Genomic DNA, 57,671 nt, shown 5'->3' on the forward strand with positions numbered 1-57,671 from the left:
GAAAGGCAATCAGGATTTTTCGGTTATCCTTAGCTCAAAATCACAAAGTTTCTCGAAATTTGGATGGGAGAGTTTTTTGGCAGTTTATGCCTCCTGAATCCCACTACAAAATATTACCTATCAGTGTAATTATTTGTACAATTTTTGATGGGCCTGTGGCGGAATTGGTAGACGCATCTCCCTTGCTATGCTTCGAAAATTCGGAGTTTAGCAAGGGGATGCACGCAAGTGCGTATGGGTTCGAGTCCCATCAGGCCTACTTTTTTTGCAAAGGGCGTGAATGACTTAGTTTGCTCATTCGTCTCTTTTCAATTTCCACCAATCGCTCTTTTATGCATGACTTGAATGCATAAAAGAGCTTTTTAACCCGATGACAGTTATTTGTATTAAAATCTGTAAAGGAATTTTTATTTTTCACTTTAAAAGTAATTTTTTCTAAAACTTCTTCCTCCTCTCTCTTTCTCTTCTCATCATCGTCCTTTGCGTCACTTATGACTGGCCACTGCATTAATTGGGACGTATCAACTTCAATAGTTTTTTGGGTACGCTTTATTTTGTCGCCCACAATATGAATATCAATATCATACTTCCCTGCCTCAAGTATATGATACCCTTTTGCAAGGGGATATGTTGTTGAGATTCGAAATACAGGGGGTCGTTTTTTATCTTCTATCATTCCGAAATCCCAATACATTCCAGCTCCTGATGGTATATCAGGAAATGGGTGCTGATTGACACCTATATTTTCTGGATTAATATACATATCGATTTTCCTAGAATTATTACCTCCCCTTACTCGTATCTCTTTGATTCTTATAGCAACATTTTTTGCTATAGAGTTGCCATCATTATTTAGCTGAAGGCGTAAATACATTGCGTAAGATTTGTCTTCCTGAAGATTATATGAAGTATATGGTTCTCCTTTTTCTGCCATGATTGACAATTTTGGGCGATTATACCACTTTAAAAATGGATTTTGAAAAAGAGCTACAATAACGGCACCAATAGTCCCAATTGCGCTCAAAAAGCTCCAATCTCTATTTACAACCCAAGCGTCAAAAACATAAGGCAATGTGCATGGCACAGTTGAAATGTGCGCACATAGGATTTTGTAAAATGGGACTATAAATCCCATTATAGTTAAAGCTATAACGGGAACTATTAATGCTATGCAGATTATGGTTAGTATAATTTTTTTCATTTTATTTTCCTTTACAGTTTAATGCGTAAATATATTTATAAAACTTCTGCTCTGTAACAAGGTCAGCAAGGAAAACAAGGTCGAATGCGATGATTCCCTTCACTCCCCCTGCTTTTCGGTGAGATATTTCCAGTACTTCGCGGGCATATTGGACTTCTGGAGGCGGGGGTTTTTGCGTTCGGGGATGGCGATGGTTTTGAAGAAGGTTTGCCAGAGCTGCTGCACGGCCTCTTCCTCGGCGGAGAGTTCGGGGCGGCTGAACTGTTCGAGGGTACCGAAGCTGAGGGCGTGGCCGTCCCAGTGGGCGGCGCTGTGGCGACCGGCGTCGTAGATAAACCACTCCTGCGCGCGCAGTCGGCGGCTGAAGTGGCGGGCGAGCGGCTGGATGACGTTGCAGTCCGGCTCCATCCGCGCCAGCCAGGTGCCGTCGCGAAGCTGCTCGAAGCGCAGCAACCCTTTCATGCGATGCAGCTCGCGCCCGGCCTTGCGAGCAGTGGCGACGACCGCCTTGACGCTGGCGTGGGTGAGGTAGCCGTTGACCCGGTCGCCGTGCTCGAAGGCGAGCGCGATGTAGCGCAACAGGCTCGTCTCCAGCTCGGTGGTTTCGGCCATCGTGAAGTACCAGAGCGTCTGCACGGCGTCGGGCGCTCGAAGGCGGAGCCGCTCGAACAGCGCTTCGGCAAGGGCGGAGTCGGTGCGCAGAAGCATCCCCTCCTCGAAGAGCGTGTTTTGCTGAACGGCGAGCACGGTTTGCTCCGGATCGTCGCCGCTGTCGAGAATCGAAGCGATAGCTGAAACGAGGCCTTCAGGGGTTCCGTCGTAGAGATAGTGGTTCATGGTCGTGGCTCGCTTGAAGAATAGGACTTATGGGGCAAATAGGACGGATGGGAGAAGAAAGAAGATCGTGCTTCGTAACGCTGGGCACATAACTGTGGAATCTTTTTTTTCTCTCCTGTCCACTTCGTCCACAACATCCACCTCGTCCACAATTCACCCCATCCCCGGCAACACCAACTGCCTCGGAACCTTCGGCTCGCTGCCGTCGCCGATGAGCAGGCTCTGGCGGAGGCGGGCGGGTTGCTGGTCGAGTTTGTCGAACGGGCGTCCGGAGCAGGTGATGAAATATTTTGCGCGTTTCATGACTACGCCGATCTTTTTCATTCCTTCGTGCGTAACGGGCGCGAAGCGTCGAGCGGCGATGATGCGCTTGGCGGAGACGACGCCAATGCCGGGCACGCGCAGCAGGGTGGCGTAGCTGGCGCGGTTGACTTCGACCGGGAAAAACTCCGGATGGCGCAGCGCCCAGGCGGTCTTGGGATCGAACGATTCGTCGAGGTTAGGGGCGTCGTCGGAGAGAATCTCCTCTGGCGAAAAGCCGTAGAAACGCAACAGCCAGTCGGCCTGGTAGAGCCGGTGCTCGCGCAGGAGCGGCGGCGCGGCGAGCACCGGCAGGCGGTTGTCGCTGTTGACCGGCACGAAGGCCGAGTAATAGACGCGCTTGAGGTTCATCTTGCGGTACAGCCCCTGCGAGAGCCGGAGAATTTGCAGGTCGGTTTCGGGACTCGCGCCGATAATCATCTGCGTACTCTGTCCGGCGGGGGCGAAGCGCGGCGCGTTGCGGCTCTTGCGCCGCTCGACGAGGCTCACGCCCGCCTCCGCGCCGATGAGCTTCATCGGGGCGAGAATCGCCTCCTTCTTCTTTTGCGGCGCGAGCCGGTGCAGCGACTCGCTGGACGGCAGCTCGATGTTGACGCTGATGCGGTCGGCAACGAGCCCGGCGCGGCGGACGAGTTCCGGGCTGCTGCCGGGAATGATCTTCAGATGGATGTAGCCGCCGAAACACTCCTCGTTGCGCAGGATTTCGGCGACGCGCACCATCGCCTCCATCGTATGGTCGGGACTCACGTTGACCGCCGAGCTGAGGAACAGCCCCTCAATGTAGTTGCGCCGGTAGAACTCCATCGTCAGATCGACCACCTCCCGCGCGGTGAACGAAGCGCGCGGCACCGGGTTGGACGAGCGGTTGACGCAGTAGGCGCAGTCGTAGCGGCAGTCGTTGGAGAGCAGGATTTTCAGCAGCGAAATGCAGCGCCCGTCATCCGCCCACGAGTGGCAGATGCCGCCTTGCGAGGTGTTACCGGTGCCGCCCGCCGAACCCTCGCGATTGCTGCCGCTCGAAGCGCACGAAGCATCGTACCGCGCTGCGCCCGAAAGAATCGTGATTTTTTCCTGAAGCTCCATACAACGAATATACGAGGAGAGGCGGAACAGTGGCAAGCTATGAAGCGCCCCTCTTCCTCCCATAGGACTTATAAGTCCTATACGACCTATAGGTCGTATAAGTCCTATTTCTTGCTACAGCGCCGCAGCAGCAGCTCCGCCGTCCGGCGAGCGCCGGTGACGACTCCCGGCAATGATTGCCCCGGAAAAATCGAGTCGCCCGCGACAAAGAGATTGCGGTACTTCGTCGCTGGCCCCCGCACACCGAAGAGCGAGGTTTGCGGGTAGCCGCCGACCAGCCCGTGGCGACGCCCCGTCCACCTCTCCCATGAATGCGGCGTGGCGGCTGTCAGCGAACGGATCGCGCCACGAGCTTCCGGAAGTTGCTCGCAGAGCAGCGCGAGCGCACGGTCGGCGTACTCCCGCTTCAGCGCTTCGTAGGCCGCGCGTCCCTGCCGCAGAGCCTCGAACCAGCGTTCCGGGCGGGTGTGCGTGGAGACGGTGACCGCCCGCTGACCCTCCGGCGCTCGTCCGGCGTCGCCCGCCGGTGAGGCTGAAACGAACAGACTGCGGCACTCGCCAAGCTCCCCCGCCGACGCGACGATCTGGAGGTGATCGGCTCCGGCGCGCTCGAAGAGCGTGGCATCGAGGCCGAGGTAGAGCATGAAGGCGCTCCAGCCGGAGGCGGACTCGACGCCAGCTTCGCCCGCCGGACGGAAGTCGTCGAGCAACGCGAGAGAGTCAGGCGTGAGATTGGCGATGATCGCATCGGCGGCCAGCGCGTCGCCATCAGCGGTCTCGACGCCGAGCGCCTCGCGATTGATGGTGTCGAGCCGCGTCACCTTCTTGCCATAGAGCACCGCCCCGCCGTCGCGCTCGATGGAGTCGGCCAACCTCCGGGCCACCGTACCGATGCCGCCCTCGACGCTCCAGGTGCCCGCGACCGGCAGGTCGAGCGCGATGGCCGTGTTGAGCGCATTGGCCTCGCGCGAGGTGGTCTGCGCGGAGATCAGGAGCTGCGCGTCGATGAAGCGCACGAACTCGGCATCGGCGTCGAGGCCGTGCGAGGCGAGCCACTCCTGGGCCGTGCGCCGCGCGAACGGCAAGAGACGCGCCGAATCCGGCAACGCTCCGAGCGCCCGGCCTGCAAGCGCGACGACATCACGCGCTCCGGAGACGGGCCACGGGAGCGCGTCGGCGGACAACCGCCAGAGCGTACGTGCAAGGCGGGCCTGTTCGTACCAGAAAGGCTTCGAACGGGGGAAGCGGGCGATGATGTTGCCGCGGGAGGAGAAGAGATCGAGCCGGAGGTCTCGGTGGCGGTACTGCCAGGCGAGCGGCTCGGAGCGAACCGGCCAGTCGATGCCGAGTTCGCGGCCAAGCCGGTCGAGCGGCCCGCCGGAGTGAAAGCCGCACCCCACCGTTGCGCCCGCGTCGAAGCGGTAGTCGCCGGACGAAAAGGTCGCCGCGCACCCACCGGGGTAGTGCTGCGCTTCGAGCACCACCACCTGCACGCCCCGGCGGGCGAGCAACGCTCCGGCAGCGAGTCCACCGATGCCGGCCCCGATGACAACGCAGTGCAGGTCGCAAATTTCCATGAGGCAAACGGCGATTGTTAGCAAGACTCTCTTGATCTTGATAACAATCGCCACAACGAAGAGACAATTCCCGTCAGCCTTCGTACAGCATCAGATAGACCCGCGTCCTGAGCCGGTCGGGCGGCGTTTCGGCGGGATTGTCGAGGTAGATTTCGTACGCCTCGCCGCCGAGGACCAGATCGTTGTCGTCAACCCATTTCATGAGCGCGTCGTAAACCGCTTCGATTTCGCCATAGGGGCCGATGTAGAGGCTGCTCGCGGCTTTGCCCTCGGGGGTCGAGCCACTGACGACGCGACCTTTGCCCTCGACGCCGTTCCCGACGGGAAAGCCGAATTCGACCTCGAACGTTCCGGCGCTCATGCCGAAGTAATGCGCGAAGGGCGGCCCTGTCGGCGATTTACCCTGACTCGCAAGTTCTTGCAGAATATCATGGTAGCCAGTCTCGAACAGCGCGCCGAGTTCGCTCATGGTGGTGCTCGCGCGAATCAGAAGAGCTGGCGTCGGTGCAAGCTCTTTCAGCTCGCACACGAACTCACATTCAAAGTCCATAGATGTTTTCCGGTTTTTATTGAGAAAGGAACTCTTCCGGATACTGAAGGAGGGAAAAACTTGTCGGCGTAGCGGGATTTGAACCCACGACCCCTACCACCCCAAGGTAGTGCGCTACCAGGCTGCGCTATACGCCGATGAAGGAGTTGAGTATAAGAAGATTCGGGAAATTACCATAATATTTTTTTCATCCGGTGACCGCGATCTTCAGCGGCGCATGTGATGTTTGACGTACTCGATGAGCGGTATCATCAGCGACACAACGATAATGGCCACGATCAGCAGCTTGAAATTTTCCTTGAAAAACGACAGTTGGCCGACCAAATAGCCACCATAGGTGAAAACAGCGACCCAGAGCAGAGCGCCCACGACGTTGTACATGAAAAAACGCGAGTACGACATCGCCCCAATTCCGGCGACAAAGGGGGCGAAGGTGCGAACAATGGGAATGAAACGAGCGATAATGATGGTCTTGCCGCCGTACTTCTCGAAAAAGTCGTGCGTCTGGCGCAGGTGTTCGGGATTGAAAAACCTTGACTTTTTGAAAGAGAACACTTTCGGCCCAAGCGCATGGCCAATGGCATAGTTGACACTGTCGCCGAGTATGGCGGCGACCGAAAAGACAGCGAAGAGCCAGTGCGGGCTGAGCTGCGACATCGGAATCGCGGCGAGCGATCCGGCGGCGAAGAGCAGCGAGTCGCCCGGCAGCAGCGGCATGACAACCAGCCCTGTCTCCAGAAAGATGATCAGAAAGAGGATTCCGTACAGCCACAAGCCGTACTCCGAAGCCAGAAGCTGAAGATGTCGGTCAATGTGCAGGATAAAGTCGGTAAGTGTCGAGAATAACTCCATGGGAGAGCAAAATCAAATGTAAGTTTCGATAATATGGCGAGTTACAACCGCATTCGCCTGCTTGTCAAAAACCGGTCGGCAAGCGACAATATAGCGGTATAAAATCAATATCGAGGCGTCGAAAGCAGCTTGCCCCGATGGACGATGTGAACTTGGCGGACGGCGCGGGCAAGCTGCGGAAATCCGGAGCTGCGTTTTTCCTTTCGGAATGGTTCCGGGCGAACACGCAGGGCCGCCCCTGCAAATCACCACCACCATCCGCTTTGCTCTTCATGCAGCATTCATAATTCATCATTCAGCATTCATATGGTATATTTCGGTTCAGTTTTTTGCAGAGAGTCAAACCGGTCAAGCCTATGAGCTACCTTACGTCATCACGTTGCAAACTTTTCTATGAGGATACCGCCGAACAGGATCCTTCGCAGAAAAACAAACCGGCGATCCTTTTCGTCAATGGCTGGGCAATTTCGTCCCGCTACTGGAAACCGGCCATCGAGCTGCTCAAGCGCGATTTCCGCTGCATCACCTACGACCAGAGCGGTACGGGCAAGAGCGTCATCGACGGATGTCGGCCCGATCTGACGATTGCCGGATTCGCGGGCGAGGCCGGCGCGTTGATCGAACATCTCGGCCTCGACAAAGGCCGGAACCTGCACATCGTCGGCCACTCGATGGGCGGCATGGTGGCCACGGAGCTGTGCCTGCGCTACCGCGACGCGCTGCTCTCATCGACGATTCTGGCCTGCGGCATTTTCGAGGAGACGCCGTTCACCTCGCTCGGTCTCATGTTCCTCGGCGGGCTGATCGATGTTTCGATGAATTTCAGGAACATCTTTCAGGTCGAGCCCTTGCGCACGCTCTTCATCAAACGCGCGGCGACCGGGCACATCAGTAAAGAGTACAGCGACATCATCATCGAGGATTTCACCACTTCAGACAAAGCGGCAACCAACGCGGTCGGTCATTTCTCCATCGACCCGGTAGCGCTGCGCACCTACACCCGGAGCGTTATCGAAATCACCTCGCCAGTGCTCTGCTGCGTCGGCATGGCCGACCACACCATTCCGCCCGAAGGCACCGTCACGCTCTTCGAGAAGCGCAAGGCGGCGGCGACGTCACCCACCCGGCTCGTGCAGTTCATGCACCTCGGCCACCTTCCGATGCTCGAAGATACGCCGAGCTTCGTCGAACAGTTGAAAAAACATTTTGAATTTGCGCAACATTTTTATAAAAAGACTCAGCCCGCCGCGCCTCTCGACGAACGGGTGCAGATTCAATGAAATAATTCAGCGGCTCAAGCGTATTGCCGTTGAAAGCAGATGGTTATGATTCACTCTTCTGAAACCGTGACAACGTGAGTAAAAAAACTGTTATGAAAGTTGCCGGACTCCTTCTTGTCGTACTTCTCGGCGCCAGCGCTGTGTTCGGCCTCGGTCTTTTCAAAGGTCTTCCCAGTATCGCTGAACTCGAAAATCCCAGGCCGGAGCTTGCCTCGCTGGTCTATTCGGAAGATGGCAAGCTTCTGCACAAGTTTTTCCTGAAAAACAGAACCTTCGTGCCGCTCCGCTCGATTTCGCGCTGGACTCCGGCGGCGCTGATCGCCACCGAAGATATAACGTTCTACCAGCACTGGGGCGTCGATCTGCGGCGTCTCGGCATCGCCTTCGGCGAAAATATCATCAAGGGACGCACCCGCTGGCAAGGGGCCAGCACCATCACGCAGCAGCTCGCCAAAAACCTTTTCCTCACCCAGGAGCGTACCCTGAGCCGCAAGGCCAAAGAGTTCGTCACGGCCATTGAACTCGAACGCACCTATACCAAAGACGAAATTCTCGCGCTCTACCTGAACACGGTTTACTTCGGATCGGGCGCTTACGGCATCGAGTCGGCGGCCCAGACCTATTTCGGCAAACCGGCCAGCAAGCTCACCATTCCCGAAAGCGCCACGCTCATCGCCACGCTGAAAAATCCGACGGCCTACGATCCCTCGAAGGATCCCTCATCATCGCTGGCCCGGCGCAACCTGATTATCGGGCTGATGGAAAAGGAGAAGTTCATCACACACGCCCAAGCCGTCAAGGCGAAAGCCACGCCGCTGGTGCTGCACTATACGCCCGTCAGCCATCAGGGCCTCGCCCCCTACTTCACCGAGTACATCCGGCAGACCGTCAAGTCAGGCTCCATGCTCGACGGGGTCAACGTCTATCGCGACGGCCTGACCATCCAGACCACGCTCGACAGCCGGATGCAGCAATACGCGCAACAGGCCATCGCCAATCAGGCGGCGTACTTGCAGGCGCAGTTCGACAAAACCTGGCGCTGCCCCGAGTCGCTCAAGATGCAGTTCATCAAAGAGAGCGCCAGATACAAGGAGATGGTTGGCGAGGAGGGCGTTCCGGCAAACGTGGCGCTCGCCCGTCTGAAAGCCGATAGCGCCTGGCTGAACAATCTGCTCCATCAGAAAACGCGGGTGCAGATGGCCCTGGTCGCCCTTGACCCAACCAACGGCCACGTCAAGGCGTGGGTTGGCGGCACCAATTTCGGACCGGACGACTACCGCTACCAGTTCGACCATGTCTGGCAGGCGCGGCGGCAGCCCGGTTCGGCTTTCAAGCCCTTTGTGTATGCGGCGGCCATCGACAAGGGCATCCCGGCAAACTACCGGATTCTCGACCAGCCGCTGGCGCTGAGGGGCGGTGATGGCCGCGTCTGGATGGCCCGCAACTCCGAGGGTGATTCCGGCGGCATGACGACGCTGCGCGAAGCGCTCGCCCATTCGCTCAACCAGGTCACGGTCAGGCTGGCGTACGAATTCCTCAGCCCGTCGGAGATCATCAGCTACGCCCGCCGCATGGGCATCTCCTCCCCCATGCAGCCCAACCTTTCGATCGCGCTCGGCACCTCGGAAGTTTCGCCGCTCGAACTGGCCAGGGCATATACCAGTTTCGCTAATAATGGCGTATGGAGTGACGTGCTTCCGGTACTCAAGGTGCTCGACAAGAACGGGCACGTCATCGCGGAACACCAGCCGAGCAGCCATCTGGGACTCGATCCGGCAACCAACTTCGTCATGGTCTCCATACTCAAGGATGTGATCGACCGAGGCACCGGCATCGCCGCCAGGGCGCGATACGGCCTCGACATGGAGGTGGCCGGTAAAACCGGAACGACCCAGAGCCAGCGAGATGCGTGGTTTGCCGGATTCACTCCCCAGCTCGTGACCGTGGTCTGGGCGGGGTTTGATGACGAACGGGTTCATTTCACCTCGATGTCCTACGGACAGGGTGCCAGAGCCGCGCTTCCGGCGTGGGCGAACTTCATGAAACAGTGCTACTCCGATGCGTCGCTCAAGTTTGAAAACCGCTACTTCCCGATGCCCGACAACGTCATTGCCGTGCCAATGTCAGGCGCATCGAGCGATGCGGCTGGCGTGCTGAGTCAGAACGTTTTCGTCGAATATTTCACGCCGAAAGGCTACGCACGCACCCAGGTCGGCGATTTCAACAGAACCCCGCAGCCGGTAAACTCCGGCGCGGTCGGCAATCCGGACAGCACCGGTGTGCAGCAAGCACCAGTACCGCAAGTCGCGCCCGCAGATAATTTTTAAACAATACTTTACCGGTTTCAACCCAACCATGGCAACATCCCTGCAATCGGTCATCGTGCTCGACTTCGGTTCGCAGTACACCCAGCTCATCGCACGGCGCATCCGCGAGATCGGCATCTACTCCGAAATCCTTCCCTACCACGCGACCGCCGAAACCATCCGGGCGCACCAGCCAAAAGCGATCATCCTCTCCGGCGGGCCGAACAGCGTCTATGACGAAACCGCCTTCATGCCCGATCCGGAGGTGTTCAGCCTCGGCGTGCCGGTGCTCGGCATCTGCTACGGCTTGCAGGCCATCGCCAAGCACTTCGGCGGCAACGTGGAGAGTTCGTCGAAGCAGGAGTTCGGACGCGCCAAAATGCTGGTAAGCCATGAGGAGGAGCACGAAAGCATGCTGTTCAAGGACATTCCGGATTCGGACGTCTGGATGAGCCACGGCGACAAGGTGACCCGTCTCCCCGACGGTTTCCGCATCACGGCGAGCACGGCAAACGCCGAGATGTGCGCCATCGAGAGCTTCGGCAGCAAAGCCGCGCTGAAGGTCTATGGCTTGCAGTTCCACCCGGAGGTGCAGCACTCGCTCTACGGCAAGCAGTTGCTCTCGAATTTTTTGATCGACATCGCGGGCATCACCCCCGACTGGTCGCCGAAGAGCTTCATCCAGCACCAGATCGAGGAGATCAAGCGGGTGGCTGGCGACTCGACCGTGGTGTGCGGCATCAGCGGTGGGGTGGACTCCACGGTGGCCGCCGTGCTGGTGAGCAAGGCGATTGGCGAAAAGCTGCACTGCGTCTTCGTTGACAACGGCCTGCTCCGCAAGAACGAGTCCGAAAAGGTGATGGAGTTCCTCAAGCCGCTCGGCCTGAACATCTCGCTCGCCGACGCCTCCGACCTTTTTTTGGGACGACTCAAAGGCGTGGCCTCGCCGGAGAAGAAGCGCAAGATCATCGGGCGCACCTTCATCCAGGTGTTTGAAGAGAACATCCACGACGAGAAGTTCCTCGTGCAGGGTACGCTCTACCCGGACGTGATCGAGAGCGTCAGCGTCAAGGGGCCGTCCGAAATGATCAAGTCGCACCACAACGTCGGCGGCCTGCCGAAGCGCATGAAGCTCAAGCTGATCGAGCCGCTGCGCGAGTTGTTCAAGGACGAAGTCCGCGCCGTCGGCCGCGAGCTTGGCATCGCCGAGGACATCCTGATGCGCCACCCCTTCCCCGGCCCAGGCCTCGCCGTGCGCGTACTCGGCTCGCTGACGAGGGAACGGCTCGACATACTGCGCGATGCCGACCAGATTTTCATCGACGAGCTGAAGGAGAGCGGCCTCTACTCAAAGGTGTGGCAGGCCTTCTCGGTACTCCTGCCGGTGCAGTCGGTTGGAGTCATGGGCGACAAACGCACCTACGAAAACGTGCTGGCATTGCGAGCCGTGGAATCCACCGACGGCATGACCGCCGACTGGGCGCACCTCCCCCACGACTTCCTCGCCAAAGTCTCGAACCGCATCATCAACGAAGTAAGAGGCATCAACCGCGTGGCGTACGATATTTCATCCAAGCCCCCAGCCACGATTGAGTGGGAGTGAGGAGCAAGAAAGATCGCTGGATATGCACAACACCCCGTCGATTTCGGCGGGGTGTTGTAGTTTTGTTGGAGGAGAAAAAAATGCCGTACCAAACAGATTATTGACTGGAAAAAGCTGTATTATAAATGAGGGTAATTATCTAAAATGTAGCTTGGATCAACGATTGTCGCAAAAAGCCCGATTTGTCTGCGCTATCTTTAAAAGATATGAGTTGAGTTAGTTTTGAGCTTTTTTAGGTTCATTTTGCATTTTTTTAAGCTTCGATGATTGCTCGCTGTCTTTTGAATCGGTTGGAAAAGTAGCAAATGCTACAGAATAATATATTAGGCTTATTAAAACGAGAACCGCACCATATCCAAAATATTCAGGTGCTCGTCGGTTGCGTTGCTCAGGAGTCAGCGTAGCCGTTACGGGTTGGCAAACCCTGCAAGGGCGGCGACCAACCCGAATTGCATCAAAGAGCGAAATCGGTATAGAACGAGCACTGTAGTGCGACGATGTATGATATGCTTTTCCTGCCAAAGTAACATAAACCACTGGATAATATGCCCGCTCCGAAGCCAGCCACTGCTCGTAATCATCAATAGCCGTGCGATGCAATTTAATAGTAATGATGAGATAAAGAATTGCCGCAAAAGGTAGGCATATAAAACGGAAGCTAAGAAAAAATCTTTTGAGATGGGCGCGTTGAGCTGCACGTTCCTCTGCACTATAAACTGTCTCCGTGTAAGTAACGGTCTTCCATCGTTTACGACCTGCATGGTCGTAATAACATTCACGTTTTTGAATTTTTCGTGTCTCGGGCATTTACTCGAATTCTGTGTAACATTTAATTAAATAGAATGGCAGCACTTAAAGCACTGTTTTTTTTTATGGATGGTTCAATTTATAGCCCCAGCTCACTATGAGACCCAAGGCGCACAAGTTCAAGTGCGTTGTCGTCAGTTTTGCGATAGATCAGAATAAGATCAGGCTTGACGTGGCAATCCCGACAATCGTTTAACGTTCCAATTAATGAATGATCGACCGCGTTAGGCGGTAAAGGTTTGTCCTCTGCCAGCAAACCGATAATGCCCTCAAGGAGCGCATCCAGCTTTTTGCCGTGCTTGCCTGATTTCTCTCTTCGATAGTCCCGCTTAAAGCGGCTGGTGAACTTGATCGTCCGCATTCAATTCCTTGAACAGATTTTTCACGGAGCTGGCCGTTTTCAGCTCACCACGCCGCGCAGCTTTGATTGCCTCAATCGTCTCGGCATTCGGAACGAGCGGCTCAAAAGGAAGCGCCTTTTCTGCCACTACCCTTTTCAGCATCAACCTTACTGCATCGGACACCGTAAGTCCTATACTTGCCAGCACAGCCGACGCCTCTGCCTTGGTGTCGGCATCGATCCTGGCGCGCACAACAGAATTTTCCAACATACTTTTGCTCCTTTTTGTAGCTACAATGTAGCGCAAACTACACATAACAACAAGAGTTCTCGCTATCAGGTTTCCTGTCCGCCTCGGTTTTAATCATCCCGTTTTTCTTCCCATCAACCCGCCTCCCCCTCTTTTTGAACCTTCCCAAAACAACGCTATCTTTCCCCGTGCTTCGTCCGCAAACCGGGCGAAGACATAAGCCATTACGAAACAACACCTTGCCGCTCTCCCTCCGCTTGACGAGGGGTTAACCGACACCTTCAGCAACATGCGCGAACTGCTGCTCATCAACATTTCCGGGCCGGACAAGCCGGGCCTGACCTCCAAAATCACCGAAGTGCTTGCGCGATACGACGTGCCGGTGCTCGACATCGGCCAGTCGGTCATCCACAACCACCTCTCGCTCGGAATGCTCATCGAGGTGCCGAAGGAGTCCGTCTCCGCGCCGATTCTGAAAGACCTGCTCTTCACGGCGCACACGCTCAAGCTCGAAATCGATTTTACGCCCATCACCACGCGCGACTACCACAAGTGGGTCGGCGAGCAGGGCAAGCCGCGCTACTTGCTCTCGCTGCTCGGGCGGAAGATTTCATCGGAACATCTCGAACGGGTCACCACGCTGGTCGCCAGCCACGGCTTCAACATCGACGCCATCAGCCGCCTTTCCGGACGGCGACCGCTCAAGGATGAAGAGGATTCGGGCAACACGAAGGCCTGCATCGAGTTTTCGCTGAGGGGCGCGCCCGCAAACGAAGAGCAGTTCCGGGCTGAAATGCTCGAAATCACCGACAGCCTCGGCATCGACATCGCTTTTCAGGAGGACAACATCTTCCGGCGGACGCGGCGGCTCGTGGTGTTCGACATGGACTCGACGCTCATCACTTCGGAGGTGATCGACGAACTGGCCAAAGAAGCGGGATCGGGCGAGCTTGTGGCGGCGGTCACCGAACTGGCGATGCGCGGCGAGATCGACTTCACCGAAAGCCTGAAAAAGCGGGTCGCGACGCTCGTGGGGCTGGAGGAATCGACGCTGCAAACGGTGGCCGAACGGCTGCAACTGACCGAGGGGGCCGAGCATCTCTTCCACAACCTGCACCGCCTCGGCTTCAAAACCGCCATTCTCTCCGGCGGCTTCAGCTACTTCGGGCGCTATTTGCAGAAAAAGCTGAACATCGACTACGTCTTCGCCAACGAGCTGGAGATTGTTGATGGCAAAATGACCGGCAACGTCATCGGTCAGGTCGTCGATGGCAAACGCAAAGCCGAACTGCTCGAACAGATCGCGGCTACGGAGAACATCCGCCTCGAACAGACCGTCGCAGTCGGCGACGGCGCCAACGATCTGCCGATGCTCGGCAAAGCCGGACTTGGCATCGCCTTCCGCGCCAAGCCGATCGTGCGCGAAACCGCCCGGCAGGCGATCTCTACGTTAGGCCTCGACGCGATTCTCTATCTGATGGGATTCCGCGACCGGGACGCGCTGGAGGTTTGAAAGAGAACAGAGCAGAAAAAAAACAGAGCTCCACAGCATCCCCTCAGCCAACAAAACAAACCCATTGTCGCCGCACTTACCGGGCGAGACATCTCATTGGCACATAGTTATATTGAGTTAACAGCTTTGTACTCATTGACAAAATTATTCAGCAAATCATCTTTGATAACAGCCATGACCGATTATCATTGCCACCTGCTTCCGTGCATAGACGATGGCCCATCATCTTTAGCCGAATCCATCGAGATGGCTCGCTTGCTCAGTCGAGCCGGGTATCACACGATTTACTGTACACCGCACCTTATCAAGGGGCTGTATGAAGCAGACAACAATACAGTAAAAAAGGGCGTCGCTGATCTTCAGGAAGCGTTGAATCGTGAAGGAATTGGCCTGAAATTGCTTTGTGGAAGGGAGTACTTTCTTGACAACAACTTCATTGACTTTATGAATGACCTCATGCCTCTTGAAGGTACGCCATATCTACTTATCGAAATTCCGCCACACACCTATACCGGCATGGTTCAGGATACGCTCACCGCAATCATCCGGCACAACCTGATCCCGTTGATAGCGCATCCCGAGCGGTGCGAGCTGTTCCGCGAGCGGCAGATCACCGACCAACCCAGAAAAGTATCGAGATTGAAAAACCTGCTGCACCGCTCTACTGCCTTGCACCAACCGGCAATCACCCAGGAAAGCAATGACAACAAACTGCTTAACTGGCTCATTGAGAACCGGTGCGCCTTTCAGAGCAATCTGCCAAGCTTCAAGGGGAGCTATGGAGAACAGGCGCAGTCAACCGCGAACTATCTTGAAAGCCTGGGGATTTACACTCACGCTGGCACTGACGCCCATACTCCCGAAAGCCTGGAAAAGCTCTTCGGCTTCAATCCACAATAAAAAAACCTCATACCGGAACAGAGTACAATCATTGTTCCGGTATGAGGTAGTCACGATACAGTACTAAAATCAGAAATCAAGCTGTTCTCGCTTGTTACGGTTTTAATTTCTTGTTGTTTTGATCGGAGCCAGGTTGCTGACCCTGGTCTCCGCCGGATTGCTGGTCTTGATCGCCACCGGAAGGCGGATTTTGATCCCCGACAGCCGGCTGGCCTTGATCGCCGCCGGAAGGAGGCGTTGGCGCTGGAGCCGGCGACGGCTCAACAGGAGGAAGAGCCGATGCCGCAGAAGCGGCCTCGGATATGTCCGGCATCTCAACCCAGTTGGGCGTCGGAATGACGCTGCCGGTGATAGCATCCGATGTATTACCCGCTGGATCTGCAAGCGCCTGGGTGGTCATTGCCGGTACGCTAACCATGACAGAAAACAGACCCGCATAAACTATTGAGCGTTTCATAACGATTGTGATTATGGTTGTATCAAGCTATGTTCAGAACATGACGCCAGCGCCAAGGCCCCAGATAAAACGAACGCCATCGCCAGAGTAACCCGTCAGGTCCGCCGCGCCCATGCTGGCCACAATTGCGCTCTGTTTGCCTATCATGAAGGTTTTCGAGACTCCCGCATTGAGGTTAACGCCATTCCATTCTGCAATGGCATTGAATTGATCGAACAACTCATAAGAAACATTGCCGAAAACAGCCGTCCCATGCTTCCCTTTACCATGATCGACATCCAGGGGGCTCTTGTCCCGGAATCTGCCGTTACCGATGCCAATGCTGTAATGAAGCTTTGTCCTGTTCATATCATCGCGGATTACATGCCGATCCTGAACTCCCTGGCTATAGACGATGTAGTAGCTTTCATCGGCATCGGTGCGATTGTTTGCTGTATCACTGATGAGAATGTTCTCCACGCCAACAGCGATTGAATTTCCGTGCCCCAGATAACGGTGGAGTTTCAGGTTGAGGGCATAGCGCCCCCAGTCACTCAGATCAAGCGATACGATGCTTGCCTCCAGACCAAGATTTTTTCTCGGATTGCCGACACCAACCCCGAACCCCATGGCGGCATCCGATTCATTGCTATACGGCGCAGGGGTAGTCCCGCCAGCGCCAACGAATACCGTCCCGTAGGCGGCGCCCCAACCAACCGGCGTGGTGAGCGATTTACCATGGATATTGGGCAATGCTCCCTGAAAACTGGATTCAGCGAACACTTCTTGTGGCAATGTAAACGCCAACATCGAGGTAAGCAATAGGCATTTCAATCTTGAGCGCTTCATGAGTCATTACATTTAATAGTGAATGATATGTATAATTAACCTTGAAAAAACAAATAAATCATCACGTCAACCCATACGAATTGCATATATTAAACAAAATCAAAACATACACTAACGTACAGGTATCTTTTCAATTATCATTTGACATTATAATATTTTTTTGTTTTTCAAACCATAATAATTCCCTTTTCAACGAAACCTCGACCATGGCAGAAACCATCATTATTTTTTCAAAACGCACTCCTACATTTTTTTCATAAACTCCTTAAGCAAAAACCATACACAAAAACACAATTCTGAACTATTGGTGGATTTATTTTCTTTGTGTATCTTAATTGTTGCATATAGAAAACAAATAGTTTAATTACTATGAAACTACACAACGCCTTTTTCTTAAGCTTTATACTCTTATTGGTTTGTGGTTGCTCATTCCAATCGGAAAAAGAGTCATCGGGCAGTGTCGCTGCCGTGGTGAATGGGGTCGAAATTACCCAAAGCGAAATAGAGTACTTTGCGAAAAAAACAATCGCCCCAGGAACGAATGAGACGAAAACGATTGAGCAAAAAAAGGCTATACTCGCCAATCTGGTAAGAAACGAATTGCTTGCGCAGAAAGCACGAGAGATGGGAATTGAAAAGGATCCTGATTTTACTCTGGCACTTTACGAGGCCCGGCGTCAAGTGCTTGCCGGCATGGCGGAATCGAGACTTGCAAAAAGTGTAAAACCTGTAACTCCTGAAGCAGCGAATGCTCTGGTCGAGAACAACCCACGTATTTTTTCTGGTCGCAAACTGCTTGTTTATGACGAGATATTGATTAAGGGAGTCGATGTGCCGTTTCTCGATTCTTTGATTTTATTAGCGGACAAAGGCGCTACCGAGGAGCAACTTGTCGAGGAGTTGGAATCAAAAAAGAAGGTATTCCGGAAAACAACGAAGTCAGTCACGTCCGATAAAATTCAGCCGGCCATTCTCGATGTATTGCTCAAAATAAAACCAAACCGGCCGATCGTCGCTCGCGTCGAAGACAAGTTTTCAATGATTATGACGGTGCATGAAATTCTACCCATCCCGTTACAGGGAAGCCAGGCAATCCAGCAGGCCAGGGCGATGGTGTATGCACAGCAAAGGAATGCGTTATTGGCCAAAAGCATGTCGGATGTGATTAACAGCTCAAAAATCACCTATTACGGAGACTATGCAAAAACATCGGCAGAGGAACGAAAAGTAACAGGCCTTCCTGTGCCGGATAAGCAAAAAGCTGCCAGGAAGGCCTATAAAAGCTTCGGATTTGGCGCGGTCCTTTCAGTCTCTTGTATCTTCGCGGTGCTGGTATTGACGGCTTCGATGAGAATTCTGCGCGGGGCTTTGTGGCTGCCCAGATTATGGCCCTCTTCCGGCGTCTCGGATAAGGCGGAGACCCCTTATGAATGGGATTATGAGGCGTACTGGATAGAGAAATTCTATATAGGAGCCATCGCATTGCTCATCCTTGCTGTTTTGGCATTCGAAATATACCTGCTTGCCCAATACCTTCCGATCCTGGGGGTACTGGCCGGAGTGGTTTCGGGAGTATTGCTGGGGGTTGCCGTGAGCCGTATTTTCGGTCTGAAGGCATTACGGGGATTGTCGCATAAAGTCTATGCGATATTGGTTGCCGTATTTACCACGCCGCTTATTATCGGTCTCCTGTATATCATAAGGTACCCCGGCCTCTGAAATCAAAGCCTCTTGCGCGACGGCTCACAGGTAAACGGGAAATGCCCCTCTGATGAAAAGCACGATCAGGGGGGCATTTCTCGTCTGAATCTCAGACGCTTTGATCTTAAGGCACTTACACAGTCATCGCGCAGGCTGCGTGTACCCCGCCTGCGCGATGACTGTGCAGGTATGAATAGGTGAGGGATCTGGTCTTGCGCATCTCGCTGGTAAGCTTTACAAGAAATTCCATCGAATGAGCGTCGGTTCCGTAGTGGGTGTAAACCTTTTGTTGCCAGAAGCGCTTCGCTCCCTCCCTGATCGAACGACCATACATTCCGGCAAAGCTGCCAACGTTGCATTGAAAACCGCATTCACAACCCAGCAGCCAGTCGAGCAAATCGATGCGCTGATATGAATACTCCTGCTCTATTCTGCCACGGATGGTGTTTCTTCTGAAAAATCCCAAGGATTTCGGAATTTTGTGGCTTTGATGGTTGGCAAGAATCCGACAGCGTTCAGGGTGCGCAATCATCGGAATGAACCCTTTCCGCATAATGGTGGTGATGATCTCAAGAGTCATGCTTTGGTGCGAACCGGAAGGAATCTCGATCAGCAGGTAACGGGTTCCTTCCAAAGGCATGAGATCATTGAGGTATTCATGGCAGTGGTTGTCCAGGCAATACTCTCTGCCTGCAAGAAGTCTGAGCGCAATCCCTTTGCGGTCAAGCGCCGCCTGAAGCGTTTTTATGGAGCGCTGAACGTCGGCACGGCTTGCGTCATACAAATTCCTGATCAGATGAGGAGTACAATAGACCGAGGTAAACCCTGCCTCCGAAAGCAACCTGGCCATCTGAATGGATTCATCGAGTGTCGATGGGCCGTCATCAAGGCCTGGCAGAATATGGCAATGATAGTCAATCACTCTGTCCCGTTATTGCACTGCAAAAGACAGGCGTCCTTTACCGTTGTGTTCAGGTTAAACCGGCGCAGAAAAAGAGACACTGTGCTTTCCCAAGCGGAAGCGCCGCCTTTAAGTCGCATGTACGATATTATATATATCTCGCAACAAGCATATAATATATACACGATCCTGATATAACACAAGCAAACACCTCCTGAGTATAGGGGATTTCTCTATGCGTGGTCAAGAGCAAAAATCGAGTTAATTCATTACAAATAATGACATTAAAAGATTTTTTCAGACGATAGCCGGAGCAATAAAAAAATAAGGCAGGAGAAAATTCGACTCAAAACGAGCAGTCGAGTCGGGCAATGTCAGCAGAAAAAATGGAAAGAGACACCTCCGGCAACCATAGACTTTATGGTTGCCGGAGGTGAAAATAGCGGGTGTCGTTCTGTGATGCAGAGAGCGCGAATGCCAACTCTTCAGGGCTGCGGTTTCTCGAACCTGAAGCTGTCGAGGAAGCTGGTGTCGAACTCGCCGCTCCGGAACACCGGGTCGTGCATCACCTGTTTGTGGAAGGGAATGGTGGTTTTGATGCCCACGACGATGAACTCGTCGAGCGCCCTCGACATGCGGGCGATTGCTTCGTCCCTGGTGTGGGCTGTGACGATGAGCTTACCGATCATGGAGTCGTAGTTCGACGGCACGACGTAGCTGGCGTAGCAGTGCGAGTCGATCCTGACGCCCGGTCCGCCAGGCGTGTGAAAGACCTGGATTTCGCCAGGCGAAGGCCTGAACAGGTGTTCGGGGTCTTCGGCGTTGATGCGGCATTCGATGGAGTGGCCCCTCGGCTCAAAGGTTCTTCCGGCAAGGCTTTCTCCATCAGCGATACCAATCTGCTCCCTGACGAGATCGACGTCGTAACGCTGCTCGGTGACCGGATGCTCCACCTGGATGCGGGTGTTCATCTCCATGAAGTAGAACTTCTTGTGCTTGTCGAGCAGGAACTCGATGGTGCCGGCGCCTTCATAGTTGATCGCTTGGGCCGCCGCGACGGCCGCCGCGCCCATCTCCGCCCGAAGCTCTTCGCTGACCACCGGCGACGGAGTCTCCTCGATCAGCTTCTGGTGGCGGCGCTGCACCGTGCAGTCGCGCTCGCCGAGATGCACCACGTTGCCGTGCTGGTCAGCCAGAATCTGGATTTCGATGTGGCGCGGATTTTCGAGGAACTTCTCGATATAGACGCCGCTGTTGCCGAAGGCCATGCCGGCCTCGCTTTGGGCGGTTTTGAGATTTTTTTCGAGCTGGCTCTCTTCGTGAACCACCCGCATCCCTTTTCCGCCGCCGCCAGCCGTCGGTTTGATGATGACCGGATAGCCGATTTTTTTTGCGGTTTCGATGGCGTGGGCCACATCTTCGACCAGCCCTTCGCTGCCCGGCACAACCGGAACGCCAGCCGCGATCATGGTTGACTTGGCAGTGTTCTTGTCACCCATCCGGTTAATCATGTCAGCCGATGGGCCGATGAACTTGATATTCGAGGAGTGGCACACTTGCGAGAAGTCGGCGTTTTCGGCCAGAAAGCCGTAACCGGGATGAATGGCGTCGGCGTTCGTGACCTCGGCGGCGGCGATAATGCGCGGAATATTCAGGTAGCTTTCTCTCGAAAGCGGCGGACCGATGCAGACCGCTTCGTCGGCATACCTGACGTGAAGGGAATCGGCATCGGCGGTCGAATAGACGGCCACCGTGCAAATGCCCATCTCCCGGCAGGTATGCATGACCCGCAAGGCGATCTCCCCACGGTTGGCTATGAGTATTTTTTTGAACAAGGTGCAGTGAAGATTGAAGTTATGGCTTGACTCTGAACAGAGCCTGATTGTATTCGACAGGCTGACCGTTTTCGACGAGAACCTCGACAACGGTTCCTGAAACCTCGGACTCGATTTCGTTCATCAGCTTCATGGCTTCGATGATGCAGAGCACATCGCCGGGTTTGACCTTGTCACCCTCTTTGACGAACGCAAGTGAGTCCGGCGAGGGCGAGCGATAGAAGGTACCCACGATCGGTGAATAAATATCGATGAGGTCGCCGCTGGCAGCCGGGGCCTGCGGTTCCTGCACGGCTTGACGCACTGCGGGCGGAGGAGCCTGAACTGGTTGTTGCGCGATGACAGGCGCGGTCGGCAAAACAGCTGATGCTTTCGAATTGTTTCGTCTCAGCGTGATTTCGGATTGCCCATCCTTGATGATGACCTCATCAAGAGAGGAAATGTTGACGATCTCGATAAGCTGCTGAATTTCCTTGAGGTTCATGGTTGTGGTCTTATGATTTTACGCGCAATTCGGTAATAACAGTCAAAATAATCACTTCTTAACTCTATCCATGTACTCGCCGCTGCGAGTGTCGATACGAATGACGCTGCCGGTCTGGATGAACATCGGTACGTTCACCTCGGTGCCGGTTTCGACGATGGCGGGCTTGGTGCCACTGGTGGCGCGGTCATCCTTGCTTGCCGGGCTGGTTTCGGTGACTTCGAGTTCGACAAAGGTAGGCAATTCAACTTCGAGAATCGATCCGTCATCGGCAAAGACGATATCGACCATCACCGAATCCTTGAGAAAGCGGGAGGCCGGGCCGATGGCCACCTCAGAGACGTTGATCTGGTCAAAGGTCTCGGTATCCATCATGACATAGTCCTCGCCGTCGCGATAAAGGTACTGGTATTTCTTGCGCTCGGTGACGATGACATCGACCTGTTCGGAGGCGCTGAAGCGGTACTCGACGTTGCGGCCGGTCTTGAGGTTTTTCATGCTGGCCTGGTAAAAAGCGCGAAGATTGCCGGGCGTGCGATGCACAAGGCTCTCCATGCTGTGAGGTTCACCCTTCCAGCGGATGATGGCCCCCCTTGAGACGTTACTGATAGAAACCATGAGTTGACTTGCAGATAGGCGATACAGTGCTGAGCCTGAATATCGAAGTTGAAAAGTTAAAGACACATAATATAACACAGACGGGACTGAATAACAATGACCAGCCAAGAGCCGCCCCACACAAGGGATAAAAACAAATTGGATGTTTGTTGGTCAGTCTTTAAATTGAATTATTGTAGTAATTGGAACCAGCAAGCTGATTTTCCTCCAACTGTAAATGGTAAACTTCTTATGTCGAAAGCCGAGTTAGTAGAACAGATCGCAGAGCAGACCGGTTTGACCAAGGCGGATTCTGAAAGAGCGGTCAATGCATTTATCAATGTAGTGGCCTCGACCCTGAAGAGTGGCGATGATGTAACTCTGGTGGGTTTTGGTACTTTTACCACAGGCGAACGGGCTGAGCGTCAGGGCCGCAACCCGCAGACCGGCGAAACCATCACCATCTCTGCAAAAAAAGTGGTCAAGTTCAAGCCGGGCAAAGCACTCAAAGACGAGGTCGGTGGTTGAGCCGATACCGGTTCTTACGATTCCATCGAACGATTTTTCAAGGTCCATCATTCGCATGCGCAGTGATGGACTTTTTTTTAAGGAGCAAGCATTACTATGGCGGCCAAAGTAGTTCTCGATTTTGAAAAACCCCTCTATGAGCTCGAAGAGAAGCTCAATGAAATGAGGGTTTACCTGAAAAGCGGCGAGGTCGATTCCATGTCGGAAGGCCGCGCGGGTCTGAAACGCGAGATTGAAGCGCTTGAAGCCAGGGTCGAATCGCTTCGCAAAACGATCTACAAGAACCTCACGCGCTGGCAAAAGGTACAACTGGCCCGGCATCCGGAGCGTCCCTATACGCTCGATTACATCTACATGATGCTGAAAGATTTCGTCGAGCTGTCGGGCGACCGGAATTATGGCGACGACAAGGCGATCATCGGCGGTTTTGCCCGGCTCGAGGATGAAGCCACCGGATTTTCGCAAAGCGTCATGGTGATCGGTCATCAGAAGGGGCGCGACACGCGGTCGAATCTCTACCGAAACTTCGGCATGGCCCAGCCCGAGGGCTACCGCAAGGCGCTTCGCCTCATGAAGCTCGCGGAAAAATTCCGCAAGCCGGTCATCACGCTGATCGATACGCCGGGCGCATTTCCCGGCATCGAGGCCGAGGAGCGCGGACAGGCCGAGGCCATCGCAAGGAACCTCTATGAAATGGCCAGCCTGAAAGTGCCGGTCATCTGCGTCGTCATCGGCGAGGGGGCGAGCGGCGGCGCTATCGGCATCGGCGTGGGCGACCGCATTCTCATGGCCGAAAACGCCTGGTACTCGGTCATTTCGCCGGAAAGCTGCTCCTCGATTCTCTGGAGGAGCTGGAACTTCAAGGAGCAGGCCGCCGAAGCGCTCAAGCTCACGGCGGATGATCTGCTCGCCCAAGGCATCATCGACCGCATCGTGACCGAACCGCTCGGCGGCGCGCACCAGAAGCCAGAAGCAATGGCCGCGACCCTCAAGTCGATTCTCGTCGAAGAGTTGCAGGGCTTGCTGCAAAAAGATTCAGCTACCCTGGTCGATGAGCGCATCGCGAAATTCTCCTCGATGGGAGTGTGGGAAGAGAGTTGATAATTTTCCACCACGAAAGCAAAAAAAGCAGTCCCAACAGGTCGGGACTGCTTTTTTTATGCCATTGCTTGTCGTCGTCCGCTGCTGGCCCGACGACTGCCCACCAACAAAAAAACCGGCTAAAAGCCGGTTTTTTTGTTGGAATCTCGCGAGAATCAGTTGATCGTCCAGGTGCTGGGACCGGCGAGCAGCTCTTCGAGCGTGCCTTCGCCTTTTTCCTGCGCCTTGTCGATCTGGGCGTCCAGCGCCTGTTCGTAGGTGAAGCGATCTTCCACATAGAAGATGCCGAACGGCCTCGGGAGGAAAGCCTCGGTGGTGTTGGGATCGTCAAAGAAGCGTGAGAGAATGTTGGCCTTGATGAGATCGTTTTCGTCGTGAATCCAGAGATCTTCTTTTGAAACGCCCGATTTTTCGAGGTCGATGACCGTCGGCTTGAAACCGTCGAGGCGGATGCCCTTCGAGCCGTTCGCGCCAAAGACCAGCGGCTGGCCCTGTTCGAGGAAAAGGGTCGTGTCCGCTTTCCGCTCCTTGTCGGTGAATGGGCCAAAAGCGCCGTCGTTAAAGATCGGGCAGTTCTGGTAAATTTCGACGATCGAGGTGCCTTTGTGAGCGTGGGCGCGCTTGAAAATCTCCTTCATCATCTTGCCGTCGCGATCCATGACGCGCGCCACGAAGGTGCCGCCAGCGCCGAGGGTCAGGGCGATGGTGTTGATCGGGTGATCGACCACGCCGCTCGGCGAGGTGACAGTTCTCAGACCGACCTTCGAGGTGGGCGAGTACTGCCCCTTGGTCAGGCCGTAAATCTCGTTGTTGAACAGTACGACGTTCAGGTCGAGATTGCGGCGAACGGTATGAATGTAGTGGTTGCCACCGATGGAGAGGGCGTCGCCGTCGCCGGTGCCGACCCAGACGCTGAGGTCGGGGCGGGCCGCCTTCAGGCCGGAGGCCATCGCCATGGCGCGGCCATGGATACCGTGCACGCCGTAGGTGTTGATGTAGTACGGCAGCCTCGACGAGCAGCCGATGCCCGAAACCACGACCACCTCTTCGGTTTTCAGGCACAGGTCGGCCATCGCGGCCTTGAGCTGTTGCAGAACGCTGAAGTCACCGCAACCGGGACACCATTTCGGCTCCTGGTTCGAGGTAAAATCCTTGGCGGTCAGACAGGTATGTGTATCGGTCATGATTCAGAGCTCCTTTAAGATATCGGTGATTTTTGCTTCGATTTCCATCTCGTTGAACGGCAGGCCCTGAACCTTGCTGAAGCCGACCGGTTCGATGAGGAACTTGTCCCGGATCATGCTGAGCAGTTGCCCGCAGTTGTTTTCGGGAATCAGCACTTTTTTGTAGTTGCCGAGCATCGCGCCGAGATTTTTCGGGAACGGGTTGATATAGCGGAGATGCGCGTGGGCGACGTCCAGACCGCCTTCGCGAGCCTGCTCGACGGCTTTCTTGATGGCGCCATAGGTCGAACCCCAGCCGAGAACGAGCAGATCGCCTTTTTCCGGGCCGTTGTCGAGAGTGAGATCAGGAATGATATCAGCAACATTGGCGACCTTTTCGGCGCGCAACCGGGTCATGAGCGCATGGTTTTCCGGATCGTGGGAGACATTGCCGGTCTCATGCTGCTTTTCGAGACCGCCGATGCGGTGTTCGAGACCGGGAGTGCCGGGAATACCCCACGGTCTGACGCAGCGTTCGTCGCGCTTGTACGGCAGATACGGCGGATCGTCGGCTTTGCGCTCCGGCGAGAAGACGGGAGTGATCGAGGCCAGCTCGTCGGGCGACGGCACCAGCATGGGCTCGGAGCTGAGGGCGAGGTAGCCGTCGGTGAGGCAAAGCACCGGAGTCATGTACTCGACGGCGATCTTCGCCGCTTCGTAGGCGGCATAGAAGCAGTCAACCGGCGACATGGCCGCGATGACCGGCATCGGCGCTTCGCCGTGGCGTCCGTACATGGCCATGAGCAGATCGGACTGCTCCGGCTTGGTCGGCAGACCGGTTGACGGGCCGCCGCGCATCACGTTGATGATCACGAGAGGAATTTCGAGGATAACCGCCAGGCCCATCCCTTCGGTTTTGAGCGCCAGGCCGGGGCCGGAGGTGTTGGTGGCCGCAAGCGCGCCGCCATAAGCCGCGCCGATGCTGGTCAGTACGCCGGCAATTTCGTCTTCGGCCTGGAAGGTCTTGACGCCCCACTTCTTCAGCCCGGCCAGGGTCTGGAGAATTTCTGAGGCCGGGGTGATCGGATAGGAGCCGAGGAAGAGCTTCAGTCCAGCCTTTTTGGCGGCAGCCGCCAGGCCGATAGCCGAGGCTTCGTTGCCGGTAACGCGGCGATAAACGCCCCCTTTTTTCTGTGCCGGAGCGACGCAGAAGCGACCATGCTGCGAGAACATCTCGGTTTCATCGCCGAAGTTGTAGCCAGCCTTGACGGCTTTGATATTGGCGTCGGCAATATCCTGCTTGTTCTTGAACTTCGATTGCAGGGTTTCGATCGTGGTTTCGAGCGGCAGGCTGTAGAGCCAGTAGAGCACGCCGAGCACAAACATGTTTTTGCAACGGTCGATGATCTTGATGCTCAGGCCAGTATCAGCAAGAGCCTTGCGGGTAAGGCTGATCACCGGAATCTTGAATACAGTATAGTCATTCAGTGTGCCGTCCTCAAGCGGATTGTTCGCTTCGCCGTAACCGGAAAGATTCAGGTTCTTGGCATCGAACCCTTCGCTGTCGGCGATGATGATGCCGCCGTGGTGCAGATTGTTCAGGTTCGCCTTCAGCGCGGCGGCGTTCATGGCGATCATGACATCGAACTTCGCGCCCGGAGTATAGACGCCGGTCGTTCCGAACTGCAACTGAAAGCCCGATACGCCCGCCACAGTACCTGCAGGAGGTCTGATTTCCGAAGGAAAGTTCGGAAAAGTGTTCAGGTCCGAGCCGTAAACGGCCACCGTGTTGGCGAACTGTGTGCCGGTAAGCTGCATGCCGTCACCGGAGTCGCCGGCAAAAAGCACTGACACGCTGGTTTTAGAAATTACCATGTCATTTTTATTTAGGATTGCGGTGTCACTCATGGGTATTCCCTCTTCCTTTTTTCAGAAAAAAGTTCTGGGCGACAAAAAAACCCCCGCAAATGACCTGGTCATTGCAAGAGCTGATGTCGTGGTTGTATGGAGAAATTCTCTCAACGGCGGGTTCGGGCAGACAATACTTGACCCGAGGCAAATTTTTGCCGATCTAAAAAATATACGGCATTACGGCTGTCGATGCAAGAGTAACTGAGGGTTATTCCGTTTTTTTCTTCTCGACCATCATATTGTTTTCTTTCAGCCAGGCCTGCCACTCCTCCTCCTCCCTGACCGGGCACTGGTTGCTCAAATCGCAGATGTCGCAGCGCATCAGGCCGTAAATCTGATCCATCCAGCAACCATTCGTGCTTTTTTTCACCTCATTGACGTAATTCGGATTGGCCATGGTTTTCCTGACGCCAATATCCATCAGGTCGAGGATGTCTTTCCTCTTTTTCGAATGTTCGATTCCCCAGCTCATGATGCCTCTTGCGCTTTAGGGTTGAAGAATATAAGACTTATAGGTCTTATGGGACTTATAAGTCTTATAGGGTAAGACTTACGATGAAATGCACCGTTCTATTCGCCTTTGATTAAAACGATTAATATAGTGTCTTTTTTGTTAACACCACTGTTTGCACCCTGAATGCGGACGTTTCCGGCGAAAATTGCGCTTCACAAAATCCGTTGGCATCGGGGCTGAAAAACCTTAAATTTCGGGCCGAAAACCGCTGCGGCTGGCTCTGTTTGCCGCGCATCGCAGCTCAACCCACAAGGGGTGTCGCCGGATTGCCATTCATGTGCTTTCCCGACGCCCGCAAGCTACAGATACCAATGAATTCACGAGAGATACGGCAGTCGTTCCTCGATTTTTTTGAGGGCAAGGAGCACCGGATCGTGCGTTCCGCGCCGGTCATTCCGGCCGAAGACCCCACCCTGTTGTTCACCAACGCGGGTATGAACCAGTTCAAGGACGTGTTTCTCGGCAAGGGCAAGCGCGAGTACAACCGCGCCGCCGACACCCAGAAGTGCATCCGCGCCTCCGGCAAGCACAACGACCTCGAAGATGTGGGGCGCGACACCTACCACCACACCTTTTTCGAGATGCTCGGCAACTGGTCGTTCGGCGATTATTATAAAAAGGAGGCGATTGGCTGGGCGTGGGAGCTGATGACCGGTGTCTGGAAGCTGCCGAAAGAGCGCCTCTACGCGACGGTCTATCAGGACGACGACGAGAGCCTGGAACTCTGGAAAACAGAGACCGACATCGATCCGTCGCACATCCTGAAGTTCGGCAACAAGGACAACTTCTGGGAGATGGGCGAAACCGGCCCGTGCGGCCCCTGCTCCGAAATTCACATCGATCTGACCCCCGACGGCTCAGGCGGCCCGCTCGTCAACGTCGGCGACCACCGGGTGATCGAGTTGTGGAACCTCGTCTTCATCCAGTATGACCGCCAGGCCGACGGCACCCTCCAGCCGCTGCCGCAGAAGCATGTCGATACCGGCATGGGCTTCGAGCGCGTGGCGGCGGTGTTGCAGGGCAAGGCCTCAAACTACGACAGCGACGTGTTCACCCCGCTCTTCGAGAAGATCACCGAGCTGACCGGCGTCAGCTACACCGCCTCGCTCGACAGCGCGACCGACATCGCCATGCGCGTGATCGCCGACCACTGCCGCACGCTCACCTTCGCGCTCTCCGACGGCGCGATGCCGGGCAACGAGGGGCGCGGCTACGTGCTGCGACGCATCCTGCGCCGCGCAGTGCGCTACGCAGGCACGCTCGGCTGCCACGAACCGATCATGTATAAAATGGTCGAGGTACTGGCGAGCGCGATGGGCGAGGTCTTCCCGGAGCTGGACAAGCAGCGGGCGACGGTCGAGAAGATCATCTGCGCCGAAGAGGAGAGCTTCCTGGTCACGCTCGGTCGCGGCACCGAAATCTTCAACGAGGTGGTTGCCGGAATGAAAATCTCCGGCAGTACGACCATCTCCGGCGAGGACGCTTTCAAGCTGTACGACACCTTCGGCTTCCCGCTCGACCTGACCCGACTTATGGCCGCCGAAGTCGGCCTCGGCATCGACGAGGAGGGTTTCGAGCACTGCATGACCGAACAGAAAACCCGCGCCCGCATGGACCGCAAAGGCAAGATGCAGGTGCAGGATGACGGCGGCGAGTGGCAGTGGTTCGCGCCGGAAACGCCGACCACGTTCGTCGGCTACGACACGCTCGAAACCGGTGCGACACTCTCCGCCGTCAGGACGAATGGCGACAAGCTTCTGGTCGTGCTCGACCGCACGCCCTTCTACGCCGAAAGCGGCGGCCAGGTGGGCGACCACGGCACGCTCGAAACCGCCGGATACCGGCTCGACGTCACCGATACGCGCAAGGATGGCGAGCAGATCGTCCACGTCGTCACCTCGGCTCGCGACAAGGTGCGCGACTGCGCCGTCACGCCAGCCGACCTCAACTTCGAGGAAGCCGTCACCGTGGAGGCCGCCGTTGACCGCGACCGCAGAGTCGCCACCGAGCGCAACCACACGGCGACGCACCTCTTGCACGCCGCCTTGCGCAAGGTGCTCGGCGAGCACGTGCAGCAGAAGGGCTCGCTGGTGACGCCGGAGCGGCTGCGCTTCGACTTCAGCCACTTCTCAAAGGTCAGCGCCGACGAACTCGAACAGGTCGAGCACGAGGTCAACGCAGAGATTCGCAAGGCGGCGGGCGTCACCAAACACGCCGACGTGCCCTACGAAGAGGCGCTTTCGCTCGGCGCTCTGGCCTTCTTTGGCGACAAATACGCCGACCGCGTCCGCGTGGTCGATGTGCCGGGCATCTCCATCGAGCTGTGCGGCGGCACCCACGTGGGCAACATCGGCCAGATCGGCATGGTCAAAGTCGTCAGCGAATCGTCGGTCGCCGCCGGTATCCGCCGCATCGAAGCCGTCACCGGCGAGGCCGCCGAAGCGCTGCTCTGGCAGGAGTACCGGAACCTTCAGGAGATCAAACAGCTTTTGAAGCTCAAGGCGGACGAAAAAGCCGAACCAAAAATCCGTGAACTGCTCGAAGAAAAAAAGTCACTCGACAAGCAGCTTCAGGAGAGCCGCCTCGCCGGATTGCTCGACCGCCTGTCGGCCTCGCTCGTCGGAGGCGAGGAGATTGCCGGATGCCGCGTCATGACCGAGTGGCTCGACGGCGTCGGCCCGGACGAGCTGCGCCAAGCGGCTGTGGCGCTGCGCGAGAAGGCGCCCTGCGCGGTGGGGCTGCTGTGCAGCGTGGCCGACGGCAAGGTGTCGCTGGTCGCCTTCGCTTCGGACGAAGCGGTCAAATCGCTGAAGCTCAACGCGGGCAAGTTGGTCAAAGAGGCGGCGGCCTGCGTTCAAGGCGGTGGTGGCGGAAAGCCTGAACTGGCGACCGCAGGCGGCAAGGAGCCTGCCGGAATCGACAAGGCCATCGAAACCTTCGTGGCGTCGGTCAGGGCCGTATTACCGTGATGAACTGCTTGAAAATGAATGCTTTATGTTGATTCTCGACTGTTTTTTCGGACGATGTGAAAAGCCCTCGTGCGATGGTTGTGGCTTGGTGCCCGTCCGCAATCTGCGGCGCGCGCTCAAATCGCGTTCAATGAGCAAGAGCGAAGAGTCGTGCGTCGATCCGGACGAGTCATGGAAAAAAGCGGTGGACGCGACGCTTGCCGGAAAATCACCGGCAGCCAGCAAGGCATCGGCAAAGCGCAAAAAGCGCCTGCTCGCGCCGCGCGAAGAGATTCCGTGGTACCCGATCATCAAGCCGGAGCTTTGCAACGGCTGCGGCGACTGCAAGGTGCTCTGCAAACCCGGCGTCTTCGAGCTTGGCGAACCCGACCCGACTGGCATTCATCGCCCGAAACTCATCGTCGCCCACCCCATGAATTGCCTCGTCCTCTGCGACCGCTGCGTGCCCATCTGCACCTCGGGCGCAATCGTGCTTCCGAAAAAGGAAGATTTCGAGAAATACGTAGAGTATCTGGATTAATTGGTAGTGGATAATGAATAATTAATAATGGGGATTGGTATGAGGAAACGGCTGCTTGCTCCGAGGGAAGAGATTCCCTGGTATCCCGCCATCGATGCGGAACTTTGCAACGGTTGCGAAGCTTGCGCCGAGTTCTGCCGCCCTGGCGTATTTTCGCCCGGCCAACCGGAGCCGGATTCGCCGGTAGTCCGCCGTCCGAAAATGGAGGTGGCAAACCCCTACAACTGCCTCGTCCTCTGCACCCGCTGTGAGCCGGTCTGCCCCTCCGGCGCAATCACCCTGCCCGATCCAGGAGAATTCGAGCGCTTCGTGGAGTACGTGGCGTAGTACAGCAAAGACAATTATCAACTATCCATTGTCAATTAGACTTGCAAGGCATCCCGGAGCACATGCTTTTTTTGGAGCACAAATATGGTCGGACAAACTGACACGCACCTCGAACCGATTTCACAAGGCTTTGGTCAACATGGAGATCATCGGGCGAAGCTCGCGCTCCGATTGTTAGGAAAAAAATACTTCCGCTATTTTCTCCATTCCTCGCTTCAAATAAAAAAACCCCGCCGGAAAGACGGGGTTTTAATTCATAGCCATCCAAACAATTCTAACTGAAATCTTTACTTCCACTCAATCTTCGCGGGCGGTTTTGAAGAAATATCGCAGGCGATGCGGTTAATGATTCGGTTCGAGACTTTTGAGAATGAGTCGTGTGGGATGTGGACCCAGTCGGCGGTCACGATCTGAGCAGATATTGCCTCAGGCACTCTGACGACAGGAAAGTCTCTGAGACAAAATGCGGAGGGGCATCCAATCGCCAGCGTTCTGACTAACCGGATTATATTATAACCCTGTTAGCAATTTAATATCTTTATTTGAGAGCGTCTCTAAATATTCTCTTATATAAAGCACCGGAACTGCTGATGACTTCTCAGATTCATATTTTCTTGCTGATACTCGCACCATTATATTATCAGGTATTTTAACAAAAATATGCTTAACAACCTCTTTTATTCGTAGTATTCTTTGGGATAATCGCTGATCGTCTAATCCAGTATTCTCTATATTCTTCATTAATTTGCCACCCGTAATTCTCCAATAATAAACATCTTCATTCTGTCCATCGAATTGAGTCGCCATAAAATTTGTAACACTTAAAACACTTGATTTTATTGGAATCTTGATATTTTGCTGACCTGTTATAGAAAAGCCTTGTGATGAATAGCACAACTGTTGCATATGTCCCGCTTTCTGAAGTCCGTTGCGACTCCAAGTCATAACTATTGTCACCTCTTGTCCATCAGCATTCCGGTAAGTTCTTCCAACTACTTTATCATACTCTGATTTGGCATCTTTTATCCATGCCGGACTAGCAACACTACTTCTGACAGAATACCAATTATCGGGATGTATATCAATCAGTCTCTCGATATCTGGAGGATGAGCGCTATAAATATTTTTTTGTTTTTGAGCAACCATAACTATTGAGCTGCCCATAAGCAAACAAAACAAAAGAGACAGTATATATTTATTCCTAAAAATCATTACTTATTTTATTTTATCATCAATAACAAACATGGCTTTATCAATGACCGCGAGCAGCACTAAAGCAATTATGAATACCATTATTCCAGTCGCGTCATGGTAGATGCCTTGAGCATATCTATTCCCAAAATACCAAGTCATCAGCACCAGAATCATTACTCTCACTAAATTTGTTAATATGGCTATGGGAATCACCAGCAGAATTAACACTCCGATATGCCAATATTTTCTCTGCACCCCCTCTCTCAGATATAAAACAGATAACGCAAATAATGAAAATATAGAATTCATCCCGGAACAAGCATGAGCGACCTCGGCCGAATAAGGCCCAAAATATAATGACACTCCATTTGAAGTAACCGGAAACAATACGGCACTGATTATACTTGCTGTTACTGATGCCAATCCTTTGGCCAGCTCTGAAGACAGCAATTCAGGCGCAACTCTACCAAGTACAACAAACACTGTCCCCGCCAAACCTATAAACAGTGCAGACCTGATATAATCTTTTGGTGCAAAACCCATAACAAATCCAGACGTCATTAAAAAAAGGCCCCATATTTCAAAATATATAAATGGATACAATTGCCCGGATATATATATAATCAACCCAAAAATCAAGGTAGCCAAACCATATAACGGATACCCTGCCTTGCCATCTTGAACAATTGAAACAAGAACAGCTTTTCTTTCAATCCAGCAAACGACAAGAACTGTCGCAAAAAGCAATGGTTGGTCGGAATTCGAAAATGATGTTTTTAAAATCACATACTGATAAACAGAATGAAAATACATATACACCAATATCGCCCACGGAAACAATGCGGGCGTTATCTTAAACTTACTCATATTTACATCAATAACTATCCATTGATAAAATCTTTATTACAACTGAATTATCCGACTGAGAAAATGCAACACCCGGCAACGGTATTCTAAAACATGAAACCGTGTAAAGCTTCATCTGAATTTCACCTTAAAGCACTTCTTGTATCACCTCGCAGGTCTTTTCAATATCTTCAATTCTGAGAGTTGGATGTACCAAAAACATCAAACTTGTTTCCCCAAGCTCTTTGGCTATCGGGAGCCTCTTCTTCGGCTTCCAATCGATACATTCAAACGCCTTTTCAAGATATATCTCTGAACATGAGCCTGAATAACAAGGTACGCCACACGCATTGATTTCAGCCATTATACGATCGCGATTCCAGCCTTCCGGCAACGCTGAAAACTCTAAAAAAACATAACACAGATATCCTGCATGCTCCGCCCAATCAGGTATATCCGGAACACGCAACCAGTATTTCTGCTTTGCTGCTTTCCATATCATGGCGGCATACTCACGACGCGTTTTGCTCCATTCAGGCATCCTTTTTAACTGTATCCTGCCAATAGCCGCCTGCATTTCAAGCATTCGATAATTAGAGCCAAATGATTCATGCAACCATCGAAACTCGGGAGGATGTTTTTTTTTATACACTGCATCCCACGACTTCCCATGATCTTTATATGCCCAAATTGCTGCCCAAAGCTCATGATCGCTTGTTGTCACCATACCACCCTCTCCACCGGTAGTCATGATCTTGTCCTGGCAAAACGACCAAGCGCCAATGTGACCTATTGAGCCAACTGATTGCCCCTTGTATTTTGCTCCGTGGGCTTGTGCACAATCCTCTATAACAAACAATCCGTGTGCATCCGCTATATCCATAATCGGGTCCATATCACATGGCATGCCTGCAAGATGTACGCAGATAACCGCTTTCGTCCGTGGTGAAAGTACCTTCGCAATAGTATCAGCAGTAATATTCTGTGTATTTCGATCTACATCTGCAAAAACCGGCACCGCCCCCATAGCAACAATGCACGATGCCGACGCAATAAACGTTCGGGGAGTCACAACAACTTCATCGCCAGCTCCAATACCAAGAACCTTCAATGCAACTTCAAGCGCCAACGTTCCATTTGCAAGAGCTATAGCATACTTGCTACCCACCCACGAAGCAAACTCTTTCTCAAACTCGCGACACTCCTGCCCTGTCCAGTAATTAACTTTGTTCGATAAGAGTACTCGACTCACTGCATCAGCCTCTTCTTGTGTATATGATGGCCAAGGTGGAAAAAAAGTATTAAGCATAGATTTTCATAACACAAGGATAACACATATAATTTATACTACTCATTTTAAAACTTACCCCTTTATTCTTCTAATAAGAACGTCTCATATTCGAGCATTTTCTTTGATCGCGCCTTGAGTCTTTTAGCTGGAGTTCCTAAATATATCCCCCATGCATCAAGCGACATGGTAACCAGTGAAAGCGCACCGACTGCCGACCCCAAACCTATCGTCACGCCAGGCAGCACTACACTACCAGAACCAATGAGCACATGCCGCTCTAAATTAACTGGCGATATAGCAATATTTTTGTATATATCAGGAACTGTTGTATTCGTTAAAGAATATCCTGTATAATCATCTGAAACAGAATAGATCCTTACACCTTGTGACAAACCACAGAAATCTGCAAGCTTTATCCCCCCAGCGCAATTCAAATGACATGCGCCGCCAATATGGACATGATTCCCAATATCGAGATACCCTTTATTGGCCGCAATAAATACATTTTCATCTATCTGAACATTGCATCCGATTGAAATATTTTCAAGCCCAACAATGGTGCAGCTTTTAGCAATCTTTACATTCTTTCCTATAGACCTGAACCCCATATTTACAAGCTCTTCACTCACAAAAAAGCCCCTGTAAAACGGGTTATATGCTTGTTCCAACATATTTTTTCATTTCATGCAGTAGCTCCATAATCAACAGTAATCGTCGTACCTGTCACGTGCTCTGCGTTGTCACTCAAGAGATAGCTCACAGCATGAGCGGCATCTTCAACCGAAGTTAACTGCCCGGAAGGCGAGCGCCGCCTGATCGATTCGAGCTTTTCATCTTGAAGCTTTGAGGTCATGTCGGTCTCCATAAAACCGGGTGCCAAGGTATTAACAGTTATATTCGCTTTTCCGACCTCACGGGCAAGCGATTTTGTAAAACCGGCAACAGCAGCTTTCGTGGCGCCATAAACAGAGAGGCCATTGAAGCCTGTTGAGGCAACAATCGAAGAGATATTGATAATCCGCCCACACCTGTTCAGAAGCATCCCGCGCAAAAGATATTTGGTCAAGAACACCGGAGCTTCGATGTTGATTTTAATCAACCGGGCTATATCCTTTTCATGCAACGTCGCAAGAACGCCATCGGTGCCGATGGCCGCATTGTTAACCAACCCCCAAGGCCGTCCATGCCGTTTCACGATTTCAACGGCAAACGAGTGAATACCCGCGCAATCGGAGAAATCATATCGCTCAAACGCAATCCGCTCACCATACTGCTCAAGTAACGAATCGAGCTGCGCGGTCATGGTGCGTCCGACAGCAACAACCTTGTACCCGTCGGCAAGACATTGACGCGCGATGGCAAGACCCAATCCGCGCGTTGCGCCGGTAACGACAACGACTTTCATCTCTGCACCCTTTCGCGTTTTCCTGCCGCGCTCTCTTTGAGTTCATCCATAAAGGAGATGACGCCGGGAATTTGCCACTCCTCCAGATGAGCCTTGCAATAGCTCATGATCTCTTTGCGCAACACCACCGCATCGACGCCGGAGCGAGCGATGATTTCCGCCGCGACGAGCTGGCCCGTGATACAATTTTTCTTGCCAGACACCCGGACATCAAGCACTCCATCGACACGCCGGAGATGCTGCTCGACCAATTCCGGAATGACCTTGTTGCCTCCGACATTGATCGTCCCAGAGGCTCGTCCTGAAAATAACACCCGATCACCCTCAACCCGCACCATATCCTCCGTGTCGAGATAACCCTCGACATCGAGACGACGTGCTATTTCCAGCCCATCGGGCAATCTGGGCGGCTTGATGAACAGATGCCCGTCATCGCCGATACGCAAAGGTATCGGAAAGTTTTCACCCTGAAGCCAGGCAGCGGGAAAACCGACACGTCGATCATGGACGGAAAAGACCGTCCCCGCCTCCGTTGAAGCGTAAATATGTGCAATTCTCGCCGTCGGAAAAGAACGGCACAACGCATCCAGAATCTGCTGATCGGCTATTTCTCCACCAAGCGTTATCTGCCGTAACGGGCAGGCCATGACTCGCTTGTCCATCAGCATTTTTCGCCACAACGATGGCGTAGCCGACAAGGCGTTAACACCATGCCGAACCAGTGCTTCGAGTTGCGAATCGAACTCACGAGAATCGGAAGCGATGAGCAGGGAACCCGAAAGCAGCGCCTGCAGAACCACCTGCAAACCGGCAAAACGAGATGGATCGTACAGTAATCCCCAGATGAAATCCGCCCCTTTTACGCTATCCCGCTTCACCGAACGGGTGATCGACGCGAGGGTGTGGGCGATCAGTTTTGGCGTTCCAGTCGTGCCGGAAGTCGCCAGCAACCATTGCGTTGCCGCGACGTCTGGCGACGCGTCGCCATTCCGAGCGTCCTGCAAAGCGCAAACGCCCTCGGCATTCATGAAATGAGTGCACCCTGCGGCGACGAGCAATTGGTCAATCGTGGCCTCATCCAAAGAGGCCGGAAGAAGCAGCATCGCCTCAACCTTGCCATCGAACGCGACAAGCGCCGTCAGCAACGCCCAGGCGGGCAAGCCTTTGAGAGCGATACGGCTCTTCGCCGTAACCATAAATCCCCGGCGAAGCGCTGCGGCCTCTTCGAGAAGTCTATCGACAGAAAGTACTGTGGATGGAGTTGCCAAAACCGCATGATCGCCGGAAAAGCTTCCGACAATCTCGGGCAAGGTCTCTAAATTCATGAAGCATAGCGTTCATAAATGGCCACGAATTCTCTTAATGTCTTTGGATAAACCGGTTCATCCATCATGGAGAAAGGATCATATTGCAACTCTTCCTCAAGTCGGGCCACGAGAATGGCGAAACCTAACGAATCCAGACCGCTCTCAAGCAGAACTGTATCATCGGTATAATCACTGATAATTGTCCATCCATACTCAGTAGCCATCTCCTGAATGATGGTAATGATTTTTTCTTTCATGGTCATTTTATAGTACCCGGCCCCTGAAAAAAAGGCATAGTCTCTGTACTGTTATGATTGATACCTTTACGCATTACAACATTCTTCATCGTTCTAACCAGTATCTTTATATCAAGCCATATCGACCGATTATCGACATACCAAACATCATATCTGAACTTTTCATTCCAACTTATGGCATTGCGGCCGTTAATCTGAGCCCAGCCGGTTATCCCCGGCTTTACCTCATGGCGACGGCTCTGTTCAGGTGAATACCGAGGAAGATATTCCATCAAAAGAGGACGCGGCCCGACAAGACTCATATCACCCTTGAGCACATTTATCAACTCTGGTAGCTCGTCAAGGCTCGTAGTGCGCAGAAACTTGCCAAAAGAGCTCAGTCGTTCGCGATCTGGCAAGAGGTTTCCAGCAACATCCCGCGCATTAGTCATTGTCCTGAACTTGTAGATTGTAAATGCTTTCCCGTGCAGTCCGGGTCTCATCTGCGAAAACATAACTGGACTTCCATGCAATATACGAACAAGCAGCGCAAGAATGAGTAATATCGGTAGAATCATAATAATCCCGGGTATAGTCAGCAAAAGATCAAATGCTCGTTTAAGCATAGTAATCTCATCTTGCTATTTTCTTAAAAATAGCAGCATACTTCTCAACCCCGACTCTCAATGATAAATGAGACTGATAATATTTTTTACCTCGTGCGCCCATAGCGTTCCGTTCAGAAGAACTCATCGAACAGAGTTTTATAGCTGCCTCTGCAATCGATTCCGGATTCTCAGGTTCAGCAGTAATGCCGCAACCGGCATCTTTCACAAGCTGAGCAGCATCACCCTCTACAGCAATTAGCAATGGTTTACCTGCTGCCATATATGCCTGAGTTTTTGATGGTATTGTTGCAGAAAACAATGTATCTTTTTTGAGATGAGCCAGAAGAGCATCCGCCTTACAGAGCAAAGCTCCCATATCTGTCATTGGTACTGCTTGAAAAAAAAGCACATTATGCAGATTTTTCTCTTTAACAATTTTTTTCAGGTTATTGACCTCAACGCCACCACCGATAAACACAAAGCAGATATTAGTAGCCTTTGTCTGAACAATCTCTGCCGCTGCAAGCACTGTATCAAGTGCTTGGGCCTTTCCCATATTACCAGCAAAAACAATAGTAAACCTGTCTGAACCGGGAAATTCATTTGGTGCGATACCACGCGGATTACTCATCGCTGCTTGATCGCACCAGTTGTAAATAACATCTATCTTTCGGGCTGGAACACCGCGATCGATAAGCAACTGCTTAAACCCCGGAGAAAGTACTACAATATGATCGACTGAACGATAAACCATTTTACATATTCTGCCAACGATATCCAGCACATAGCAATTAGAGACCATACCCGTTGCTCGCAAAGAATCTGGCCACATGTCCTGAATATCATAGACAACAAGAACTCTCTTGAACAGACGAATGAAAGAAGCCGCTATGCCAACAGTGAGAGGCGGATGATAAGCATAAATAACATCAGGCCGCTTAACCATAAAAAAACCATAAAGAAGGGCAGAAACCGAAAAACTGACATAATTCAGCATTCGCTCTAAAGCGTTCTGATTATGGCTTGGATAAAGGGGAAGACGAGTGACCTTAACGCCATCAATAACTTCTCGCTGGATCCATTCTATTTTGTAACCGGGATACAGCTTGCCTCCGGGATAATTCGGAAAGCCTGTAACCACTTCGACATCAAAACCCTGCCCGACCAGTTCTTTTGCGAAAATCACTCCCTTTATTGCAGGTTCAGGATCAAACCACTGGGTGAGTATTAATATCTGCACAAAAGCAAAGACAATTTTTTACATAAATCAATGCGTAACACCTTCACATTTCGCTGCTTTGAAAATTGTTTGAAATATGATTTTCATATCGAAAATAAATGACCGGTTCTTCAGATAGTATTCATCATACTCCACTTTCACAGGAATCGGCAGCTCATCCCGTCCATTAATTTGTGCTGGACCTGAAAGACCTGGGGTAAGCACATGTACGCCTTTCTCTGTACGTAATGCAATGAGATCACCCTGATTAAACAGTGCCGGACGAGGACCGACGATACTCATATCTCCTTTAAGAATACTCCATAGCTGAGGCAACTCATCTATACTTGTTTTTCTTAAGAACTTGCCTATAGGAGTAAGATATCTGTCAGGATCCGGCAGGAGATGAGTCGCAACCGCAGGAGTTTCAACCAGCATGGTACGAAACTTAGGCATCCTGAAATTCTTATTGTTCTTTCCTACACGATCTGACCAGTAGAGTACAGGCCCCTTCGACGTCAGCTTTATGAATAATGCCGCCGTCAGCATTGGTATCCCCAATAAAAACAGAGCCAGTAGTGACATGGTAACATCAAAAAATCGCTTCATTTATAGATCTATCAAGAAAAAATGTTTGATAAATGAATTACTTTTTTTGCGACACATTAATAGCATCAGCCGTTTTTTGTAATGCCTCATCTACAGTCACAACAGGCTTCCAGCCAAGAATATCACGAGTTTTCGAGCTATCAACCTGCAATGATCCAAAAAGACGTTGCGCAACGGCACCCTGGCCAAGCAGCTTTGCAATAATAGTCATCAACTCAACCGGTACAGGAATCAGTCGAGCAGGCTTACCAAGAGCTTGTCCCATACGTTGCAACAGTTGAGTCGTTGACATATCTTCACCATCCGATACCAAAAACGTCTGATTTGCAGCTTTCGGATGATCAATGCAGGTTACAATCAAATCAACCAGATTGTCAAGTGCAACCAGACTGCGCTGATTGTAAACAGAACCCAAAGGCAGAGGTATTCCCCGAGCAAGCCAATTCATCATAGATGCAAAATTCGCTTTTACCCCGGGTCCATACACCAACGGCGGACGAATAATCACCACCTCCATACCGGTTTCTGCCGACAGTACAGCCAACTCTTTTTCAGCCTCATATTTGCTAATGCCATATGAATCCTGTGGCTCGGGTTTTTCAATAGCAGAAAATGGTTTGCCAAAAAGCGTAAACTCGCCATTAACCTTGATCGAACTTATAAACACAAAACGTCGAACACCAGCCAAAGCCGCCTGTCGCGCAAAATTCATAGTGCCATCGACATTCACACGTCGAAACTCTGCCAACGGATCCTCCGCTTCATCGCGCAACACATGCACCCGAGCAGCAAGATGAACAATACAATCAACTCCATTCAAAGCATCAGTCCAATCAATCTCAGGATTTAGATCGCCAACTTGAACCACATCAACACCATTTGGGAACTGATACATAGTTTTGCGTACCGCAGCCCGTACAGAGTATTTATCTTGCAACAGGCGATCAATCAAGGCTGAACCAACAAATCCTGTTGCGCCTGTAAGAAGAATCATGTATCTCTCAGAAAGAAAATTTCAGGTGAACATTTTTTTATAATTGTACCTTTGGTGCTTTACTCCAATCAATCAGTGAATCTGCCTTTGCTATATCTATAAAATCAAAATCATGAAGAAAATTTTCAAACTTCTTCTCTGCGCTTTTAAGCCCCACATACGATTTGAATCGACGCGATAAGGATAATTCTTTGATTACTGGCTGATCAGGATCAAAATCTCTTGGATGAAAATAAGTCATAATGTAATCAGACTTATTACTCCAATACTTAATCAAAGGATATGGAAATAATCTAAAATAGCCGCCTCCAGAGTAAATAATTTGTTTACTAAATATCGTATGATAGTTTATAGGTAGCTCTTTGATGATAATGCCATTATAACAAATAATCGATGGGAGTGGTACTTTATATGAGGGGAAACCGCCATATGCATGAGCAGCAGGAAATACAGAACAGTCTATCTCTATGCCTTGCTCAAATAAAACCTCAAAGGCCCACTTATTTCCCTCAGTAATTGAAAAACCTGGTGCTCTGAAATATTTAACTTTTCTTCCTGTTATATCCTCTATTACTCTTAGTGACCTTATTAAATCTTCTCGAAACTGATGGGCTGTCTGCTTGTAAACCAGTTGATGTATGTCTGTATGAGAACCTATTTCATATCCTCTCTTCGTTATCTCTCTAATGATATTAGGATATTTTTCAGCAATCCATCCCAAACAAAAGAATGTCGCACTCTGGCTCTTTTTTTCAAGCAATAAAAAAAGCCGATCCATGTTGGAATAAATGCGGCTTTCGTAACCGCCCCATTGGCTCACGTCATCTGTAAACGAATTATCGAACAAGTGAAACCACTCTTCTATATCGAACGTTAGTATGTGCATGCTGATGTATTACTATCGACCTCTGAGATAGTTGAAAACCTGATTAATCGTCTGAAAAGGGGCTGCAAAAGTTAAAAAAGGATCTTTTATGTCTAAAACAGCATCCGTTGATAAATGGCGGTATCCATCAAACCAGTCACCGAAAGAAAGCCCTGTGCTTTTAATAAAATGAAAAGGAGTTGCGAAATCTCTGAGCATATAAGACCATGTAGCCCCATATTTCTGTGCCGGAAGAGGATTAAAAGGTAATCCCACTAGATCACTATAAGCATACCAGAGAACATCGCGTAATGCCACACGAGTCAGGTCTTCCCATAGTTGCGCCCTTATATTGACCTCAATCATTTTATAACTCTTATCCCTATCATCGTATTTGAATTCTGATCCGCATAAACCACGGAAATCACAAGACTTAAGAAACTCTATACTGATTTTTTGCACATCATCATTGGCAACAGATTTCACAAAACTTCCTGATCCAAAATTCACAGGAACCTGCCTGATTTTCTGACCGGTAAAATCGGCTATGCACACTCCTGTTGCTTCGGTGAAATACCCTTTAAAAAGAAATATGTTGCTTTCTGGGCCAGGAATCACCTCTTGTATAGTTGACTGAGCAAGAATCCCATCATATTGATTGATTACATTCTGGAATTCCTCTACTGTTTTTATAATAATTACTTTTTTACCATGAAATCTCTTTTTCCAAAGATGTATCAGGTCTGGCTTGACAATAAACGGAAGGCGTATCCTCCCAAGAATATCATCAATAGTCTCATCTCCATTCAGATAAAGTGATCGAGGGACAGCAACACCATGCTCCTCACAAAGCTGATAGAACCTTTTCTTGTTAAGGAAATCTTCTGTTTTATTCCTCTCGTAAGAGGATTGAAATAGGTAATATTTCCTCAGATCACTGACGTTTCTGGTAATAAACTCGATAAAATCGTCATCAGCCGGGAAAAGAACTGGCTTTGTTCCGAGTTTTTTCGAAAACGCAACAAGGTCATCAAGAAGAGTGTCTGGATTTGCCAGATAACCAAATGGTGGCCTAAGAATATATTTTGAATAACGCCCGATTCTTCCTTTTTCCCTATCTGTACCAAAAACCTTTACGCCCCGAGCTGAAAATATTCTCCCAACCGCAAGACCTGTGGCGCTTAGACCAAGAACGACAACTGGCGGTTTTGAAGATGTCCTAATTTTTGTCATTACATTAACATTATCATTTATCCGGTTACCAAAACTCACTTCACCTATGACTCCTCTATATAAAGAGTTCCGCTATACCATGTCTCAGCTGCTCCCCGTAACGCAAGAGCATTAAAATGCAGAGCATCCGTTGTCTCTGTACCTGGCGGTATCCGCATTACTCCAAACTGAACGATATGTGGCCATTTTTTTTTCGGGCGAGCATAAACCTCCCTCCATTTATACCCGTCTCTGCTTGCCCAGAGATGGGCTGAAGCATCCAATTCATTTTTTCCTCCCTCAACTCCAGTGCTGATAAACATGGTACCATCGGATAACACGCCAGAACCATGGCAAGGTCCCTGTATTCGTTGAATTTTTGAAAGCTCATGGGTAATCCGATCAAAACGGATAATATAATTTGGAGTAAGGTCGGCATCGGAACCCGCATCCGTACCCCAGAACAAAGCCCCCGTAGTAAAAATAACACCCACAGCGCGCCAATCCTGAGAGCCGCCACCGATTCTTGACCAACTTTCGCCAGTATCGGTACTTTTGAAAAGATTACATTCCGCATCAGCATCCCCTGTGCCCATCCATAAACATGCCTCAAAGGGATCCCATTGAACAAAATGAATGTGACGCACCTCACCGGCAGAAAATTCAAAGATTTTCCTGAAACCTAATACGGGGTTTTCAGTCCGATAGAGGGCAACAGGGATTTCACGATTCTTATTCAGAAAATACTCACCATACAGAACGGTTCCGTCAGGAATCTGGCAGAGCGCTTTTGAAGCAGGCTTGTTACCGCGATGCACTCGATCAACCACCCGTGATGAACCATCTTGATCAATCAAAACAAATCGCCGCTTAAGAACAACAAGTATCCGACCATCACACAACGGCTGCGCTGCATGAATTCCCATCCTTAGACCAAGTCGTGTAAAAGTAAAAATAGAAAATAGCCGTTCCGTGAAAGAAGCTGACAATTTTGCAACAACTCTTTTCTTTTCTCCATTCTCATACATTACCAAACGCAAACCATGTGCCACGAGAACTTGCTCTCTATCAACATAAAGAACTCTTGCTCTTTTTATTTTACGTACCACAACAAATCTCACAATATTAAGCGTTATTTATAGATTCAAAGCAAAGCTCTTTTATCATTTTTTCATACTTTATTGCTATTGCCTGCTTAGAATAATTCTGAACAACATATTCTCTTGCGCGTTCACCTTCTTTTTCCAATGCTTCTCGTTCTTCATATACCTTTATTATAGTTTCTAAAAAGGTTTTATTATTTCCCACCTGCACAACATGCCCACACCCCGATTCCTGCAAAACTCTTTTAAGATCAGAACCATCATCAGCTGTCACTATAGCTGTACGAGCACAAGCCATAATAGAAAATATTTTTGAAGGAAAGCCATCTCCTTTAATATGAGGACTCAACAAAACAAGGCAAACGTCGCTACTTGCATTGATCCATGGAGTTACATCACGCGGCATGTAACCAAGCACAATAATATTTAATAATTTTTTTTCTTCAATTTCTTTTTCAAGTTTTTTCCTCATTATTCCATCACCAACAAAAATAAATTTAATCGGCAATGATTTTAGCCTCTCGGCAGCATAAACAACCGGGCTAAAATCTTGTCCATTACCTATATTACCCACATAGGAAACAACAAAGCAATTATCAAGCCCATATTTAGCAGAGATAGTGTTTCGCCGCGGGTGTGGCTTATAAAGTTCAATATCAACAAAATTTTCAATCAGACACAGTTTATCTCTCTTATTAACACGAGACAACAATGTTTCATAAAATGCGTTCCCAATTACAACCACTTTATCATTGACTTTGTAGACAAACTTTTCCATCCCCTTCAGAATACGTATAAGAAGCTTTGATCGTATTTTTCCCTGCCTTATCAAACCGTCAGGAAATACATCCTGAACAATGTAAACTGACGGCACTTTCCAGATTTGAGCAAGAAATGACCCAATGATTCCTGCCGATAACGGAGGGGATGAGGATATAACTATATCTTGACGTCCGACCTTAACTATTCCAATAATTATCACCCAAACATGAAACAAAAAAGCAGATATGAAACGAGAAACAATACTTGAAGATTTTTTAAACATCGGAATATGTATCGCCGACACGCCACGAATACTACTAACTGAAAATAACCCTCCCCACCTCTTGCTAATTGGCTGCTTTTCATTTTCTTCAGGAATCACATTATAGTGAGGAGTTGTTGTAAGAACAGTGACTTGATGACCTTTTTTTTGGAGTTCAACAGCTAAATCACGATATAAATAAGCATTCGAAACACCATCAGGAGTGAATACGAGCGAATGAATCAATACTTTTGCCAATGTGTATTCCTTTTAATATTTCTTCCACACCACCCGATTCACATAACCGGTATAGCTGAGTATAATCCTGAGCACCTTGTCCGAAACATTCGGCATCGAATAGTCGGATACCTGCCGCAATCCGCGCTCTTGGCCGCGTGGCTGCGTGTCGAGAATTGCCATCGCCTGCATAACGAGATCAACATCGAGGCCAACCATCATCACGCTTGCCTCCTCCATTCCTTCAGGCCGCTCATGCGCCTCGCGGATATTGAGAGCAGGAAAATTCAGGATCGAAGACTCCTCGGTAATGGTGCCGCTATCCGACAACACTGCCTTGGCATACATCTGCAAATGCACATAATCAGAAAAGCCGAGCGGCTTGAGCAGTTCTACCCGCTGATCGAACGTTACCCCTTCAGCTTCTATTCGTTTTCGCGTGCGCGGATGGGTTGAGACGATCACCCTTTTTCCCGACTTTTCCGCAAGCGTGTTCAGGATGTCAACAAGACGCATGAAGTTGCTGCTCGATTCGATATTCTCTTCACGATGTGCGCTCACGACAAAGTACTCACCATGCGCCAAAGCGAGGCGCTGAAGGACGTCTGAACGGTCGATTTTGTCGCGATAATGCGAAAGCACTTCAAACATGGGGCTTCCCGTCTTGATAATCCGGTCGGCAGGCAGTCCTTCAGCCAGGAGATACTCGCGAGCAATATCGCTGTAGGTCAGATTGATGTCTGACGTATGATCAACGATTTTGCGATTGATTTCTTCTGGCACCCGCTGATCGAAACAGCGGTTTCCCGCCTCCATGTGGAATACAGGTATCTTCCGGCGCTTTGCGGGATAGGCCGCCAGACAGGAGTTCGTATCACCGAGAATCAACAGTGCATCCGGTTTTTCCAGAGCCATCACGCTGTCGGCTTTCGCAATAATCAGGCCAACGGTTTCCGCCGCTGTAGAGCCTGCCGCTTCGAGAAAATGGTTGGGCTTGCGAATATTGAGATCGTCAAAAAATATCTGGTTCAGTTCGTAATCGTAATTCTGGCCGGTATGTACCAGAACATGATCCGTATGCTCATCGAGCTTTGCAAGCACCCGTGAAAGCCGGATGATCTCCGGACGGGTACCAACAATGGTCATTACTTTAATCTTTTTCACAGCAATAGAAAAATTGTTGCCCACAAACCGAATGGATTCATGAGTAAAATTCAGACGGGCATAAAATAGGTATCAGTCAGTTCTGGATTAAACATTTCTGAAGCCCAAAAAAGCGTTACCAGCTCACCCTGGCCAGTGTTGGTGATATGATGCGTATAGCCTGGCGGTATATCCACAACACTGAACTCCTTTCCTGAAACGCGATGCTCGATAACCTCATCACTATCGACACGCCGGAACCGGATGACCGCCTCTCCCTCCACCACCATGAACTTTTCCGTTTTCGTATGGTGATAGTGGTTGCCGCGTGTAATGCCCGGTTTCGTTCGTGAAACGAAAATCTGCCCGAATGTGCGGCTTTTCATCATCTCCGCGAGACAACCGCGCTCGTCAGACCTTATCGTAAGCGGATACGCAAATTCCTCTCCATCCAGATACGATAGATAGGTTGCATACAGTGCCTTGATGAGGGAGCTGTCAAACCCGGGCATTTCAAGCGTTTCGCGCGAGTTTCGGAAGGAGGTTATCAGATCGGCAAGCTCTCCAAGCGATATGGGATACCCCGAAAGATCCGGAGCAAAAGAGAAACCTGGCTGAGCATGAGAATCATCATCCATAATCTCACCAACCAGCGCATTGACCACATCATCGATGTAGGTAAGTTCGATCACTCTTGACGGATCGGAGATGGAAATCGGCAATCCGTGAGCGACGTTATGGCAAAAAGTGGCGGTCACGGAATTGTAGTTCGGCCTGCACCATTTACCGAACAGGTTTTTAAACCGATAGACAACAGCTTTTGCACCGCTGTTTTCGGCATACTGTCGGATGGTCTCTTCAGCCTGTAGCTTGCTCTGTCCGTAAGGATTGACGCTCTCCGCCTGTATCGACGAGGCAAGCACAATCTTCGCAGCTTTACCGGATCGACTTAAATATGAACAGATGCTTTCCGTTAACCCAGCGTTACCGGTTATAAACTCCTGTTCGTTCTTTGGACGGTTTACACCTGCAAGATGAACAACAACATCTACGTCACTCAGCATCCGCTCGAGATCGACAGAAGAATTGGCGATATCGAACTCATAGAGCTGAACACTCTCAATCATACGTAACACAGAGCACAGATTTTTACCGACAAAACCGTTCGAACCGGTTACTAAAACTTTGATGATTTTGGATTCTGAATTTTGAATTTTGGATTCAGGGATTACAGACATATAAAAGAAGATTTTAAATTCTAAATTATGGATTTTGAATTACTATAATTTCCAGAGCAATAATCGGTTATTTTTTTCACTATTTTCTTAAACAATTCAAAATTCAGAATCCAAAATCAAGAATCATAAAAAAAGCTTTAAGCTTTTTTTATGGAGGTTGTTTTCACTATTGAAGTAAGGATATTAATCAGGCATTCAGATTCCTGAATCAGATGGATGAGGTGTTCAGTATCAAGAGTATTGCTATCACGAAGAAGATGTAGCCAGTAACGTGCTTCCCGTGCCTCTTTGGATGCAATAGACATTTTCGAAAGAAAGTCAGCTCTGCTTTGACCTGCAAGTGCCTCTTCAACATTTGCTCCGATACTCGTTCCAGATTTAAGCAGCTGCTTTGACATCACATACTCTTTCTGTGCCACAAGTATCTTATAAAGATCGATGATGCTCAACGCAAACCGATAACTCTTATCCCTGATCAGATTCTCTTTCATAGCATTCTGACGTTTCTCTGCCTGATAATTCAAAATCAAGAATCCAAAATTCAAAATCTCTTTTCTTCACCTCATAGCTCCACCCGCTCCCCATTCATTGCCTTTTGAACGCACTCAAGCGTCATCAAGAGTTCGCACATATTATCGACATTGAGCAGCGGTATATTGTGAGAGTTATAATCCTCTTTCAATGAGACCTCCTCGCATCCTTCGCTGAAATATGCGGCATAGTTCAGGTCGCGGTTGTCCGCCGGAACTCGATAATAACCGCCAAGATCCTCCGCAACGGCAAGTTCTTCGCGAGTCAGAAGGCTTTCATAGAGTTTTTCACCATGCCGTGTTCCTATGATGCTAACTGGAACATCGCTATTCATGAGCTTTTTGAGCGCAAGTGCAAGTGTTTCGATAGTGGCGCTTGGAGCTTTTTGAACGAACGTATCACCGGGATTGCCGTTGGTAAAGGCATAGAGCACGAGATCGACGGCATCGTCGATGCTCATCATGAAACGGGTCATGTTTGGATCAGTAACCGTCAATGGACGGCCATCCTGAAGGTACTTGAGGAACAGAGGAATAACCGAACCCCTGCTGGCCATAACGTTTCCATAGCGTGTTACATTAATCACCGTACGCTCTCCAGAGACTCGTGACTGTGCAATAGCAACCTTTTCCATCATCGCTTTTGAAATACCCATAGCGTTAATTGGATAGACAGCCTTGTCCGTGCTGAGCACAATAACCCTGCTCACGCCAGCCGCTGTCGCCTGCGTTAACACATTATGCGTGCCGAGAGCGTTCGTACGTAACGCCTCAACCGGAAAAAATTCACATGATGGTACCTGCTTCAAGGCCGCTGCATGGAATACATAATCAACGCCCCCCATTGCATCGCGAACGCTATCGGGATTGCGTACATCACCGATGTAGAATTTGAGCTTTGAGTTGGCATACTCTTTACGCATGTCGTCCTGCTTCTTTTCATCACGGCTGAAAACACGAATTTCAGCAATGTCTGTTTCGAGAAAACGGCGAAGGACTGCGTTACCGAAAGTTCCGGTACCGCCAGTAATTAGGAGGGTTTTATTTTTGAACATTTATCTGTATTTATCATTATTACATATTAACCAAGAAACACATTTTTATCCATCAACACAGTATCTATAAAGTTCAATATATTCTTCAAATCGTTCATTCTTATTAAAAGATAATAAAGCATGCTGCCTACAATTTGCATCATAAAAATTCTTTCTATTTTTCTTTATCACAGATATAGCCTGAACCAGCTTTTCTAAATCACCCCGTTCCACTACTATACCACAGCCTTCTTTTATAGATTCAGCACTACCTCCAGAATTAAAGGTTATTACAGGAGTTCCACATGCCATTGCCTCAAGGTTTGTAGTAGGATAATTATCCTCAAGAGTTGGGTTAACAAATACATCGGCAGAACTATATATTTCAGCAAGTTGTGAAGTGCTATTAGTACTCCGTACGCCTATAATCCCATCAGGAAGTTGCTTTATCTGCCTTTCACTCACCCCTACCAGTATAATCCTTTCGTCCGGCTTAAGCCGTTCTGCAAGGTCAATAAAATATTGCAATCCTTTTCTCTCACCCCATACTGAAGCAACGCCTAAAATCAGAAATTTACCCTCAAGATTGTAAGATCGCTTAATATCACTCAAAACAGGCTTAAAAACATCTATATCAATACCATTATTTATAACCTTAACCGGATATTCATTCAGATATGAATCTTCAACCTGTCTCATCAACCATCTTGATGGTGTCACAAATGTGAGATTATACATACCATTAAATATCTTTTTTTTCTGCTGATAGTTTTCGGATGATCTATCAATATAATAGCTGCTCGGATATTCACCTTTTAAGGCACAGTGATGACACACTTTTTTCCACTTATCACAACCGATATAATCATAATATGCACAATGTCCAGTAAATGGCCAGCAATCATGTAGTGTCCATATGACTGGCTTCTTGATCTTTTTCAAATACTCAAACAACGATCCGATATGTATGTAGTAGCCATGGAGATTATGCAAATGGATCAAATCAGGCTTCAAAAAGTCTATTTTTTTAATAAACGCTTTTGTTGCCCATAATGAACTAAAACCGTGTACATCAAAAATTCTTGTTTGCACGAGATGCAAATAATTATCAAATGTACTCCCAATTTGTATCACATAAGAATTTTTTACATCTTTAATACGTTTACGTCCATACGCAACCGTACATTTATCCCCCCCCAATACGATCCTATCTTGCAATTCGCTTGCTATACGTCCCGTGCTACCATATTCATAATCAGAATTAACTTGCAGTATATGCATCAATTTTCACATTTTTTATATTTTTCCATACACCCCAATCCAACCAAAAAATCATATTTCAGGTATTTCCCCATCAACCAATCTCGTAAAAACCTGCAACTGATAATGCGGATTATAATATTTATCTATAACCTCATAACAACGACACCTTATAAATTGCCTATCATTATTATTGGCAAACCAGCATTTAATTTTTCTCTTCAAATCCTCAACATTGTCACGTTCAAAATAAAACCCATTATATCCGTCAACAATTACCTCTGCTTCTGGCATTTGATACCTCAAATCGCCATGCGTACCAACTGGAGTACCATAACCTAAGCTATGTATAGCTGTTAAACCTACATCGCCTGGAGAGACGCATAAATCTGACGCAGATAAATACCTCGCAATCTCTTTTTCATCATATATTGCCCCTGCGAAATGCAACCATCCACGATCAACGCCATTTTCACCAAATTTCTTTAATTTTTCTTCTTCCTCCCCAGAACCAATTAACAATAAATTTATCTCAACATTCTTTATATTTATTTCCAAAACAGCTTGGAGCAATAAATAAAGCTTTTTTTGAACCGTCAAGCGTCCAATAAAAACAATAGTGGGCAATTCAGTATTTCTAAAAAACCCAAAAACATCTTTTTTGTTCAATCCGGCATAATCGCCTCTATACTTCAGCTGTTTCTCATAATTCAATGAATTAAAAACAACATATAAATGATCTTTTTGAAAACCTAAAGATTGCATCAAGCCCTTTGCCCTTCGCTCATATAAAAGATGCTTATGTGCGATTCTAAAAAAAATCTTTTTTATCAACAATCTAAAATATCCTTCTTTACCATATAAACCATGCCCCCAAAACACAACCTCAATCCCACGCAGACGACATATTATAGCTGAAAACCAAGTAGAAAGGCAATACAGGTCGCCCAAAAATATGGCCGATTTCATTTTTTTACTTAAGCAGACACTAACAACACCACGCTGCCAAACCAATCTTCTTTTATTAACAAAAATATTTTCAACGAGTTTTACCCGACCCTCATATGCCTTAAATTTATTTTTCTTAAAATCTATACACTTGATCCCAAATAACAAATCACCTCCAACTACAAAGTGATAATTATACTTATCACACTTCAGCAATTCCATCCACAACGCCTCACGATAGTGAGGAGCTATATTTGTTATTATATAAACATCATTACATATCATACATTTAACCATCTCTAAAACATGCAGCATTAGCTCTTTAGCAATTATAATTTATCAACTTTATCAAAACAAATAGTTAACATTTCGGATAATCATTATATATCACTAAATCACACAAATAAAATAATCACTATATTTATTATTACTTTTAATCTTTTTATTCCACCTTAGAAGCAACGCCCCCTATCAATCATTGACTACTTATAGCAAGAATCTGATCGTATATATTTTTTCCCCCCTTTTCTAAATCATGGTTATTTTCCACACATTTTTTTGCACTATTTTGAACCACCATCATTATATCATTGTCAAAGATTTTATCTAATTTTTCACTCAATTTTGTTTCGCTTCTTTCATCGACAACAATCCCCCACCCACCACGAGAAGCATAATTTACCGTACCGCTATATGGCGGCCCATATACCAATATTGGGCGTTCACTCATCATATACAAATGCGCTTTAGTTGATATAGAATATTCTATTGCGCTTCTATCTTCATTAAATGATTCAGGAAGAAATAACAATGATGCTTCCGACAAAACCAACGGAAGATTTTCATGCGCAGGCAATGGCAAGTAATTTATTTCTTTAGAATTTAAAATCTCTTTTGGAAGTTCCCTTGGGATGCTGTGTGTATAAACATATATTTCAGCATTTTCTTTCAAGAATTGATTTCTTCTAATAACGTTAAGCAAATCTAATATTGCCTCATATCGGCGATGTCCAAGTCCACCAGTATAAATTATTTTGAATTTATCTTTTACGACTTCGTTTCTCTTACTAATAAATCTTTGGGGATTATCTAAATGATAAGTTAAGCCAAACTTAACACCATATCTTTTTTCATATTCATCTCTCATTTTTTCTCCAAATGCTAATCGAAGCTTTGAATATTTAATAAGCTCACTCGCCTTTCTCTTTATCAACCACCCGACAGGGCTTGAATTATAAAGGCTATTTGGCCAATCGTCGGTGGTTTGAAAGCATATTGGAATATTATATTTTTTAGATATTAACATCGATAATCTTACAAAGCCCAATGAGTAACCCTGTGTATAAATTACATCTGGCTTAAAATCATTTATAAAAGCCATCATGCATTCTGAGAGACGAGTATTAAATATAATCTCCCAAAGCCCTGACTTTATCAATAAATCACCGATATACTTTTTAAACCTATCAGTAAAATTAGGCACATATATTTTATTTTCTTCACCATAAGACTCTTTTATCTTTTTAGCATCAACCATCCTAAAAACTTTACCTCTCAATAAATCGAATAAACCTCCAAATAATCTGTCACATGATTTAAGCTGATAATATTTGTCACAAAACTCTCCAAAACCATTAATTTCTGCTTGTGCATGAATCTGAGCTATTTTGTCTTTTGGCCAATCGGCAAATTGCATCCTAAGAAGAAGGTTTACGGGATCATTCTCTTTAACCTTTGACATATGGACTAACAAAAGACGTGGATATTTTTTTTTAATATTATTATCCATCTTAGTCATCTAACAATTATAAAATCCGCACAAATACCACGCTTACACACCCAAGCAGTTAAACTATTTAACATTAGCAGAAAATATTGTTTTATAATTTTCATATTTTTCACGAAAAACCTCGGAATTAAATAATTTATAATATCCCAACAATGTCATCGCAACATAGCTTAAGACTATTACTCGTCGAACGTCTTTACTCTTTATACTTTTTATTATCATCGGAATCACAGCTATTAATGCTGGCTGCATATACAGCCCAACTCTCCCCGCGAGCTGAACAATAAAAGAAAATGGCAAGACATAATAACCAGCAATTGCAATTTTATATAGTAAATCTTCACCACTCCTTTCATTTCTTGAATAATAAAGTATTAAACCTAATATGAAAGTATAATATAAAATTCCCAACCCGCTGTTAAGTTCTGTGCCACCGAAATAATCAGCGTATCTATCAAAATACTGCCCAACCACATAGAAAAATTGCTTCCCCAATGATGGTCCTAAAAATAGCATTAACAAATACAAAATAAACAAGATCACTGCCTTAACTTGCGTTACATGCCAATTATAGATAAACGGCAAGTATAACAACAACAGGATCATTGCGCTTGTATGAAATAATGAAGCCATTACAATATAAAAAGCATACTTTATTATATTTTTTTCATAAATTGAATCTATCGATAAAACAAATAACAAAATAGCTACACACTGACGCATTGCAGAGAGCTGTATCAACATAAATGATGGATTAAATAAATAGATAAACACAGCAAGCCAATAGTATTCTGATGGTACATATTTCAAAATAAACCTATAATAAACATATGTATTTATTGCTGCAAGGAATGCAACCATCGCAAAAAAACCAACAGGCTTAAATATAAGATTTAAATACTGCCACCCTATCTCAAAATGTGCTTCAGGATCATAATATCTTATATTTTTAAAACCATAATAATAAGCCATATAATCATTACCATAATCATACCTCAGTGCCAAAAAAAGAAATATCAATAAAAATGACAATCTAATCCAAAGACCATCGCGTTTTGATTTACTTAAACTCGCCAAAAAGACAACAAATGCGCTAAAAAGGCCTACCAATAGCATATATCTTTAAATTTTATATTTGTTTGCATTGTTTTTGACGCCTTTTTCTCACGACCAAAAGCATATGGCTTGGCTTTGGCGAATTAATACATACCCCAATATCATTATCACTAAATCAACTACCCCACAGCAAGCTACGGGGTATGGCTTTATCTTTGATTGCACACTTTCACGAAGCAAGCTTCGGGAAATTCGACCCATAGAGATTAAAAAAATTAACTCTAAGGCGAACATATACTTTTATATATTTTTATCATCTCTGTAACATTATTTATTTTATCATGTCGTTTTTCAGCAGACATAATTCCCTGCGATGATAACTTCATAGCGAATAAATCATCTGTAAATATCATTCTAATATATTCTGCAAGCATTTCAACTTCTTCAAAACGATATAATATACCAGTCTCATGATGCTTTATCATATCTTGAACTCCTCCAACATTAGCCGCTATAGTTGGCACACCTAATATTTGCGCCTCGCCTACTGAATTTGGACTATTCTCAATGCTTGATGGGCATATAAATATGTGAGCTGCAAGATACTCTCTTCTCATTTCACTTTCATTTAACAGCCCTTTGAATATTACATTCTCATTAAGCTTTAATTTTTTTATTAACCTTTTTATATATAATCCATATCCACTAATTCTAATTTTATCTTTTATATTTTCAGCTCTTATTATTGATGTCCCCGCGATATTAATTTTTATATCAGGATATTCATCTTTTATTAATGAAACCGCTTTTAATACTTGATGTAGCCCTTTTATTGGGTAACCTGCCTGACTTAAAAATATTGTATTTCTCTTTATGTTGTTGATATCCCATTTTTTTGCCACATAAAACTCACCTCTAAGGATTTCGTCACAATGATAATAAACAACAGATTTGTTTATTGCTTTTGTATGCGCTTTATCCCATTCTGTTCGACCAATTACATTCCCAGCTTTTTTTATATATTCTTTCTCATACCACCCTCTTTTTATAAATTTTTTTTTCGCGTTAATAATAGTATCTCTTTTTACAACGTCTCTTATTGTTATATTTTTCACTATGCCTGTTAATGATATTCCGGCATAATAATATCTTTCAATGACACTAACCAAACCTTGTATAGAAACAACAAATTTTTCATTTTTTGACGAATGAATACAAGCTAATCCGTGTGGAAATTCCGTTCCGTGTATATGCACAAGATCTGGCATATAACTCTGAAATACCTCTTTCCACAATCTCTTCAAGCTTTTATTATATCTTAAATTATTATCACATGGAAGCAAATAGTATTTTACGCCACATATATCAAAAAACACATAATCACTTCCACCATATACTGTTGCAACAGCAATGTCTATTTCTTTTTCTTTTTTTATTTGTTCTAATAATCCATACATCCATCCACCCGTTACAGATGCAGGAATATTAAGAGTCTTACTTGGCTCCGGAAATACTATATTTGTAATCCAAAGTATTTTCATGCAGTCAGCTTAAATACATTTCTTTTTCTATATGCACTTGCATCATCTATTACTATTTTTTATTTATTTTATCATAATACATATTATATCCATAATACTTATTAGCTGTTTTCCCACAATACTTTGAATATAATCATTAATATCATACACGTTATACATATCAAATACAAATGCTTGCCTTTTTTATCTTTTCACTTTTTACCCCAAGCTTCACCATCTTCATATTTCATATCAATTATTGTATCATTATAATATTTTTTAAATAGGTCTATAGTATTTTCATCGAAATTATTTTGCCAATCACCAACAACACCCTTTCTCACATGGTTTTTTCTTCCATCAGCGTTTTCTTGTTTTTTTTTCATATTTTCGAAATCGTATTTTTTTATAGCTTCATTTATTTTATCCTCATCAACATCCACCCCTATATATTCGAATACTTTTTTCAACTCTCTTACTGTATCTCTCTTAAGATCTTCGTACCTTATAAATAAAATATCTTTTTTAACTTTGAATGTGTCCCAAAATACTTTATATGAAAAACCGGGTGTTGTTAATTCAGGGTACAATAGCTTACTGTTTATATAACTATACATATTTTCCTTATCTATTTTTCTTTCATCATAACCAAATATTGTTTTATATTTTTGATTTGGATTATGATAATTTTCATGAAAGTAAAATGAATTATAAACATCACGAGGATCACGGATTATAACAATTGTTCTATATGCGTATTTTGTATATCTTAACCAATGCCTTTGTAAGATATGTTTTTCTTTTATAATTTTGATTTCTTTTTTATTTGTATTGTAACCTTTTGATAACAACGCTTCTTCTAACATGTATCTCAACCAAGTTCCTCCACACTTCGGATACTCATTTATAAATATTATTTTCCATTTTCGCCCAAATAGAATTAACAACAACTTATTAATTGTATCTTTTAGTCTTACTTTCAATAAATTTTTTGCAATTTCAATAATCTTATTTTTTTTCAACTTTTCATTTAACATAACTCATTATTTAACCATAGCAATTTTTAAAATTCTTTCAAAATAACGCCAGCATCTCAAATTCACATTCTAAATATACCATCATTTCAAAAATATATTTATTATAATACTGCTTTAATCTTTGGAACCACAATATCTACCACAGTTTTCACACAAGATTCGAGAGACTCTATATCAGTTCGAAGATGAATAGCCGGGTTTTCTGGTTCTTCGTATTCCTGATGAATTCCTGTAAAATTCGGAATCTCTCCTGCACGTGCTTTGCGATACAAACCTTTTATATCTCGTATTTCACACATTTCGAGTGATGCATCGACATAGATTTCAAAAAAATCATTCTCTCCTATGATGTCCCGCGCCATTTTACGCATATCTCGCTCTGGACTGATAAAACAATTAAGCGTCACCACTCCGCAATTGACAAACAGTTTACTGACTTCAGCAATCCTGCGAATGTTTTCCATTCGACTTTCTAAGTCAAAATGCAGATTTTTATTCAATCCGCTACGAATATTATCTCCATCGAGTACTTGAGTCAAAATACCTCGCGAAGCCAACTCGCGCTCAACACAGCAGGCAATTGTCGTTTTTCCCGCTCCAGACAATCCTGTAAACCATAGAACGCATCCTCCTTGCCCTAGAAATAGCTCTTTTTCTTTTCGCCCAAGAATCTTGTCAAAAACAGAATAGATATTATTGTTCATTTCACA

General features: G+C 48.5%; 57 protein-coding genes, 2 tRNA genes and 1 pseudogene (1 of these 60 running past the window's edge). 13 read left to right on the forward strand and 47 right to left on the reverse strand.

From position 1 onward, the window contains the following. The first annotated feature begins 149 nt into the window (after nt 1–149). Nucleotides 150–259: transfer RNA gene (locus tag EST62_RS13415), tRNA-OTHER, on the forward strand. Here the strand turns inward: EST62_RS13415 and EST62_RS04745 are convergent. From EST62_RS04745 to EST62_RS04775, 7 genes are all read right to left on the reverse strand, one after another. Next, nucleotides 257–1,201, reverse strand: a complete 945-nt coding sequence (locus EST62_RS04745) for a hypothetical protein (protein WP_129050960.1) — start codon at nt 1,199–1,201, stop codon at nt 257–259. The two genes, EST62_RS13415 and EST62_RS04745, sit on opposite strands and share 3 nt — an antisense overlap. A 99-nt stretch (nt 1,202–1,300) precedes the next feature. Beyond that, nucleotides 1,301–2,038 carry a TIGR03915 family putative DNA repair protein gene (locus EST62_RS04750; RefSeq protein WP_129050961.1) on the reverse strand — a complete coding sequence of 246 codons (738 nt, stop codon included), beginning with the start codon at nt 2,036–2,038 and terminating at the stop codon, nt 1,301–1,303. 153 nt (nt 2,039–2,191) lie between these two features. Further along, complete coding sequence (locus tag EST62_RS04755) at nt 2,192–3,442, reverse strand: putative DNA modification/repair radical SAM protein (RefSeq protein ID WP_129050962.1); 1,251 nt, start codon at nt 3,440–3,442, stop codon at nt 2,192–2,194. Between the two features lie 104 nt (nt 3,443–3,546). Beyond that, nucleotides 3,547–5,019 (reverse strand): NAD(P)/FAD-dependent oxidoreductase, encoded by a 1,473-nt coding sequence (locus EST62_RS04760; protein ID WP_129050963.1) that lies wholly within the window; start codon nt 5,017–5,019, stop codon nt 3,547–3,549. 73 nt (nt 5,020–5,092) lie between these two features. Continuing rightward, nucleotides 5,093–5,569, reverse strand: a complete 477-nt coding sequence (locus EST62_RS04765) for a GyrI-like domain-containing protein (protein WP_129050964.1) — start codon at nt 5,567–5,569, stop codon at nt 5,093–5,095. A gap of 63 nt (nt 5,570–5,632) precedes the next feature. Then, nucleotides 5,633–5,706, reverse strand: a tRNA-Pro gene (locus EST62_RS04770). Between the two features lie 70 nt (nt 5,707–5,776). After that, nucleotides 5,777–6,421: a DedA family protein gene (locus EST62_RS04775; RefSeq protein ID WP_129050965.1), complete on the reverse strand. Its 645-nt coding sequence runs from the start codon at nt 6,419–6,421 to the stop codon at nt 5,777–5,779. A 137-nt stretch (nt 6,422–6,558) separates the two neighbouring features. On the opposite strand from EST62_RS04775, the gene EST62_RS13420 reads away from it, so the two are divergent. From EST62_RS13420 to guaA, 4 genes are all read left to right on the forward strand, one after another. After that, nucleotides 6,559–6,708 (forward strand): hypothetical protein, encoded by a 150-nt coding sequence (locus tag EST62_RS13420; protein WP_167599186.1) that lies wholly within the window; start codon nt 6,559–6,561, stop codon nt 6,706–6,708. 69 nt (nt 6,709–6,777) lie between these two features. Further along, nucleotides 6,778–7,701: an alpha/beta fold hydrolase gene (locus tag EST62_RS04780; RefSeq protein WP_129050966.1), complete on the forward strand. Its 924-nt coding sequence runs from the start codon at nt 6,778–6,780 to the stop codon at nt 7,699–7,701. Nucleotides 7,702–7,793: 92 nt separating this feature from the next. Beyond that, a complete protein-coding gene (locus EST62_RS04785; RefSeq protein WP_167599189.1) occupies nt 7,794–10,028 on the forward strand; it encodes a penicillin-binding protein 1A in 2,235 nt (744 codons plus the stop codon). 40 nt (nt 10,029–10,068) lie between these two features. After that, entirely contained in the window at nt 10,069–11,610 is a 1,542-nt protein-coding gene (gene guaA, locus EST62_RS04790) for a glutamine-hydrolyzing GMP synthase (protein ID WP_167599190.1), read from the forward strand. Nucleotides 11,611–11,826: 216 nt separating this feature from the next. On the opposite strand, the gene EST62_RS04795 is transcribed toward guaA, so the two are convergent. The 3 genes from EST62_RS04795 to EST62_RS04805 all read right to left on the reverse strand — a co-directional run bounded on the left by EST62_RS04795 (nt 11,827) and on the right by EST62_RS04805 (nt 13,028). Then, nucleotides 11,827–12,417: a hypothetical protein gene (locus EST62_RS04795; protein WP_129050969.1), complete on the reverse strand. Its 591-nt coding sequence runs from the start codon at nt 12,415–12,417 to the stop codon at nt 11,827–11,829. Nucleotides 12,418–12,496: 79 nt separating this feature from the next. Further along, a complete protein-coding gene (locus tag EST62_RS04800) occupies nt 12,497–12,778 on the reverse strand; it encodes a type II toxin-antitoxin system YafQ family toxin (RefSeq protein WP_129050970.1) in 282 nt (93 codons plus the stop codon). Beyond that, the gene (locus tag EST62_RS04805; RefSeq protein WP_129050971.1) at nt 12,747–13,028 is read right to left on the reverse strand and encodes a type II toxin-antitoxin system RelB/DinJ family antitoxin; all 282 of its coding nucleotides are present in this window, start codon (nt 13,026–13,028) and stop codon (nt 12,747–12,749) included. The genes EST62_RS04800 and EST62_RS04805 overlap by 32 nt, the downstream gene beginning before the upstream one ends. Before the next feature lie 268 nt (nt 13,029–13,296). On the opposite strand from EST62_RS04805, the gene serB reads away from it, so the two are divergent. Together serB and EST62_RS04815 are read left to right on the forward strand one after the other, a co-directional pair. Beyond that, nucleotides 13,297–14,520 (forward strand): phosphoserine phosphatase SerB, encoded by a 1,224-nt coding sequence (gene serB / locus EST62_RS04810; protein ID WP_129050972.1) that lies wholly within the window; start codon nt 13,297–13,299, stop codon nt 14,518–14,520. A gap of 174 nt (nt 14,521–14,694) precedes the next feature. Then, on the forward strand, nt 14,695–15,420 hold the full coding sequence (locus EST62_RS04815) for a tyrosine-protein phosphatase (protein WP_129050973.1): 726 nt from the start codon (nt 14,695–14,697) through the stop codon (nt 15,418–15,420). Nucleotides 15,421–15,514: 94 nt separating this feature from the next. On the opposite strand, the gene EST62_RS04820 is transcribed toward EST62_RS04815, so the two are convergent. Next, on the reverse strand, nt 15,515–15,877 hold the full coding sequence (locus tag EST62_RS04820; protein WP_129050974.1) for a hypothetical protein: 363 nt from the start codon (nt 15,875–15,877) through the stop codon (nt 15,515–15,517). A 33-nt stretch (nt 15,878–15,910) separates the two neighbouring features. Continuing rightward, nucleotides 15,911–16,705 (reverse strand): hypothetical protein, encoded by a 795-nt coding sequence (locus EST62_RS04825; protein ID WP_245153466.1) that lies wholly within the window; start codon nt 16,703–16,705, stop codon nt 15,911–15,913. Nucleotides 16,706–17,074: 369 nt separating this feature from the next. Between EST62_RS04825 and EST62_RS04830 the strand changes: the two genes are divergently transcribed. Next, nucleotides 17,075–18,424, forward strand: coding sequence for an EpsD family peptidyl-prolyl cis-trans isomerase (locus EST62_RS04830; RefSeq protein ID WP_129050975.1), 1,350 nt, complete (start codon nt 17,075–17,077; stop codon nt 18,422–18,424). A 115-nt stretch (nt 18,425–18,539) separates the two neighbouring features. Here the strand turns inward: EST62_RS04830 and EST62_RS04835 are convergent, their stop codons facing one another. The 4 genes from EST62_RS04835 to efp form a co-directional block, all read right to left on the reverse strand. Continuing rightward, the gene (locus EST62_RS04835) at nt 18,540–19,328 is read right to left on the reverse strand and encodes a tyrosine-protein phosphatase (RefSeq protein WP_129050976.1); all 789 of its coding nucleotides are present in this window, start codon (nt 19,326–19,328) and stop codon (nt 18,540–18,542) included. A 464-nt stretch (nt 19,329–19,792) separates the two neighbouring features. Then, nucleotides 19,793–21,142, reverse strand: coding sequence for an acetyl-CoA carboxylase biotin carboxylase subunit (accC, locus tag EST62_RS04840; RefSeq protein ID WP_129050977.1), 1,350 nt, complete (start codon nt 21,140–21,142; stop codon nt 19,793–19,795). 19 nt (nt 21,143–21,161) lie between these two features. Then, nucleotides 21,162–21,626, reverse strand: a complete 465-nt coding sequence (gene accB / locus EST62_RS04845) for an acetyl-CoA carboxylase biotin carboxyl carrier protein (RefSeq protein ID WP_129050978.1) — start codon at nt 21,624–21,626, stop codon at nt 21,162–21,164. A gap of 51 nt (nt 21,627–21,677) precedes the next feature. After that, nucleotides 21,678–22,244, reverse strand: a complete 567-nt coding sequence (efp, locus tag EST62_RS04850; RefSeq protein WP_129050979.1) for an elongation factor P — start codon at nt 22,242–22,244, stop codon at nt 21,678–21,680. 96 nt (nt 22,245–22,340) lie between these two features. Between efp and EST62_RS04855 the strand changes: the two genes are divergently transcribed. Both EST62_RS04855 and EST62_RS04860 read left to right on the forward strand, forming a co-directional pair. After that, nucleotides 22,341–22,751: an HU family DNA-binding protein gene (locus EST62_RS04855; RefSeq protein WP_256372358.1), complete on the forward strand. Its 411-nt coding sequence runs from the start codon at nt 22,341–22,343 to the stop codon at nt 22,749–22,751. A gap of 96 nt (nt 22,752–22,847) precedes the next feature. Next, nucleotides 22,848–23,852: an acetyl-CoA carboxylase carboxyltransferase subunit alpha gene (locus EST62_RS04860; RefSeq protein WP_129050980.1), complete on the forward strand. Its 1,005-nt coding sequence runs from the start codon at nt 22,848–22,850 to the stop codon at nt 23,850–23,852. Nucleotides 23,853–24,007: 155 nt separating this feature from the next. Here the strand turns inward: EST62_RS04860 and EST62_RS04865 are convergent, their stop codons facing one another. From EST62_RS04865 to EST62_RS04875, 3 genes are all read right to left on the reverse strand, one after another. Next, on the reverse strand, nt 24,008–25,036 hold the full coding sequence (locus EST62_RS04865; protein WP_129050981.1) for a 2-oxoacid:ferredoxin oxidoreductase subunit beta: 1,029 nt from the start codon (nt 25,034–25,036) through the stop codon (nt 24,008–24,010). A 3-nt stretch (nt 25,037–25,039) separates the two neighbouring features. Beyond that, nucleotides 25,040–26,923 carry a 2-oxoacid:acceptor oxidoreductase subunit alpha gene (locus EST62_RS04870; protein ID WP_129050982.1) on the reverse strand — a complete coding sequence of 628 codons (1,884 nt, stop codon included), beginning with the start codon at nt 26,921–26,923 and terminating at the stop codon, nt 25,040–25,042. Between the two features lie 211 nt (nt 26,924–27,134). Then, on the reverse strand, nt 27,135–27,398 hold the full coding sequence (locus tag EST62_RS04875) for a hypothetical protein (protein WP_129050983.1): 264 nt from the start codon (nt 27,396–27,398) through the stop codon (nt 27,135–27,137). 353 nt (nt 27,399–27,751) lie between these two features. Between EST62_RS04875 and alaS the strand changes: the two genes are divergently transcribed. From alaS to EST62_RS04890, 3 genes are read left to right on the forward strand one after another with little or no spacing between them, the layout of a single operon-like run. Then, nucleotides 27,752–30,409, forward strand: a complete 2,658-nt coding sequence (alaS, locus tag EST62_RS04880) for an alanine--tRNA ligase (protein WP_129050984.1) — start codon at nt 27,752–27,754, stop codon at nt 30,407–30,409. Nucleotides 30,410–30,434: 25 nt separating this feature from the next. Next, nucleotides 30,435–30,929, forward strand: a complete 495-nt coding sequence (locus EST62_RS13425; RefSeq protein WP_167599187.1) for a ferredoxin family protein — start codon at nt 30,435–30,437, stop codon at nt 30,927–30,929. Nucleotides 30,930–30,968: 39 nt separating this feature from the next. After that, complete coding sequence (locus EST62_RS04890) at nt 30,969–31,256, forward strand: ferredoxin family protein (RefSeq protein ID WP_129050985.1); 288 nt, start codon at nt 30,969–30,971, stop codon at nt 31,254–31,256. A 287-nt stretch (nt 31,257–31,543) separates the two neighbouring features. Here the strand turns inward: EST62_RS04890 and EST62_RS13750 are convergent. The 28 genes and pseudogenes from EST62_RS13750 to cysQ form a co-directional block, all read right to left on the reverse strand. Further along, nucleotides 31,544–31,675, reverse strand: a pseudogene (locus tag EST62_RS13750) (hypothetical protein); the annotation flags it as partial. 91 nt (nt 31,676–31,766) lie between these two features. Continuing rightward, on the reverse strand, nt 31,767–32,468 hold the full coding sequence (locus EST62_RS04900) for an exosortase C-terminal domain/associated protein EpsI (protein ID WP_129050986.1): 702 nt from the start codon (nt 32,466–32,468) through the stop codon (nt 31,767–31,769). Nucleotides 32,469–32,471: 3 nt separating this feature from the next. Then, on the reverse strand, nt 32,472–33,317 hold the full coding sequence (locus tag EST62_RS04905) for an exosortase/archaeosortase family protein (protein ID WP_129050987.1): 846 nt from the start codon (nt 33,315–33,317) through the stop codon (nt 32,472–32,474). Nucleotides 33,318–33,444: 127 nt separating this feature from the next. Further along, a complete protein-coding gene (locus tag EST62_RS04910) occupies nt 33,445–34,605 on the reverse strand; it encodes a DegT/DnrJ/EryC1/StrS aminotransferase family protein (protein WP_129050988.1) in 1,161 nt (386 codons plus the stop codon). Between the two features lie 62 nt (nt 34,606–34,667). Next, nucleotides 34,668–35,216, reverse strand: coding sequence for an acyltransferase (locus tag EST62_RS04915; protein WP_245153468.1), 549 nt, complete (start codon nt 35,214–35,216; stop codon nt 34,668–34,670). Between the two features lie 53 nt (nt 35,217–35,269). Then, nucleotides 35,270–35,992, reverse strand: coding sequence for an SDR family NAD(P)-dependent oxidoreductase (locus tag EST62_RS04920; RefSeq protein ID WP_129050989.1), 723 nt, complete (start codon nt 35,990–35,992; stop codon nt 35,270–35,272). Next, nucleotides 35,989–37,317, reverse strand: coding sequence for an AMP-binding protein (locus tag EST62_RS04925; protein WP_129050990.1), 1,329 nt, complete (start codon nt 37,315–37,317; stop codon nt 35,989–35,991). Before EST62_RS04925 ends, EST62_RS04920 begins: the two co-directional genes overlap by 4 nt. Further along, entirely contained in the window at nt 37,314–37,523 is a 210-nt protein-coding gene (locus EST62_RS04930) for an acyl carrier protein (protein WP_371414677.1), read from the reverse strand. Before EST62_RS04930 ends, EST62_RS04925 begins: the two co-directional genes overlap by 4 nt. Nucleotides 37,524–37,558: 35 nt before the next feature. Further along, nucleotides 37,559–38,113 carry a sugar transferase gene (locus tag EST62_RS04935; protein ID WP_371414676.1) on the reverse strand — a complete coding sequence of 185 codons (555 nt, stop codon included), beginning with the start codon at nt 38,111–38,113 and terminating at the stop codon, nt 37,559–37,561. A gap of 55 nt (nt 38,114–38,168) precedes the next feature. Continuing rightward, nucleotides 38,169–39,383: a glycosyltransferase family 4 protein gene (locus tag EST62_RS04940; RefSeq protein WP_129050993.1), complete on the reverse strand. Its 1,215-nt coding sequence runs from the start codon at nt 39,381–39,383 to the stop codon at nt 38,169–38,171. A gap of 27 nt (nt 39,384–39,410) precedes the next feature. After that, entirely contained in the window at nt 39,411–39,971 is a 561-nt protein-coding gene (locus EST62_RS04945) for a sugar transferase (protein ID WP_129050994.1), read from the reverse strand. Between the two features lie 37 nt (nt 39,972–40,008). Continuing rightward, on the reverse strand, nt 40,009–40,965 hold the full coding sequence (locus tag EST62_RS04950; protein ID WP_129050995.1) for an SDR family oxidoreductase: 957 nt from the start codon (nt 40,963–40,965) through the stop codon (nt 40,009–40,011). Between the two features lie 37 nt (nt 40,966–41,002). Then, on the reverse strand, nt 41,003–41,851 hold the full coding sequence (locus EST62_RS04955) for a polysaccharide deacetylase family protein (protein ID WP_129050996.1): 849 nt from the start codon (nt 41,849–41,851) through the stop codon (nt 41,003–41,005). A gap of 12 nt (nt 41,852–41,863) precedes the next feature. Then, nucleotides 41,864–43,063, reverse strand: a complete 1,200-nt coding sequence (locus tag EST62_RS04960; protein ID WP_129050997.1) for a hypothetical protein — start codon at nt 43,061–43,063, stop codon at nt 41,864–41,866. Nucleotides 43,064–43,107: 44 nt separating this feature from the next. Then, nucleotides 43,108–44,163, reverse strand: a complete 1,056-nt coding sequence (locus EST62_RS04965; RefSeq protein ID WP_129050998.1) for a hypothetical protein — start codon at nt 44,161–44,163, stop codon at nt 43,108–43,110. 4 nt (nt 44,164–44,167) lie between these two features. Next, nucleotides 44,168–45,427 (reverse strand): glycosyltransferase family 4 protein, encoded by a 1,260-nt coding sequence (locus EST62_RS04970; protein ID WP_129050999.1) that lies wholly within the window; start codon nt 45,425–45,427, stop codon nt 44,168–44,170. A gap of 12 nt (nt 45,428–45,439) precedes the next feature. After that, nucleotides 45,440–46,570: a non-hydrolyzing UDP-N-acetylglucosamine 2-epimerase gene (gene wecB / locus EST62_RS04975; protein WP_129051000.1), complete on the reverse strand. Its 1,131-nt coding sequence runs from the start codon at nt 46,568–46,570 to the stop codon at nt 45,440–45,442. A gap of 50 nt (nt 46,571–46,620) precedes the next feature. Next, nucleotides 46,621–47,787, reverse strand: coding sequence for an NAD-dependent epimerase/dehydratase family protein (locus tag EST62_RS04980; protein ID WP_245153470.1), 1,167 nt, complete (start codon nt 47,785–47,787; stop codon nt 46,621–46,623). 137 nt (nt 47,788–47,924) lie between these two features. Then, a complete protein-coding gene (locus tag EST62_RS04985) occupies nt 47,925–48,278 on the reverse strand; it encodes a four helix bundle protein (RefSeq protein ID WP_129051001.1) in 354 nt (117 codons plus the stop codon). A gap of 71 nt (nt 48,279–48,349) precedes the next feature. Further along, nucleotides 48,350–49,372 carry a polysaccharide biosynthesis protein gene (locus EST62_RS04990; RefSeq protein WP_129051002.1) on the reverse strand — a complete coding sequence of 341 codons (1,023 nt, stop codon included), beginning with the start codon at nt 49,370–49,372 and terminating at the stop codon, nt 48,350–48,352. Between the two features lie 45 nt (nt 49,373–49,417). Beyond that, the gene (locus EST62_RS04995; protein ID WP_129051003.1) at nt 49,418–50,632 is read right to left on the reverse strand and encodes a glycosyltransferase; all 1,215 of its coding nucleotides are present in this window, start codon (nt 50,630–50,632) and stop codon (nt 49,418–49,420) included. Nucleotides 50,633–50,683: 51 nt separating this feature from the next. Next, nucleotides 50,684–51,874: a glycosyltransferase gene (locus EST62_RS05000; protein WP_129051004.1), complete on the reverse strand. Its 1,191-nt coding sequence runs from the start codon at nt 51,872–51,874 to the stop codon at nt 50,684–50,686. 160 nt (nt 51,875–52,034) lie between these two features. After that, nucleotides 52,035–53,348, reverse strand: a complete 1,314-nt coding sequence (locus tag EST62_RS05005; RefSeq protein ID WP_129051005.1) for a hypothetical protein — start codon at nt 53,346–53,348, stop codon at nt 52,035–52,037. A 63-nt stretch (nt 53,349–53,411) separates the two neighbouring features. Continuing rightward, nucleotides 53,412–54,464: an EpsG family protein gene (locus tag EST62_RS05010; RefSeq protein WP_129051006.1), complete on the reverse strand. Its 1,053-nt coding sequence runs from the start codon at nt 54,462–54,464 to the stop codon at nt 53,412–53,414. A 221-nt stretch (nt 54,465–54,685) separates the two neighbouring features. Continuing rightward, nucleotides 54,686–55,945, reverse strand: a complete 1,260-nt coding sequence (locus EST62_RS05015) for a glycosyltransferase family 4 protein (RefSeq protein ID WP_129051007.1) — start codon at nt 55,943–55,945, stop codon at nt 54,686–54,688. Between the two features lie 191 nt (nt 55,946–56,136). Continuing rightward, the gene (locus EST62_RS05020) at nt 56,137–56,961 is read right to left on the reverse strand and encodes a sulfotransferase domain-containing protein (RefSeq protein ID WP_129051008.1); all 825 of its coding nucleotides are present in this window, start codon (nt 56,959–56,961) and stop codon (nt 56,137–56,139) included. 101 nt (nt 56,962–57,062) lie between these two features. Next, nucleotides 57,063–57,665: an adenylyl-sulfate kinase gene (cysC, locus tag EST62_RS05025; protein WP_129051009.1), complete on the reverse strand. Its 603-nt coding sequence runs from the start codon at nt 57,663–57,665 to the stop codon at nt 57,063–57,065. Continuing rightward, nucleotides 57,662–57,671: the 3' portion of a 3'(2'),5'-bisphosphate nucleotidase CysQ gene (gene cysQ / locus EST62_RS05030; RefSeq protein WP_129051010.1), read on the reverse strand. Its footprint extends 794 nt past the window's final position; the window shows 10 of its 804 coding nt (coding positions 795–804); its start codon lies beyond the right edge, outside the window; it ends in the stop codon at nt 57,662–57,664. The genes cysC and cysQ overlap by 4 nt, the downstream gene beginning before the upstream one ends.

The organism is Chlorobaculum sp. 24CR, from assembly GCF_004118635.1.
Classification (GTDB): Bacteria; Bacteroidota; Chlorobiia; order Chlorobiales; family Chlorobiaceae; genus Chlorobaculum.

Excerpts from the sequence above, each read along its gene's own strand:
- EST62_RS04745 (WP_129050960.1), bottom strand. The coding sequence starts at position 1,201 with ATGAAAAAAATTATACTAACCATAATCTGCATAGCATTAATAGTTCCC.
- EST62_RS04750 (WP_129050961.1), bottom strand. The coding sequence starts at position 2,038 with ATGAACCACTATCTCTACGACGGAACCCCTGAAGGCCTCGTTTCAGCT.
- EST62_RS04755 (WP_129050962.1), bottom strand. The coding sequence starts at position 3,442 with ATGGAGCTTCAGGAAAAAATCACGATTCTTTCGGGCGCAGCGCGGTAC.
- EST62_RS04760 (WP_129050963.1), bottom strand. The coding sequence starts at position 5,019 with ATGGAAATTTGCGACCTGCACTGCGTTGTCATCGGGGCCGGCATCGGT.
- EST62_RS04765 (WP_129050964.1), bottom strand. The coding sequence starts at position 5,569 with ATGGACTTTGAATGTGAGTTCGTGTGCGAGCTGAAAGAGCTTGCACCG.
- EST62_RS04775 (WP_129050965.1), bottom strand. The coding sequence starts at position 6,421 with ATGGAGTTATTCTCGACACTTACCGACTTTATCCTGCACATTGACCGA.
- EST62_RS13420 (WP_167599186.1), top strand. The coding sequence starts at position 6,559 with ATGGACGATGTGAACTTGGCGGACGGCGCGGGCAAGCTGCGGAAATCC.
- EST62_RS04780 (WP_129050966.1), top strand. The coding sequence starts at position 6,778 with ATGAGCTACCTTACGTCATCACGTTGCAAACTTTTCTATGAGGATACC.
- EST62_RS04785 (WP_167599189.1), top strand. The coding sequence starts at position 7,794 with ATGAAAGTTGCCGGACTCCTTCTTGTCGTACTTCTCGGCGCCAGCGCT.
- EST62_RS04795 (WP_129050969.1), bottom strand. The coding sequence starts at position 12,417 with ATGCCCGAGACACGAAAAATTCAAAAACGTGAATGTTATTACGACCAT.
- EST62_RS04800 (WP_129050970.1), bottom strand. The coding sequence starts at position 12,778 with ATGCGGACGATCAAGTTCACCAGCCGCTTTAAGCGGGACTATCGAAGA.
- EST62_RS04805 (WP_129050971.1), bottom strand. The coding sequence starts at position 13,028 with ATGTTGGAAAATTCTGTTGTGCGCGCCAGGATCGATGCCGACACCAAG.
- serB (WP_129050972.1), top strand. The coding sequence starts at position 13,297 with ATGCGCGAACTGCTGCTCATCAACATTTCCGGGCCGGACAAGCCGGGC.
- EST62_RS04815 (WP_129050973.1), top strand. The coding sequence starts at position 14,695 with ATGACCGATTATCATTGCCACCTGCTTCCGTGCATAGACGATGGCCCA.
- EST62_RS04820 (WP_129050974.1), bottom strand. The coding sequence starts at position 15,877 with ATGAAACGCTCAATAGTTTATGCGGGTCTGTTTTCTGTCATGGTTAGC.
- EST62_RS04825 (WP_245153466.1), bottom strand. The coding sequence starts at position 16,705 with ATGAAGCGCTCAAGATTGAAATGCCTATTGCTTACCTCGATGTTGGCG.
- EST62_RS04830 (WP_129050975.1), top strand. The coding sequence starts at position 17,075 with ATGAAACTACACAACGCCTTTTTCTTAAGCTTTATACTCTTATTGGTT.
- accB (WP_129050978.1), bottom strand. The coding sequence starts at position 21,626 with ATGAACCTCAAGGAAATTCAGCAGCTTATCGAGATCGTCAACATTTCC.
- efp (WP_129050979.1), bottom strand. The coding sequence starts at position 22,244 with ATGGTTTCTATCAGTAACGTCTCAAGGGGGGCCATCATCCGCTGGAAG.
- EST62_RS04855 (WP_256372358.1), top strand. The coding sequence starts at position 22,341 with ATGACCAGCCAAGAGCCGCCCCACACAAGGGATAAAAACAAATTGGAT.
- EST62_RS04860 (WP_129050980.1), top strand. The coding sequence starts at position 22,848 with ATGGCGGCCAAAGTAGTTCTCGATTTTGAAAAACCCCTCTATGAGCTC.
- EST62_RS04865 (WP_129050981.1), bottom strand. The coding sequence starts at position 25,036 with ATGACCGATACACATACCTGTCTGACCGCCAAGGATTTTACCTCGAAC.
- EST62_RS04870 (WP_129050982.1), bottom strand. The coding sequence starts at position 26,923 with ATGAGTGACACCGCAATCCTAAATAAAAATGACATGGTAATTTCTAAA.
- EST62_RS04875 (WP_129050983.1), bottom strand. The coding sequence starts at position 27,398 with ATGAGCTGGGGAATCGAACATTCGAAAAAGAGGAAAGACATCCTCGAC.
- alaS (WP_129050984.1), top strand. The coding sequence starts at position 27,752 with ATGAATTCACGAGAGATACGGCAGTCGTTCCTCGATTTTTTTGAGGGC.
- EST62_RS13425 (WP_167599187.1), top strand. The coding sequence starts at position 30,435 with ATGTTGATTCTCGACTGTTTTTTCGGACGATGTGAAAAGCCCTCGTGC.
- EST62_RS04890 (WP_129050985.1), top strand. The coding sequence starts at position 30,969 with ATGAGGAAACGGCTGCTTGCTCCGAGGGAAGAGATTCCCTGGTATCCC.
- EST62_RS04900 (WP_129050986.1), bottom strand. The coding sequence starts at position 32,468 with ATGATTTTTAGGAATAAATATATACTGTCTCTTTTGTTTTGTTTGCTT.
- EST62_RS04905 (WP_129050987.1), bottom strand. The coding sequence starts at position 33,317 with ATGAGTAAGTTTAAGATAACGCCCGCATTGTTTCCGTGGGCGATATTG.
- EST62_RS04910 (WP_129050988.1), bottom strand. The coding sequence starts at position 34,605 with ATGCTTAATACTTTTTTTCCACCTTGGCCATCATATACACAAGAAGAG.
- EST62_RS04920 (WP_129050989.1), bottom strand. The coding sequence starts at position 35,992 with ATGAAAGTCGTTGTCGTTACCGGCGCAACGCGCGGATTGGGTCTTGCC.
- EST62_RS04925 (WP_129050990.1), bottom strand. The coding sequence starts at position 37,317 with ATGAATTTAGAGACCTTGCCCGAGATTGTCGGAAGCTTTTCCGGCGAT.
- EST62_RS04930 (WP_371414677.1), bottom strand. The coding sequence starts at position 37,523 with ATGGCTACTGAGTATGGATGGACAATTATCAGTGATTATACCGATGAT.
- EST62_RS04935 (WP_371414676.1), bottom strand. The coding sequence starts at position 38,113 with ATGATTCTACCGATATTACTCATTCTTGCGCTGCTTGTTCGTATATTG.
- EST62_RS04945 (WP_129050994.1), bottom strand. The coding sequence starts at position 39,971 with ATGAAGCGATTTTTTGATGTTACCATGTCACTACTGGCTCTGTTTTTA.
- EST62_RS04950 (WP_129050995.1), bottom strand. The coding sequence starts at position 40,965 with ATGATTCTTCTTACAGGCGCAACAGGATTTGTTGGTTCAGCCTTGATT.
- EST62_RS04955 (WP_129050996.1), bottom strand. The coding sequence starts at position 41,851 with ATGCACATACTAACGTTCGATATAGAAGAGTGGTTTCACTTGTTCGAT.
- EST62_RS04960 (WP_129050997.1), bottom strand. The coding sequence starts at position 43,063 with ATGACAAAAATTAGGACATCTTCAAAACCGCCAGTTGTCGTTCTTGGT.
- EST62_RS04980 (WP_245153470.1), bottom strand. The coding sequence starts at position 47,787 with ATGTCTGTAATCCCTGAATCCAAAATTCAAAATTCAGAATCCAAAATC.
- EST62_RS04985 (WP_129051001.1), bottom strand. The coding sequence starts at position 48,278 with ATGAAAGAGAATCTGATCAGGGATAAGAGTTATCGGTTTGCGTTGAGC.
- EST62_RS04990 (WP_129051002.1), bottom strand. The coding sequence starts at position 49,372 with ATGTTCAAAAATAAAACCCTCCTAATTACTGGCGGTACCGGAACTTTC.
- EST62_RS04995 (WP_129051003.1), bottom strand. The coding sequence starts at position 50,632 with ATGCATATACTGCAAGTTAATTCTGATTATGAATATGGTAGCACGGGA.
- EST62_RS05000 (WP_129051004.1), bottom strand. The coding sequence starts at position 51,874 with ATGCTGCATGTTTTAGAGATGGTTAAATGTATGATATGTAATGATGTT.
- EST62_RS05005 (WP_129051005.1), bottom strand. The coding sequence starts at position 53,348 with ATGGATAATAATATTAAAAAAAAATATCCACGTCTTTTGTTAGTCCAT.
- EST62_RS05010 (WP_129051006.1), bottom strand. The coding sequence starts at position 54,464 with ATGCTATTGGTAGGCCTTTTTAGCGCATTTGTTGTCTTTTTGGCGAGT.
- EST62_RS05015 (WP_129051007.1), bottom strand. The coding sequence starts at position 55,945 with ATGAAAATACTTTGGATTACAAATATAGTATTTCCGGAGCCAAGTAAG.
- EST62_RS05020 (WP_129051008.1), bottom strand. The coding sequence starts at position 56,961 with ATGTTAAATGAAAAGTTGAAAAAAAATAAGATTATTGAAATTGCAAAA.
- cysC (WP_129051009.1), bottom strand. The coding sequence starts at position 57,665 with ATGAACAATAATATCTATTCTGTTTTTGACAAGATTCTTGGGCGAAAA.